Source organism: Altererythrobacter sp. Z27 (genome assembly GCF_052683155.1).
Window position 1 is genome coordinate 225,306 of the sequence record NZ_JBQYMC010000001.1, and the last position, 51,980, is coordinate 277,285.

Here is a 51,980-nt window from a genome sequence, read left to right on the forward strand (position 1 = left end):
CGTCGGAGATATCCATCATCGCGGTCACTTGCGGGGCGAGGGCGCGGCCTTCGCCAAGCAAGGGGCGCGGGCGGGTATAGGCTTCGCCATATGCGCCAGTGCCTTGCCCTTGCTCGAAGCCGAGCATGGCGCGGCCAAGCGTTCCCGTGACATAGACTGAATCGCCGGGCCGAGCTCCGCGCCGGTCGGGCACGGGAACATGGGTTGCGCGCCCGATTGCGGTCAACCCGAAAGCACGTGCGCCTTCGCTGCGGCCCGTGCCCCGGATCGTGTCACCGCCGAGCAACGGCACGGCATAGGTGCGCAGGACTTCTCCCAGCCCTTCGAGGAAGCGCTCGTCGCCTTCGCCCAGCATGTGGCCCAGCAGCACGCCGATGGGTTCTGCGCCTTTCGCGGCGAGGTCGGACAGGTTCACTGCGACCAGCTTCCACGCCACGTCGGCCATGTCTGCGCCAACCGGGAAATGCGTCCCCTCCGCCATCATGTCATGCGTGAGGACCAGCGTTTCGCCGCCTATGGAAAGCACTGCGCAATCGTCTTCCAGCCCGCGTGCTGCGGGGTGGAGCAAGAGCTTCCTGAGCGCCTCGATAAATTTGGCTTCACTCGTCATGCTGAACTCGTCTCAGCATCCATTGTGCCATCCAAACCGATCTTCGCAATTGGAGAGATGGACCCTGAAACAAGTTCAGGGTGACGGATGTGAGAGAAAATCAGTTCCTGACTTCCTTCGCCACCGCATCGAGAATGCCGTTGACGAATTTGGCTTCACGGTCATCGAAGAAGGCCTTCGCCACATCGACATATTCGTCGATCGCAGTCGCGGTGGGCACATCGGCGCGGGCGACGAGTTCATAGGCCCCGCTGCGCAGGATCTGCAGCATGGTCTTGTCGAGCCGCGCCAGCGTCCAGCCTTCGGCCAGCTTGCCCGCGAGTAGCCCGTCAATTTCCTCGCGGCGCGCGTCGACGCCCGCCACAAGGTCGTCGAAGAAATCGACTTCGGCTTCGGCATATTGCTCGTCGTCGATTTCCATGCCCAGCCGGTGCTGGTGGAACTCGTTGAGCAGCCGCGCCAGCGGAGTGCCTTCCATCTGCTGCTGGTAGAGTGCCTGCACGGCGGAAAGCCGCGCGGTGGAGCGTGCTTGCGAACGGGGGATATTCATTTGAGCCTCAATTCAACGGATTTCGCATGCGCGGGCAGGCCTTCAGCATGGGCGAGCGCGACCGCGGCCGGGCCGACCCGTCCGAGCGAAGCCTCGTCGAGCGCGATGAAGCTGGTGCGCTTCATGAAGTCGAGCACCGAAAGCCCGCTGGCGAAACGCGCGCGGCGGCCTGTCGGCAAGACATGGTTGGGGCCAGCGACATAGTCGCCGATGGCCTCGGGGGTCATCCGGCCCAGGAACACGCTGCCGGCATGGCGGATCGCGCCGAGCAGAGGCTCGGGTTCGGTCACTGCCAGTTCGACATGCTCCGCCGCCAGCCGGTTCGCGAGCGGCGCAGCTTCGGCCAGCGTTTCGACCACGATGATCGCGCCATTGTCCTGCCAGCTGGCAGTGGCGGTTTCGGTTGTCGCGAGCTGGGCCAGCTGCGCTTCCACCTCGGCGGCCACCTCGTCGGCAAAACCGGCATTGTCGGTGATCAGGATCGATTGCGACGTGGGGTCGTGCTCGGCCTGGCTCAACAGGTCGGCGGCGATCCAGTCGGCGCGGTTGTCGCCATCGGCGATCACCAGTACTTCGCTGGGCCCGGCGACCATGTCGATGCCGACCACGCCATAGAGCTGGCGCTTGGCTTCTGCGACCCAGGCATTGCCGGGGCCGGTGATCACGTCGACCGGTCGGATGCGGTCAGTGCCATAGGCGAGCGCGGCAACTGCCTGCGCGCCGCCGACTCGCCAGATCTCGTCGACGCCCGCAATATGCGCCGCGGCAAGCACGAGCGGGTTGGTCTTGCCGCGCGGGGTGGGGGTCACGACCACCAGCCGCTCGACGCCCGCCACCTTGGCCGGGATCGCATTCATCAGCAGCGAGGAGGGATAGGCCGCCCTGCCGCCCGGCACATAGAGCCCGGCAGCATCGACCGGTCGCCAGATCGCGCCCTGCCGCACGCCCGCAGCATCGGTGAAGTCGCGGTTCGCGGGCAATTGGTCGCGGTGATAGGCGCGGATGCGTTCCGCTGCGAGTTCGAGCGCGTCGCGAAGGTTGCTGTCGAGCGCTTCATAGGCGGCACGGCAGGCTTCCGCCGAAATACTCCAGTCGGCTTCCTCGGCCAGCGCAAAGCTGTCGAAGCGCTGCGAATATTCTGCCAGCGCCGCATCGCCGCGCGTCTTCACATCGGCGAGGATCGCTGCGACCTGCCCAGAAACGTCGCTGTCGCTTTCGCGGCGCGCATCGACCAGCGCGTCGAACCGTGCGGCGAAATCTGCGTCGGAGGTGGCGAGCTGCAACATCAGGCGCTTGCCCCTTCCTCGGTCACGCGGCGGAAAGCTGCGACCAGTTCGGCGACGCGCGGATCGGTCTTGAGCGCAGCGCGGTTGACGATCAGCCGCGCCGAAATGTCGAGGATGCGGTCGGTTTCGACCAGCCCGTTGTCCTTAAGCGTGCGCCCGGTCGATACGAGGTCGACGATCTGCCGCGCCAGGCCCAGCGACGGGGCAAGCTCCATCGCGCCGTTGAGCTTGACGCATTCGGCCTGCACACCCTTCGCTTCGAAATGGCGGCGGGTCAGGTTCGGATATTTGGTCGCCACGCGCAGGTGGCTGGCGCTGCGGGCAGGGCCCTCGCTGCCGACCGGCACCGCCACCGACAGGCGGCAGTGGCCGATGTCGAGATCGACCGGTGCGTAAAGGTCGGCGTAGTCGAATTCCTCGATCACGTCCGACCCGACGATGCCGACCTGCGCAGCGCCATGCGCCACGAAGGTGGCGACGTCGAAGGCGCGCACGCGGATCAGCCGCATGTCGGGGCGGCTGGTGGCAAAGCTCAGCGCGCGGTTCCCCTTGTCGTGGAACGCGTCTTCCGGCACCACTCCGGCAAGCGCCATCACCGGCAGCGCTTCGTCGAGAATGCGCCCCTTCGGAATGGCGAAGGTCAGCTGAGAGGCCACGGTGTCTGTCATTGCGCCGCGGCACTTAAGGATTAGCCGCGGAAAGGGCAATGCAAATGGACGATGCGGGCAAGAAGCCAAAGTATGAGCTCGTCGACATGGGCGTGACTGGGGAAGACGCGGTGCGCACCGCCTTCGCCAACCAAATCGCCTATTGCGAAGCCAATGGCGCGCCGGTCACAGCGCGGGTTTGCGCGGCGATCATGGCTGCGGTCGAGAGCGACCAGCAGGGCGCACTGCTCGAACGCGTACGGTGCTGGCAGGGCGCGCCGCTGGCCGATGCGCTGCCGCTGCGGTTGGCAGGCGGGATCCACGCGCTGCAGCTGGCGGGTGAAGCGCCCGAGCTTGGCCCGATCTATAGCGGAGCGCCTGCCAACGATGCAGCGATCGTCGCCGAGGTGATCCGCACCCATGAGGCGCGGCTGATGCCGTGGCTCGACGGGCCGCCGCAGACCAACGAAGCGGGGCGATCGAGCAATTTCATAGCAGCGATGCTGTGGCTGGCGGATCGGGGCCTGCCTGCGTGTTTCGAATGCCTGGAGATCGGTTCGAGCGCCGGAATCAATTTGATGATCGACCGCTATCGCTACGATCTGGGCGGGGTCCTCGTCGGGCCGAACGAGGCCGCGATGCGCTTCGCTCCCGAATGGAAGGGGCCGCCGCCGCCAGACCATGCGTTTGCCTTCGCTTCGCTCAAAGGCTGCGACGTCGCGCCGGTGGATCTGACCGATCCGGCGCAGGCGCTGCGGCTCAAGGCCTATATCTGGCCCGAGCACACAATCCGCTTCGAGAGAATGGAAGCGGCGATTGCGGCGGCGAAGCAGCGCGCGCCCGATCTCGTGAACATGAATGCGGCAGATTTCGTCGAGGCCGAGCTGGCCAAGCCGCAGGCCCCCGGCACCACGCGGGTACTGATGCATTCGATCGTGTGGCAATATGTGCCCGGGGACCAGCAGGCGCGGGTAATTGCCGCGATGGAGGCCGCTGGCGCGCGCGCCACGCCCGATGCGCCGCTGGCATGGGTGGCGCTGGAGGCGAACCGCACGCTCCACCGCCACGAATTGCGGGTGCGCTATTGGCCCGGCGGCGAGGAGGAAGTGCTGCTCGCCCGCGCGCATGCGCATGGCGCGGATATCGAATGGAAGGCGGGTTAGCTGGTCGCGGCGAGGAATTCTTCCATCGCGGCGTTGACCCTGTCGGGCGCTTCCCACGGCACGAAATGCCCGCAGCCAGGCACTTTGACCAAGGTCAGCGGATCGATCATTTCTTCGATGCCTTCGATGTTTTCAGGCGGCAGGGCAAAATCGTCCAGCGCCCAGATCACCAGCGTAGGAATGGTGAGTTTCGGCAGCGCAGGCGGAGCCCAGCCTTCGGGCAGTTCGAAGGGCTCGTCCATCGCCGGAACGACCATGGGGCTGGCCCGGTAGTAATTGAGCATGCCGATGGCGGCCTCTGCATTCTTCCAGTCGTCGAGCAGCGCGGCGCGCTCTTCCGGTTCCATCGAGGAAGGCCGGTCGAGTTCCATGGTCTTGAGCAGCAGGCCTGTCAGCCCCTGTTCGCGCAGCATCGCGTCATTGGCCGGGTCGCGGAATTCGCGGATATACTGGCTCGCCAAGCGCTGGGTGCGGTTGGTGTAGAGCAGGTGCTGGAACACCGCCGGATGCGGCGCATTGGCGATCACGGCGCGGGTCACGCGGCTATGCTGCCCGCCAATCGCTACGCCCCAGGCGATCGCTCCACCCCAATCGTGCCCCACGATGGTGAACTTCCCGACGCCCAGCGCGTCGGCCAGCAGGAAGATGTCGCCGATCAGCTTGTCGGGCGAATAGGATTCCACCCCTTGCGGCTTGGACGACCCGCGATAGCCGCGCTGGTCGGGCGCGATGCAGCGATAGATGCCCGAGAAATGGGCGATCTGGTGGCGCCATGTGCGGTGGCTTTCCGGGAAGCCGTGAAGGAAGATCAGCGCGGGTGCATTGCGGGGCCCATCATCGACCACGTCAAGCTCGATCCCATTGGCGAGCGTGACCCGCTTTTGCTGCAATTTCACCCCTCGGCTTCCATCTTCTCGATATAGCCCGCGGCGACCATGGCGGCGATCTGGTCGAACAGCTGGTCGGGAGTGCGGCGCATCTCGCCCATCGCCTGTTCCATGCCTTCGGCGACGATGATTTCGCGCTGTCCCGAAGCGACCGCGTCGATCATCGTATTGGCAGCATCCGCCGGCCGAATGCCTTCCTCAATCGCCTTGTCGCTGCGCCCGCGCCTGGTGCCATCGGCAGTCAGCGCGTTGCGGCTGACATCGGTTGCGATCGAGCCGGGGAAAATCACATGCACGCTCACCCCCTTCTGGCTCAGTTCCGCGCGCAAGGCGTCGGCATAGCCAGCAAGGCCGAACTTGGCCGCGCAATAGGCGGTGCGCATCGGAACGCCGACCTTGCCTGCGATCGAGGAAATGAACAGCAGCGCGCCCGATCCGCGCCCGGCCATGTGGGCGATCAGCCCCTGCGTGAAGGCGATCTGCGCGGTCAGGTCGATGTCGATGATCTCGCGATAGACGCTCATGGCGGTCTTGAGCGCGGGGCTGCGCTGCGAGACGCCGGCATTGGCGACGGCGATATCGACATGGCCTTTCCATGCCAGCGCCTTTTCGGTCGCCTCGGCCAGCGCCGCTTCGTCGCGAACATCGAAGGGGAGGACGAGCGTTTCGCCGCAATCCTTCGCCACTTCGGCAAGGCGCTCTTCGTCGCGGCCCGACAGCACCAGATGCGCGCCGCGCTTCGCCCATTCGCGCGCCAGCGCCGCGCCGATTCCCGAGGATGCGCCGGTGATCCACACTACCTTGCCGTTGAAATCCATGCTGGTCGCTCTCCCTGCTCGCGAAAGTTCAGTCGCTGCGCGTCAATGGTTGCTCAGGTATCCGGATCCACTCATCCTCGTCACCCGGCACTTTTGGGAATCGCCCGGCATCCCAGTCCTCGCGGGCCTGCCTTATGCGAGCGCGGCTGGAGCTTACGAAGTTCCACCATGCATGGCGCGGAGTGGTGAAAGCCTCTCCGCCAAGCAGCATGATGCGCCCGCCGCGTTCGCTCGAAAGCGTCATGTTGCGGCCGGGGGCGAGCACACTCAGCTCGTAGAGCCCGAGCGCCTGCCCGTCGACCGAGGCTTCGCCGCCCACCAGCATCACTGCGCGTTCGTCGGCGCTGATCTCGATCGGCAACGAGCCTGACGGCGCGAGCACGATCTCGGCATAGATCGTGTCGGCATAGGTGGTGGTCGCGGCGCGCTTGCCCCACAGCTCGCCCATGATGACCACAGCCCTTGCGCATTGGTCTTCGACGATGGGCAGGTCCTTCACCGCTTCGAACGCGGGATCGATCTCCTCGCGCCCGTCGGGCAGGGCCAGCCAGGTCTGCATGCCGTAGAGCTTCGGCCCCGTCGCGCGTTCCTCTGCAGGGCTGCGTTCCGAATGGACGATGCCGCGGCCCGCGGTCATCAAATTCACCTGGCCGGGGCGAATGGTGGAGAAGCTGCCTACACTGTCGCGATGGTCGATCGCGCCTTCAAACAGCCAGGTGACCGTCGCAAGGTTGATATGCGGGTGCGGTCGCACGTCCATGCCCTTGCCGATATCGAGCTGGCCGGGGCCGAATTCGTCGACGAAGATGAAGGGGCCAACCATCGTCCGCTCACGCTTCGGCAAAACGCGCCGGACCTCGAATTGCCCAAGGTCATGCGTGGTTGGCGTGATGATTTGCTCGATCATGTCACTCTCCGGGTGCGGAAGCCCTTATCGCCATGGCATGTACGCGCTGGCCGGGAATGTCGCCCAATGCGGCATTGACCATCCGCTGGCGCTGCAGCCGCGACACGCCCGCGAAGGCCGCGCTTTCGATCACCACGGTGAAGTGGGATTCGCCGCTGCCGTCATCGCCCGAATGGCCATGATGCTTTGCGCTGTCGTTGATTACGTCAAGCTGCGTGGGCGCAAAGGCCGCGCGCAGCAAGGTTTCGATTTCCTGTGCTACCGGTATGCTCATCGGGTGAATTTGGGGGTTCCTTTTCGATCTGTCCATGCCCATCCTAATGCGAGTGACGCAATCAAGGTTTCATGGGCGGTATGACGACAGCGGGCGGGTGTGCGAACATCCGGCCTGCAGGGAAGCGGGCGAGTTCCGCGCGCCCGGCTATCGCCCGAGCGGTTTCGACGGGCCGGGCGAATATCGCTGGTTCTGCCTTGAGCATGTGCGCGAATTCAATTCGGATTACGACTGGTTCGATGGGATGAGCGCGGAAGAAATCCTCGATGCGCAATCGCCTGCCAGCGGTTGGCGCACCGAAAGCCCCAGCTTCCGCCTGGCTGCAGGGGTCGACGGCATGCCGCGCTGGGCCGATTATGACGATCCGCTCGATGCGATCAGCGCGCGGGCCAACGGGATCAAGAGCCGCACCCAGCGCGAGGCCCAAATGGCCATGGACGGACGCTTCAGCCGCGAGGAAGCGCGCGCGCTCGACACCATGGGGCTGGGGCTCGACACCGACCGCAAGCGGCTGCGCCAGCGCTATTCGGAACTGGTCAGGCGCTATCACCCGGATCGGAACGGCGGTGATCGCAAGTTCGAAAGCCGCCTCAACAGCGTGGTCGAAGCCTATCAGCTACTGCGCAAGTCGAACGCGATCGGGTGAGTTCTCGGCCCTACCAGCTTCCTTCTGCCATTCTCCGTTGACGGTCTGCCTCACGCTTGCTCGAACTCTGACCCGGCGCATCTGCGGGGTAGGGCGGCAAAGGCCCATCAGGGCGATAGGTAGTGATAATCGTACCCTTGTCGGTTACGCGGTGGTCGGTGACCGCGAGCATGGCTGCTGGCGTACCGTCGCCGAACAGGCGCTTGCCCGATCCCAGGACCAAAGGAAAAGTCATCACGGTCAGCTCATCGATTAGGCCTTGAGCGAGAAGTGCAGGATAGAGCGTACTCGATCCCTGGATCAGCAGGTCGGGACCATCAGTCTCTTTCAGCTTCGCGACATCATCGACCCCGCCCAGCCGGTGGCTGTTCTCCCATTCGAGCGGCTGGTCACCTCTCGTCAGGACGAACTTGTCGATCCTCGTGAACAGTTCGCCCATGCCGCCATCCGCGTCGCCGACATAGGGCCAGTATGCGGCGAAGATGTCATAGGTCCGCCGGCCGAGCAGCAGGCTGAAATCGCCGGAAAACAGGGGGCCTAGCGTCGCACCTATTCCCTCGTCGCCAACCTTGAACACCCAGCCGCCCTGGTCAAAGCCGCCAGTGGTGTCTTCGGCTGGTCCCCCCGGCGCCTGTATTACCCCGTCGAGGGAAACGAATACGGCGCCTTTGATCGTACGCGGCATGGTTCAGGCTCCTTCGGCGGCTTCTTCGATCAGCGCCTGATCGATTGCCAGTCCTTCGAGATATTTGGGGCGCTGTACGAGCCGATCGACATAGGCGCGGAAGCTGGGCCGTTCGGGGATCGAGCCAAAGCGCAGGCCCCAGATGAACTGGCTGCCCAGATAGACGTCGGCCATGGTGAAGCGGCGCCCCGCGGCATAATCGTTTGCGGAGAGCCAGCCGTCCACTGCATCGAGCGTCAGCTCGAATGATCCGAACCCGGCCATGCCGCTTCGCCCTTCGGGCACTTCCCAGCCCATTGCCCGCGCCACCACCGCCTGCTCGAGCGGCCCCGCCGCAAAGAACAACCAGCGGAAATAGGCCGCCTTCTCATGCGCGGCAGGCAGCAGCCCGGCATCGGGATGGGTCTCGGCGAGATAGTGGCAGATCGCCGCGCATTCGGTCACGACATGGTCATGCCCGCCATGGTGGTGCACCAGTGCAGGCACCTTGTTCATCGGGTTGATGTCGCTGAAAGTGGCCGGGCGCGTTTCCCAGGTGAAAACCTGCTGTTCGTAATCCGCCCCGGCCTCGTGCAGCGCCCAGCGTGCGATCTGTCCGCGGCTCATCGCGACAGTGTAGAATGTGAATTCGGCCATGATTGCCCCTTCAGTCGCGCCCCAAGGTGTAGATCGGCGTAAAGCCGCCGAAGATCAGCCGCTTGCCGGCAAACGGTATCTCCTCCGGAGGTTCCATTTCCTCGTCTTCCTGCATCCGCTTGGCCGCTTCCTCGCAAATTGCCTTGTCGGGCCACACCACCCAGGAAAACACGATTTTTTCGCCCTCTTCGGCCTGCACCGCCTTGCGAAAGTCAGTATGCACGCCGGTGGGTATGTCGTCCTCGATCGCCTCGACGATTTCGATCGCACCATATCGCTGGAACATCTCGCCGGCTTGTTGCGCCATCTTCTTGTAGGCATCTTCCTTGCCGGGCAGCACCGGCAACACAAAACCTTGAATGTACATGGCCGATCTCCTCTGATGGATGAAGTAACTCAGTTCTGCCGGAATGCCCAGCGCAAGGTCTTGCCCATGCCCCAGGTCGCCGCGCGAGCGGGCAGGGCGGCCATGCCGGGGCGGGTCAGGCCCAACATGGTGCGCGCAAAGGGTGGCAGCATTTCGACCGCGTCGGCGCCCAGCAAGGCCTGCAGGCCCGGCGGAGTGCCCGGCGCGCGCTGGGTCAGCACCAGTTGCGCCACTTCGCGCGCTTCGGCGGAAGTGCGCAAATCGGCGCGCATCTCGCGGAACAGCTCCTCGGCCTCGTTGCGGCTCTCAGGCACCGGATCGGCGCCGAGCGCGCGCGCAATGAGCGCGAACTGGCGGTAGTATTCGTCCTGCTGATGGCCGGGCATTTCCGGGTGCACATGGCGCTTGTATCCGGCAAGGAAGCTGCTCGCTTCGGTGACATGGACCCATGCCAGCGTGCGCGGATTGGTGGCGGAATAGTGCGTGCCATCGGGCAAGTTGCCGGTGACTTTCGCATGGATGCGGTTGACCCGCTCGATCGCCCTTTGCGCATCGTCGCGGTGGCCGAAGCTCGTCACCGCAATGAAGCGCGCGGTGCGGCGCAAGCGCCCGTGCATGTCCTCGCGGAAATTCGAATGGTCGAGCACGCCTTGCAGCGCCTCTGGGTGGAGCATTTGCAGCAGCAAAGCGCGAATGCCGCCCACCATCATGCCCACGATATCGGCATGGACCATGCGGATCGGCGAATCGCGTTCGAACAGCGCCTCGTCCGATATCGGCACCGGTTGCTGCCCGCCGGCAGTGTCGTTGAACACGCCGCGCACCCGCTCGACCAGCCTGAGGCGAAGTTTCTCGATCGGATCGGGCGAAGCCATGATGCGACAATATAGCGTACACAGCCCTAATGAAAATGTTGGCGGCTGGGTGCTTGCAGCCTTGCGTGTGCCGGTCTAGGCGTGCGGTCACCATGGCAAGCTTGATGGAAACCGAATACGACGGCACGGGCAAGACTCTCTTCCCCGAGCCCGACACCACGATCGACGTGCGCGACACGTTCGGTATCGATATCGACTGGCAGGTTCCGGCCTTCAGCCTGGCCGACGAGCGCGTCCCCGATCTCGACAAGAACTACGTGTTCGATCCGGACACCACGCTCGCGATCCTGGCGGGCTTTGCCTACAACCGCCGCGTGATGGTGCAGGGCTATCACGGCACCGGCAAGTCGACCCATATCGAGCAAGTCGCCGCTCGCCTCAAATGGCCGAGCGTGCGCGTCAACCTCGATGCGCATATCAGCCGCATCGACCTCGTCGGCCGCGACGCGATCGTGCTGCGCGACGGCTTGCAGGTCACCGAATTCAAGGAAGGCATCCTGCCATGGGCGCTGCAGCACGCCGTGGCACTGACCTTTGACGAATATGACGCCGGCCGCCCGGACGTGATGTTCGTGATCCAGCGCGTGCTCGAAACCGAAGGTCGGCTTACCTTGCTCGACCAGAACAAGGTGATCACGCCCAACAAGTTCTTCCGCCTGTTCGCCACCACCAACACGGTGGGCCTTGGCGACACCAGCGGCCTCTATCACGGCACGCAGGCGATCAACCAGGCGCAGATGGACCGCTGGAACATCGTGGTTGCGCTCAATTACCTGCCCGCCGAAACCGAGCAGGCGATCGTCAAGACCAAGAGCCCCGACACCGATGACAAGACCATCGCCAACATGGTGAAGGTGGCCGATCTCACGCGCCAGGGCTTCATGAACGGCGATATCTCGACCGTGATGAGCCCGCGTACGGTGATGACCTGGGCCCAGAACGCCGAGATCTTCAAATCGATCGGTTTCGCTTTCCGCCTGAGCTTCCTCAACAAGTGCGACGAGGCGGAGCGCACGCTGGTGAGCGAATATTACCAGCGCGTGTTCAACGAAGACCTGCCCGAAAGCGCGGCGAAGAAGGTCTGATCGGCGGGGTGCGGGCGAAGATTCCGCTCGCCTTCGCTGTATTAAAACTATAACACAGTCTGATGTTCGCCTGGCTTCGATCCCCTCGTCGAACCAAGACCCTTCGCTCACGCTACGAGGATGACCGCCCCGAAGCGGGCTTCTACGCGCTCCAAGACCCTTACGGCAGCGCGCTCGACGATTTCGACGAGAGGTTCGACTGGGATCCGGATGACGAGCCGCGCCGCAAGCCCAAGCCCAAAACGAAGCGGCGTTGGCGACCGTGGCGGCGCAAGCGGGATGATGCGCTTCGCAATTTCGGGGAAGATCGGCCGCAGGTCGGCTGGTGGCAGCCCGCCCATTGGCGCGGGCGCCGCAAACGCTGGTGGGCAGTGCGGATCGTCGCGGGACTGCTCGCGCTGTTCATTGCGCTTGTCGCATGGCTGGCGGTGACAGCGCCGCTGAGCAAGTCGCTCGAACCGGTTGCGCCGCCGCAGATCACACTGCTGGCATCGGACGGCACGCCGATCGCGCGCAGCGGGGCCTCGGTCGATGCGCCGGTCGAGGTGAGGAAGCTGCCCGATCATGTCGTCGGGGCGTTTCTCGCGATCGAGGACCGGCGGTTCTACAGCCATTGGGGCGTCGATCCGCGCGGCATCGCCCGTGCCGCATGGACCGGAGTGGGCGGGGGCAGCACCATCACCCAGCAGCTCGCCAAGTTCACTTTCCTGACTCCGGAACAGACCCTGACCCGCAAGGCGCGCGAAGCCTTGATCGCCTTCTGGCTCGAGTCCTGGCTGACCAAGGATGAGATACTCTCGCGCTATCTTTCCAACGCCTATTTCGGCGACAACCAGTACGGGCTGCGCGCTGCCAGCCTGCATTACTTCTATCGCCAGCCGGAAAACCTGCGCCCCGAACAGGCGGCGATGCTGGCGGGCCTGCTCAAGGCGCCGTCGCGGCTCGCGCCCACGCGCAATTACGACCTTGCCGCAGCGCGAATGAAGCTGGTGCTGGGTGCGATGGCCGAGGAAGGTTACATCACGCCCCAGCGTGCCGCCTCGCTGCGCCCGCCGCGGCTCGACGTGCGCAATCGCAATACCTTGCCGACTGGCACCTATTTCGCCGACTGGGCGCTGCCGTTGGCCCGGCAGGACAGCGAAAGCGGCTATGCCAAGCAGACGCTGACCACCACGCTCGACGCGCGGCTTCAGGGGATCGCCAGCCGCGTAGTGTCGCGCGCGCCGCTGGGCGATGCGCAGGTCGCGCTGGTGGCGATGCGCCCCAGCGGCGAAGTGGTGGCGATGGTGGGCGGCAAGGACTATCGCAACTCGCCCTTCAACCGCGCCACGCAGGCTCGCCGCCAGCCGGGCTCCACCTTCAAGCTGTTCGTCTATCTCGCTGCCCTGCAATCGGGCATGAAGCCGAGCGACCGGATCGACAATACCGCCATCGAAAGCGGATCGTACCGGCCGAAGAATGCCCGCGAGCGATACTCGCCTTCGCTCACGCTCGAGGAAGCTTTCGCGACCTCGAGCAATGTTGCCGCTGTGCGGCTGTTCAACAAGGTCGGGAGCCGAAGGGTCATCGCGACCGCGCGCGACCTGGGGGTGACATCGGACCTGCCCGCGGGCGACCCCAGCCTTGCTTTGGGCACTTCGACCATGACCCTGCTCGAACTGACCAGCGCATACGCCGCGATTGCTGCCGATGCCTATCCGGTCGAGCCGCATGCTTTCCCGCGCGAGGAGCAGGGCTGGTTCGATTGGCTGTTCGACGGCCAGTCGCATTTCTCCGACCGGACGCATGAAGGGATGGAACGCCTACTCCGCTCCGCTATCAATCGCGGCACCGGCAAGGCGGCGATGCTGTCCGGCCCCAATTTCGGCAAGACCGGGACGACGCAGGACCACCGCGATGCGCTGTTCGTCGGCTATGCGGGCGATCTGGTGGTGGGCGTGTGGATCGGCAAGGACGACAATTCGCCGCTCAACGGCATCTCCGGTGGCGGCCTGCCGGCGCGCATCTGGCGCGATTTCATGCGTTCAGCGCTCGCCGGAACCGCTGCCGCCGAACCGGTCGAGCGGCCCGATCCGGAAGGCCCGATCCGTCCGCTCGACATCGAGAATATCGACGAAATCCCGCTCGACGCGAACGGATCGACGCTGTCGATCGAGCAAGGCGGCGTTACGGTTTCGACCGAGATCGACGGCGTACCGGTCGAATTCCGGCTGGGCGAAGACGGGCTTCGCGTCGACCAGCCCCAGCGCTAGGTTTTCCGGTCCGCCATCAAGATATTCATGATCGCGGTTGCGATCGGCCGGTTGCGATCGTCCTGCCATGCTTCGACCGAAACATTGGCGTTGCGCCGCCCGAGCCTTGTGATGCGGCCCATCGCATAGGTGCGCTTCTGCTTGCCCGCGCTCAGGAACTGGACGGTGATGTTGATCGGCTTGAGCTGCGGATCGCGCCCCTCCTGCTCCAGCCGGGCCCGCAGCGCGGCATAGCCTGCGGTTTCAAGCAACCCGCTCGTCGCTCCGCCGTGGAAAGCGCCGGGGCGCCCTTCGATCACGCTGCTGAAATCGACCGCCAACACGGGTGTGCCGTCCTCTTCGCCATCGACATGGATGCCCAGCGAGCGGGCATAGGCGGTGAGGTGCCGCTCGCTCTCAGGCCGGTCGGTCACTGCGCGGATCCCTTGCGATTGTCATGAATACGCCGGCCATGGTCGCGACCGGGTCGCTCGCATCGCCGTCATGCGCGATGCCGCGAACGAAGGCCGCCGATCGGGTGACGCGATAGCATTCGACACGGCCCTTCACGGCGCTGCGCTCGCGCGCGGGGCGCTGGTAATCGACCCGCAGGTCGAGCGTCGCGACGGGTGTGAATACCTTGCGCGCGGTCCAGATGCTCATCCCCGATGCCATGTCGAGCAGGCTGATGATCGGGCCCGAGGCGAGCACGTGGCGATCCTCTTCGCCCAGCAAGTCCTCGCGCCAAGGCAGCTCCAGTTCGACCCAGTCGTCACCGTGGTCGCAATAGCGCAGGCCCAGCCAGCCCGGATGGCCGTGCCGGAAGAAGAAAGGCGCTGCCTTTTCGGGATCGAACGGAGGGAGGGGCGGAGTCATCGTCCGATCCTGTGCGGCCCCGGTTGCTGGATTACAATGATTTAATTTCGGCGCGCCGCCTGCGAGCGACACACTACAGCCAAGTCGCGGCAATGACGCCTGGTGCGCTCAAGCGGAGCCGAAAATGGATTCTCCGGAAACTGAGCTGGGAGCCATCCCTGGCCCAGAGTTCGCTGCGGGCGAACTCATTGCTGGCGCCCGCCCGCAAGTAAACTATGACGATACGATCGTGGCGATCATGGTCTATCTATATGACAGCTTGCCTAGCTGAACCGACCCAACTGACGTTAGCCGGTCCCCGTATCGTTTGCACAGGGCTAGAAGGCGTTGCCTGCCAGCGCGTCGATCGCGCCCTGCAGGATCACGGCGGCGGCATGGCTGTCAATCCGCTCGGCCCGCTTGGCGCGGCTCATGTCCTGCCCGATCATCGCGGCTTCGGCGCTTTGGGTGGACCAGCGCTCGTCCCATAGCAGCACCGGCAGGGCGAAGGCTTCCGAAAGGTTGCGGGCATAGGCGCGGCTTGCCTGCGCGCGCGGGCCTTCGCTGCCGTCCATGTTGCGCGGCAGGCCGATCACGATCCCGCCGATGCCACGCTCCTTGATGAGCGCGGCCAGCGCTTCGCGGTCGCGCCCGAACTTGCCGCGCGGCAGGGTCTTGCCTGCGGTGGCGAAACGCCACCCTGCATCGCAGGTGGCGATCCCGATGGTCTTGGTGCCGAGGTCGAGCCCCAGCAGCGCGCCGCCGCCGGACAGCGCCTCGCGCATGTCGAGCGCGCTGTCGGTGATCAGCGAGCCGCCGCCCACGCGTTCACTCGATGCGAGACATCGGCCTGCAAATTCGCCCAGAACAGCGGGATGTCATAGACGTGGTAATTGTTGCCCGGCAGGACATAGCGGCCCATCTCGGGCGGATCGCCGATCAGCAGCAGCCCGCGCGTGTCGCAGCGGGCAGGTACAGCGCCCACTACCAGTTCGCCCCTGCTCAGTTCGCCATCGGGCTTGAGCGTGCCAAGGTTGAGGCTTGCCGGAGCGGCGGCTTCCGCACCACCGGTGAGCGGGTTGGTGCAGAGAATCGGGCTGTCGCCGCGCTTCACCCCGTCGAAGCCGGTCGATTTCGCATAGGATTCGAGCACCGGGGCCGGATCGGCGGGCTCGGCAAAGCTCGACCAGCTCATCACGCAGCCCGGCTGGTCGCTGGCAGCGCAGGCGGGCAGGCCCATCGCGGGCAAGTCATGCGTCACGGAAACCGGCCAGCCCACGGCGTAGGCTGCTGCAACCCGCGCCGCGAGCGGCTTGCCCGCAACCTGTTCGCGCAGCAGCCGCATCAGGTGAAGCGCGCCCTGGCTGTGCCCGGCCAGCACGATCGGCGTCTCGGCATCGGTGGCGGCGAGGAAGGCCGCGAAAGCCTGTTCGACATCGCGATAGGCGGCGTCGAGCGCTTGCTGCCCTTCCGGCCCGTCGGTGAGGAAGGCGCCCATCGTCGCTTGGCGATAGCGCGGCGCCCAGATCGCGCTTGCATGGTTGAACGGGCTGGCCATCCCGCGCAGGTAGACGCGCACGAGATCCTCGGCGTCCTTATTGCCCAAGGGCGCGTTCCAGTGCGAACGGTCGAGATAGCTCGTCGGATGGATGAAGAAGACCGCGAAACGGGGCGGGGCGGTATCGGCGGGGGTAGGCAGGCCTGTGCGTTCGCCCGCATAGGCCGGCTGCCAGCGCGCCGGATCCTTGTTCGTCGCCATGCCCGGATGCGAATACCACATCGCCGGATCGGCATAGGCGTTTTCAGCGAGCGGAGCCTGCTCGGCAAACTCGGCCGAAGGGACCAGCGCCAGCGCGGTCAGTTCTTGCGCCCAGATGCGCAGCACCACCAGCACTGCGATCACCAGCACGATGACCGCTGCGACGACGTAGAGGAACTTCTTCGCCATCGCTGGCTTACTCGCTTGCCGTGCCTTGCTCTGCCTTGGCAGGGCGCAGCGTGGTCCAGGCACGGTCGCCGCGCAGGCTTTCGTACCAGCTGATCGGGTTCCAGGTGGTCGAGCCGTCGAGCGAGAAAGTGATGAATTCCGCACGGCCGCCAATATTCTCGAGCGGCACCGGCCCCATCAGCCCGCGCGGGCTGTAGAGTTCGCGACTATCGGCCGAATGGTCGCGATTGTCGCCCATCACGAAGACATGGTCCTGCGGCACGGTGATTTCGTCGAAATTGTCGAGCGGCTGGTCTTCGAGATGGTCGATCACGAGATAGGTCGCGCCATTGGGCAGCGTTTCGCGATAGGCGGGGACTTCGAAATACTGCTTACCATTGGCGTCGCGCACCAAATAATTGGTGAAGGCGCTGAGGCAGGGCGCGCCCTCACACAGCAGTTCGGGTTCGAACGGGATATGCAGCGGGGGAACGACTTCGCGTTTCACCGGCACGCCGTTGAGGATGATGCGCCCGTCGCGCACCGCAATCCGGTCTCCCGGCAAGGCGACGACGCGCTTGATATAGTCCTCGTCGCGCACCGGGTGCACGGGGATCACGATATCGCCATACTCAGGGGTGCTGCCAAAGATGCGCCAGCTGCCGCGCGGCAGCAGGTGGAAGCTGGCCGAGGCCCAGCTCCAGCCATAGGGATATTTGCTCACCACCAAACGGTCGCCGACATATAGCGTCGGCATCATCGAGGTGGAGGGAATGTAGAACGGCTTGGCCACAAGGCTGTGGAACGCCAGCACGGCCAGCAGCATCAGTGCAAGGCCGCGGATCTCGGCGATCCAGTTGACCTTTTCCTTATGGTCCTTGTCGGCCTTTACGGCCTTGTCCTTGTCGATCGTGTTCACTGTGGCTGGTTTCGCTGTTTCTGGGCTGGTCTGCGAGGTCATAGGGGGCGTGCTTCGATGATGACGTAGGCCTGCGCCCATGGATGATCGTCAGTGAGGGTAAGATGAATGAGCGCCTCATGGCCATGCGGCGTCAATTCCGCAAGCCGAATTGCCGCGCCTCCGCTCAGCGCCAGAGTGGGCGCGCCCGAGGGGGCATTGACCACGCCGATGTCCTTCATGAACACGCCGCGGCGAAAGCCGGTGCCCACCGCCTTGCTGAAGGCCTCCTTGGCGGCGAAACGCTTGGCATAGGTGCCGGCGATGGTGAAGGGGCGGCGGCGCGCCTTGGCAATCTCGATCTCGGTGAACACGCGCTGTTCGAACCTGTCGCCGAAACGCTCGAGCGAATTGGCGATCCGTTCGATATTGCAGAGGTCCGATCCGAGGCCGATTATCATGCAATCCCCGCCAGCATCGCCACGAACAGCGCCAGGACCGTCCAGTTCAGCAGTACCTGTGCCTTGACCAGATAATGCGCTGTGTCGCCCTTCGCCATCTTGAGTGTGGCGGAATAGCAGAACATCTGGAGCAGGAGCCAGCCAGCGGCGAACATCACCAGCACCTGCTTGCTGAAGGCATACCCGAGCAAGGCGATGCTGAGCAGGAAAGGTATGACTGCCGCCAGCGCCCAGAGATTCTGTGCGCGGCTGGGCGCGGCGGTGCCGTTCATCGCGCTGCGTCCATCAGTTCGCGCATCCGGCGCACGGCATTCTCGAGGCCGACGAACACCGCTTCGCCGATGAGGTAATGTCCGATGTTGAGTTCGGCGAGCTGCGGGATCGCCGCGATCGGCTGGACATTCTCATATGTGAGGCCGTGTCCGGCATGCGGCTCGATCCCGTTCTTGGCGGCGAGCGCGGCCATGTCGGCTATGCGCTTCAATTCGCGCGCGGTCTTTTCACTATCGCCGTCGAGATGGGCATGGGCATATTCGCCGGTGTGGAATTCGACCGCCGGCGCGCCGAGGCGCAGCGCGGCGTCGAGCTGGCGCTCGCTCGCTTCGATGAACAGGCTGACACGAATGCCCGCATCCTTGAGCCGGTCGACGATCGGCACCAGCTGGTTGTGCAGCCCGGCCGCGTCGAGCCCGCCTTCGGTCGTGCGTTCCTCGCGCTTTTCGGGAACGATGCAGGCGGCATGCGGCTTGTGGCGCAAGGCAATGCCCAGCATTTCATCGGTCGCGGCCATTTCGAGGTTGAGCGGCAGGTCGGTCGCGGCCTGGATTCGCGCCAGATCCTCGTCGCGGATATGGCGGCGATCTTCGCGCAGATGCGCCGTGATCCCGTCTCCGCCCACTGCTGCCACGATTTCCGCCGCGCGCACCGGATCGGGGTGGTCCCCGCCACGCGCGTTGCGGATCGTGGCGACGTGATCGATGTTCACGCCGAGCCGCAGCTTCGCTGGCTTGAGGACGCTGGTCACGTCAGCTCCGGCTGCCCGGCTTGGTGACGGGGGCCGCAGCCAGCTCGGCGGGCACTTCACCTTCGGCATAGGTCGGGAAATTGAGCGCCACGAGCGGGAAGAAAGGTACGCCCAGGTCTGCCTCGCCGCCCGAACGGTCGACCAGCGAGACTTCGGCGATCACTTCGCCGCCTTCGGCACCGACCGCATCGATCGCTTCGCGGCTGGAAAGGCCCGTGGTGACCACGTCTTCCACCATCAGCACCTTGGCGCCGGGTGCCAGCGCGAATCCGCGACGGAGGTGGAACACGCCGTCGGGCCGCTCGAGGAACATCGCGTCCTTGCCCAGTGCACGGCCCATTTCGTGGCCGATAATAAGGCCGCCCATCGCCGGTGACACGACGACATCGATCTTGCTGCGAATCTCGCGCGGCAGTTTCTGCGCCAGCGCCAAGGCCAGCCGACCGGCGCGCTCCGGGTTCATCAGCACGCGGGCGCATTGCAGGTAATGCGCGCTGTGCCGGCCCGAAGAGAGCTTGAAATGCCCCTCAAGCAGCGCGCCGCAGGCGCGAAATTCGGACAGCACTTCGTCTTCGGTCATGCGTGAGTTATCCACTATCTTTCGCTGATTGCACCGGGATCATCCGGCCTTGCATAATTTTCTCCCTAGAAGCGCTTGAGGCAGTGGGCAAGCGCGCCTATAGGGCCGTGCAATCCCGGCACAGAATGCCGGGGCGATTGGGTTGGCTGTCGCGGTTTATCGCTCTAAACCGTGGGGGTTACAGGACACGTACGAAGCGGAAAGCGTCAGACAGATGATTTTGCGTCAAACGGGCCGCCGCGCCTATCTCTTGATTTCCATGCTTGCGATTGCAGTGCTGCTGGCGCTCGCGCCGCGCGTCGCGCTGGCGCAGGACGATGCGGCTGCGGCCGAAGCAACCGCCACCGAGGCTGCACCCGGCTACACGCCGATGGCGCCGACTCCGGGCAAGGGCATGCCGGTCGACGGCCACCTGACCTTCCAGGACCAGTATTCGCCAAATGGCGACTATGCCCTGTGGATGCATGATGCGATCCTGCTGCCGATCATCACCATCATCAGCCTGCTGGTGCTCGCGCTGCTGCTGTGGGTGGTCGTGCGCTACAACCGCAAGTCCAATCCCACGCCTTCGAAGACGACGCACAACACGCTGATCGAAGTGATCTGGACCGTTGTGCCGGTGATCATCCTGCTGGTGATTGCAGTGCCTTCGATCAAGCTGCTGGCGCGCCAGTACGAATCGCCGCCGGAAGATGCGGTTACGGTGAAGGTCACCGGCTACCAGTGGTACTGGGGCTATACCTATCCCGACAATGGCGACTTCGAAGTGATCTCGAACATGTTGACGCCGGAAGAGGCTGTCGCGCGCGGCGAGCCCTACCAGCTGGGCGTGGACAACCGCATGGTCGTGCCGGCGAATACCCCGCTGCGCATCCAGACCACCGCGGCCGACGTGATCCACTCGTTCGCCGTGCCGAGCCTCTGGTACAAGCTTGATGCTGTGCCGGGCCGCCTGAACGAGAAGATGCTGATCATCAAGGAGCCGGGCGTCTATTACGGCCAGTGCTCCGAACTGTGCGGCGCCCGCCACGGCTTCATGCCGATCGCGGTCGAAGCGCTGCCGCGCGACCAGTGGGAAGCCTGGGTGCGCGAGCAGGGCGGCACTGTCGCCGGTGACGAAGCGGCTGCGGAAGCTCCGGCTGAAGAAGCCGCCGCTGAAGCACCCGCTGCCTGATTGAACTGATTAAGCCAGAGAGTATCTGAACGATGGCCACTACCGCAGAAGGTTTCGACAGCCCGGCCCATGGGCACCATGGTGATCATGCACACGATCACAAGCCGGGCTTCTTCGCCCGCTGGTTCATGTCGACCAACCACAAGGATATCGGCACGCTCTACCTGATCTTCGCGATCGTCGCGGGGATCATTGGTGGCGGCATTTCGGGCATCATGCGCCTCGAACTGGCCGAGCACGGGATCCAGTACCTTGGCTGGTGGGTCAACCTCCTCGGCGGCGACGGCTCGTCGATGGACGCGAACTACCACATGTGGAACGTGTTCATCACTGCGCACGGCCTGATCATGGTGTTCTTCATGGTCATGCCCGCGATGATCGGCGGCTTCGGCAACTGGTTCGTCCCGCTCATGATCGGCGCGCCGGACATGGCCTTCCCGCGCATGAACAACATTTCGTTCTGGCTTACTGTCGTGGGCTTCCTCAGCCTGTTGTTCTCGATGTTCGTGCCCGGCGGCACGGGCCTTGGCGCAGGCGTGGGCTGGACGGTCTACGCGCCGCTCTCGACCACAGGCTCGCAAGGACCTGCGGTCGACTTCGCGATCTTCTCGTTGCACCTTGCGGGCGCAGGCTCGATCCTGGGTGCGACCAATTTCATCACCACCATCTTCAACATGCGCGCGCCGGGCATGACCCTGCACAAGATGCCGCTGTTCGTGTGGTCGGTGCTGGTCACTGCCTTCCTGCTGCTGCTGGCGCTGCCGGTGCTCGCCGCTGCGATCACCATGCTGCTGACCGACCGCAACTTCGGCACGACCTTCTTCGATCCTGCCGGTGGCGGTGACCCGATCCTGTACCAGCACCTGTTCTGGTTCTTCGGCCACCCCGAAGTCTACATTATGATCCTGCCGGGCTTCGGCATGGTCAGCCAGATCGTGGCGACCTTCAGCCGCAAGCCCGTGTTCGGCTATCTCGGCATGGCCTACGCCATGGTCGCGATCGGCGTCGTCGGCTTCATCGTGTGGGCCCACCACATGTATACCGTCGGCCTCGACGTGAACACGAAGATGTACTTCACCGCAGCCACCATGGTGATCGCGGTCCCGACCGGCGTGAAGATCTTCAGCTGGGTGGCGACGATGTGGGGCGGCAGCCTCGAATTCAAGTCGCCCATGGTCTGGGCGCTGGGCTTCATCTTCCTGTTCACCGTTGGCGGCGTGACCGGCGTCGTGCTCGCCAATGGCGGCATCGACGACAACCTCCACGACACCTATTACGTGGTGGCGCACTTCCACTACGTGCTGTCGATGGGTGCGGTGTTCTCGCTCTTCGCCGGGTTCTACTACTGGTTCCCGAAGATGAGCGGCCGGATGCATTCGGAACTGCTGGCACACCTGCACTTCTGGGGCTTCTTCATCGGCGTGAACGTGATCTTCTTCCCGCAGCACTTCCTCGGGATGCAGGGCATGCCACGCCGCTATCCGGACTTCACCGAAGCCTACGCCTATTGGAACCACATCAGCTCGATCGGCTATTACATCATGGCCGCTTCGATGGTGCTCTTCTTCATCAACCTTGCCTACGCCTTCCTGGCTGGCAAGAAGGCTGCGGACAATCCGTGGGGCGAGGGCGCTACGACGCTCGAGTGGACGCTTTCGAGCCCGCCGCCGTTCCACCAGTTCGAAACGCTGCCGGTGATCGAAGACCATCACGATTACCACGATCACCGTCCGGCCCAGGCCTGACGGAGCGGTTTCCCCTTCGGGGGCACGCACAGGAAACGGGGGGCGTGCCGCAAGGTGCGCCCTCCCATTTAAGAGCCCAGCGCTCGGATTGAACGAGACACGCAAGCGATGACTGCCACCACCGCAACCCGCATGCCGGCCGATTGGCGCGATTTCTTCGCGCTGACCAAGCCGGGCGTGATGCGACTGGTGATCTTCACCGGCCTGTGCGGATTGCTCGCGGCGCCGGGCCATATCCACCCGGTTATCGGTTTCACGGCGATCCTGTGCATCGCGCTGGGCGCGGGCGGATCGGCCGTGCTCAACCAGTGGTGGGAAGCCGAAATCGACGCCGGGATGAAGCGCACCGCCAACCGGCCGCTGCCGGCAGGGCGGATGCACCCGGTCGACGCGCGCGATTTCGGCATTGCGCTGTCGGTCGCTTCGGTTGCGCTGATGGGCGTGGCGGTGGGCTGGCTCGCCGCGAGCATCCTTGCGCTCGCCATCGTCTATTACGCGGTGATCTACACCATGTGGCTCAAACCGCGCACGCCGCAGAACATCGTGATCGGCGGCGGATCGGGCGCGTTCCCGCCGATGATTGGCTGGGTCGCGGTGACGGGCGACATCACCGCCATGCCGCTGCTGCTGTTCGCGATCATCTTCTTCTGGACGCCGCCGCATTTCTGGGCGCTCGCGCTGTTCGTGAAGTCCGATTACGCCAAGGTCGGCATCCCGATGATGCCGGTGGTGGCGGGCGAGCGCGCAACGCGCCGCCAGATCCTCGCCTATTCGATCGTCCTCGTGCCCATCGCCGCCGCACCCTGGCTGATCGGTGGCACCGGCGCACTATACGGCGTGACCGCTCTGGCGCTTTCGCTGGCCTTCCTCGCGCTTTCCTTGCCGGTCGCCTTCCGCGAAGCGGGCGAGGGTGACACGATGAAGCCCGAAAAGCGCCTGTTCGCATACAGCATCCTCTACCTCTTCGCGTTGTTCGCGGCATTGGTGGTCGATGCGCTGGCTCGCCAGCAAGGATGGTTCGCATGACGCCTGAAGAAGAAGCCGAATATCGTCGCCGCCAGAAGGCCCGCAACCTGGTTCTGGGCGGGCTTCTGCTGTTCTTCGTCGTGCTGTTCTACGCCATCACCATCGTGCGGATGGGAGACTGAAACCGTGACTGTCGCCAGTCTTGAACAACGCAATCTGCGCACCGGCATCTATGCGATGCTGGGGGCGCTGGCGATGCTTGGCCTGGGCTATGCCGCGGTCCCGCTTTACGACCTGTTCTGCCGTGTGACTGGCTTTGGCGGCACCACGCAGGTCGCCAGCGAAGCCGAAGCCCAGCGTGCCGAGCAGCTTGGCATGGCCGCGGGCAAGACCATTTCGATCCGCTTCGATGCCTCGGTCGCGCGCGACGTGCCGTGGACCTTCCGCCCGTCGCAAAGCACCGACACGGTGCAGATCGGCGTGCGCGACATGGCGACCTATGTTGCGAAGAACAATTCGAACGTCCCGATCACCGGCACCGCCACATTCAATGTGGAGCCGGAGCAGGCGGGTCGCTATTTCAACAAGATCCAGTGCTTCTGCTTCACCGAGCAAACGCTGCAGCCGGGCGAGGAAGTGCACATGCCTGTGCTCTATTTCGTCGATCCGGCCGCGCTGGAAGACGAGAATATGAAGGGGGTCGAACAGATCACCCTTAGCTACACTTTCCACCGGGCGATCGAGCCCGCAAGCTGATAAGTCAAACCAACCCTCTGGACCCCGCTGGCGGGGGCCGGTAAGGGCCCAAGAAAGAGCAACAGGACGCGATTGTCATGGCCGGTACGAAGACCCACGATTATCACATTCTCGAACCCGATATCTGGCCGCTGATCGGCGCTTTCGCAGCGTTGACCTTCACCAGCGGCATGGTGCTGTTCATGCACGACCTCAAGGGCTGGCCGATCGTGCTGGGCCTCGGCATTGCCGGGCTCATCGCCACCTTCTTCAGCTGGTTCAGCAATGTGGTGAAGGAAGCGCAGCAGGGCGATCACACCCCGGTGGTGCAGCTTCACCTGCGCTATGGCATGATCCTGTTCATCGCTTCGGAAGTGATGTTCTTCGTCGGCTGGTTCTGGGCGTTCTTCGATTTCGCCCTGTTCCCCAAGCAGATCGAAGTGATCGAAGGGGTAACGACCAATCTGTTCGGGCAGGAAGGCGCCGCGCTGATCGCGCAGTTCCCGCCCAAGGGCCTCGAAGTGCTCAACGCTTTCGAGCTTCCGCTGCTCAACACGCTGATCCTGCTGTGCTCGGGCACCACCGTCACCTGGGCGCACCACGCGCTGATCCATGGCGACCGCGAAGGCCTGAAGAAGGGCCTGTGGGCCACCATCATCCTGGGCCTGCTGTTCACCAGCATCCAGGCCTATGAATATGGCATCGCGCCTTTTGCCTTCGGCGAGAACAATTACAGCTCGGCCTTCTACATGGCGACCGGCTTCCACGGCTTCCACGTGCTGGTCGGCACGATCTTCCTGATCGTCTGCCTCCGCCGCGCCTATATTGGCCACTTCACGCCCCGCCAGCACTTCGGCTTCGAAGCTGCGGCATGGTACTGGCACTTCGTTGATGTGGTGTGGCTGTTCCTGTTCGTCGTCGTCTACATCTGGGGTGGCTGGGGCGCACCGGTCCACTGATGTCGGCGGACCACGGTCCAGACACAACGAAGGGGCAGCCCGGCATCCGCCAGGCTGCCCTTTTCGGTTTGTGCCCGCGTTGCGGCAGCCGAACGCTGTTCAGCGGCACGGTGAAGTTCGCCGATCGCTGCCGGGTGTGCGGGCTTGACCTGTCGCGCTTCAACGTGGGTGATGGGCCGGCAGGCTTTCTGACGCTGGTGATCGGCGCAATCATGGTGGCGCTGGCGATCTGGCTTGACGTGGCGGCAAGCCCGCCGCTGTGGGTGCATGCGCTGATCTGGATCCCGCTGACAATTGCGGCAGTGCTCGGTGGCTTGCGTGTTTCGAAGGCCGCGCTGCTGGCGGCGGAATACAGGAACAAGGCTGGCGAAGCGGTCACGGGCTCAAGTGGCGAAAGCGCAGGGCACGGCACGGAAGGCCGGGAATTGTGATGCTGCGCCGCTTGCCGATCCTCCCGACGATCATCGTCCTGGCTGCCGTTGCAACCATGGTTGCGCTGGGCGTCTGGCAATTGGGCCGCGCGGACGAGAAGGCTGCGCTGATCGCGCATTACGAAGCGGTGTCGGCCGATGGCTCGCGCGTCGACTGGCCGCGCGACGAAGCCGAAGCCAGCGAGAACCTCTATCGCCTTGCCTTTGTTGACTGCGTCGAAGTGCTCTCGCGGCGAACCACGGCGGCGACTTCGTCCGAAGGGCAGAAGGGGCTGGCACAGGTTGCGACCTGTCGCTTGGCCAATGGCGCCGAGGTCGAGATCGCGCTCGGCTTCACGCGCGAACCGGTCGAGGGTGACTGGCAGGGCGGCGAAGTCGAAGGGATCATCGCCCCCGGGCCAAGGCTGGTGGCGATGCCGCCGCAAGCCGGCTTGCAGCCGCTCGCCGCGCCCGATCCGCGCGATTTGCCCAACAACCACCTTGCCTATGCCGGGCAGTGGTTCTTCTTCGCGCTCACCGCGCTGGTGATCTACTGGATCGCGATCCGCAAGCGGATCAAACAGCAGGCTTGAGCCGGGCCAAGTTCAGCTTGCTTGCCCTGCGCGCGGGCACGGTCTAACCGCGCCATTGATGGACTATATTTCGACCCGGGGAAGCGCGCCTGCGCTCGATTTCGAAGGAGCCACGCTGGCGGGGCTTGCCAGCGACGGGGGGCTGTACCTGCCGCGCGAGTGGCCGCGCTTCTCGGAAGGCGAGATCGCGGCGATGGCGGGCTTGCCCTATGCCGAACTCGCGACGCGGGTGATGCTGCCCTTCGTGGAAGGCAGCCTTTCCGAAGAGGAACTGCGCGCTCTCTGCCGACAGGCCTATGGCCGCTTCTCGCACGATGCGGTGACTCCGCTGGTCCAACTCGACGAGCAGCAATGGCTGCTCGAACTGTTTCATGGCCCCACGCTGGCCTTCAAGGACGTGGCGCTGCAATTGCTCGGCCTGCTGTTCGAGACCTTCCTCAGCCGTCGCAAATCGAACCTTACCATCATCGGTGCGACCAGCGGCGACACCGGCTCGGCCGCGATCGATGCCGTCGCAGGGCGCGAAGGGGTCGATATCTTCATGCTCCACCCCAAGGGGCGGGTGAGCGAGGTCCAGCGCCGCCAGATGACGACGGTGCGCGCTCCCAACGTTCACAACATCGCGATCGAAGGCAGCTTCGACGATGCGCAGGCGATGGTGAAGCGCATGTTTGGCGATCAGGGCATGACCAGCCGCTTCAACATCGGCGCGGTCAACTCGATCAACTGGGCGCGTCTGATGGCGCAAGTGGTCTATTACTTTGCGGCCGCGCTGCAGCTCGGTGCACCGCACCGGCAGGTGGCCTTCAGCGTGCCTACGGGCAATTTCGGAGACGTCTTTGCAGGCTATGTCTCCGCGCAGATGGGGCTGCCTGTGGCGCAGCTGATCGTGGCGACCAATGTCAACGACATCCTTCACCGCGCGCTGTCGCAAGGCGACTATTCGACCGGCATTGTGACGCCCACCGCCACGCCTTCGATGGACATCCAAATCTCCTCGAATTTCGAGCGCCTGCTGTTCGATGCCGGTGGGCGCGACGGCAAGGCACTGGCAGAGCAGATGCGCGGGTTCGAGGCAAGCAAGGCGATGCAGCTCACCAATGCGCAGCGCGAAGGCGCGGCAGCACTGTTCACCAGCGCGCGCGCCGACGGAGAAGAAGTGCTGCAGGCGCTACGCTGGGCCTATGACCACGCCGGGGAGACGATCGACCCGCACACGGCGGTGGGGCTCCATGCCGCGCGGGCCAGCGAGATCGATCGTGCGATCCCTGTGGTGACGCTGGCGACCGCGCATCCTGCGAAGTTCCCCGAAGCGGTCGAGCGCGCCACCGGTATCCGCCCGGCGCTGCCTTCTCGCGTGGGCGACCTGTTCGCACGCGAGGAAGCCTATACCGAACTGCCCGGTGATTATGAGGCCGTGCGCGATTTCGTCAGCCAGCATGCAAGCCCGGCGGCCTGATGGCTGAGCTCAAGCGCGATCCGATCTTGATGGTGGGCGAGGGCTGGGAAGGCGGCTATCGCCTGCTCGACAGCGGGCACGGGCGTAAGCTCGAAAGCTTCGGCCCCTATAGCTTCATCCGGCCCGAACCGCAGGCGATGTGGACCCCGCGGCAGGCCGATTGGCCTGCGATGGGTGAATTCATTCCCGGTTCGGACGAAGATGGCGGCGGGCGCTGGCAGCTTGACCCGTCGCTGCCGGGCGAGGGCTGGCCGGTCAATTGGAACGAAGTCAGTTTCACCGCCCAGCCTACGCCTTTCCGCCACCTGCAGTTCTTTCCGGACATGGCGCCAGTGTGGGAATGGATGCGTGCGCAATTGGCCGGGCGCGAGGATGCCGAAACGCTCAATTTGTTCGGTTACACCGGCGTGGGTTCGCTCGCGCTCAGCCGCCATGGCCGCGTGACCCATGTCGATGCCTCGAAAAAGTCGGTGGCGCAGGCACGCGAGAATGCCGCGATCTCGGGAATGGAGGATCGCCCGATCCGCTGGCTGGTCGACGATGCGGCCAAGTTCGCCGCGCGCGAAGTGCGGCGCGAGAAGCGCTATGACGGTATCATCTTCGATCCTCCCAAGTTCGGGCGCGGCCCGAACGGCGAAACCTGGCGGCTCGAGGAGAATTTGCCGGGCCTGCTGGCCGATTGCCGCAAGCTGCTGGATCAGGACAGCCGCTTCCTGTTCCTCACGGTCTATGCGGTGCGGATGAGCAGCCTCGCATTGGCGGGCCTGATGGAGGAATTGTTCCGCGACCTTCCCGGCGTTGTCGACCATGGCGATCTGGCGGTGGAGGAAACCGGCGAGGGAAGCCGCCTGCTCCCGACCGCGATTTTCGCGCGCTGGAGCAATTCAGGCTAAGGCGCGGGCGACATGACCGATTCGCTCATTCTCGAAGTCGCCGATTTCGAACACGATGTCCTTACCGGCATCTATTCGGAAGAGACGGGCAAGCCCCAGCCGCTCAGGATCACGATCCAGGCGCGGCTCAAGGTGGCTGACCGCTACGCGCCCGACACTCCGCTCGATGCCAGCAAGAACTACATGGATTTGAAGTTCGCGGCTTCGGATGCCTTGCCCGAAGGGGTGCATTTCAAGCTGATCGAAGCCGTCGCCGACCATATTTGCGCGACCTTGTTTGCGCAGGATGCGCGGGTCGAGGCGGTGACGGTGAAGATCGTGAAGCTCGCAATCGCCGAAGCGAATGAGAAGATCGGCATCACGCTTCACCGCGAGCGCAGATAGCATGGCGCAGGCGGAACTGCGGATCGATGCCTTGCCCGAGGCGCCGATCGATGCCTCCGCCGCATTTCACTGCACACATCTGGAGCGCGCGCGAGAGAGGCTCTCTACCGGGGCAGCTGCGCTGGCGATCGTGCTCCCACACGCACCGACCGACCATGACGACTGGCGCCGTGCGCTGGCTCGCGACCTTGCGCGGGCCCATGCGCCGCAGCGGGTCAATGTTGTCGGTGGCGGATCGCCCCCCGAGGCGCTTGCGGCCATGCTTGAATATCTGATGGATGCGCCCGGGATAACCGGGCAATATCTTCCGCTGCATGAGCAGGATTAGGGACGTCTTGCTTCCACGGGCCGATGCGCGCCCGATGTTCGACGGTTTCGGCCGCCGGGTCAGCTACCTCCGGCTTTCGGTCACCGATCGCTGCGATCTGCGCTGTTCCTATTGCATGCCCGAGCGGATGCGGTTCCTGCCGCGCAGCGAGGTGTTGTCGCTGGAAGAGCTCCATCGGCTCGCGCTGGGCTTCATCGCGCGTGGGGTTTCCAAGATTCGCGTGACCGGCGGCGAGCCGTTGGTGCGCAGGGACATCATCGACCTGTTCCGGGCGCTGGGCCGCGAACTGGGAAAGGGCCTGGAGGAACTGACCCTCACCACCAATGCGACGCAGATTGCCGACCACGCCGACGATCTGGCCGCGGCGGGCGTGCGACGGGTCAATATCTCGCTCGACACGCGCGACCGACGCCGTTTTGCAGAGCTGTCGCGGCGCGACGTGTTGCCACAGGTGCTGGAGGGCATTGCCGCTGCAAAGTCGGCGGGACTGAAGGTCAAGATCAACACCGTCGCGCTCAAGGGCGTGAATCAGGACGAGATAGCGGATCTGGTCGCCTGGGCGCATGGCGAAGGCTTCGACCTGACCTTGATCGAAGTGATGCCGCTGGGCGATGTCGGGCATGACCGGGTCGATCACTTCCTGCCGCTCACCCATGTGCACGATGAACTGGCGCGGCGATGGACGCTCACTCCGCTGAGCGACAGCACGGGCGGGCCGGCGCGCTATTGCCGGGTTGAGGAGACGGGCGGGCGGCTCGGCATGATCACGCCGCTCTCGAACAATTTCTGCGCGGGCTGCAACCGATTGCGCGTGACGGCGACGGGGCAACTTTATCCCTGCCTCGGCGGGGCCGAGCGGGTCGACTTGCGGGCGGCGCTGCGTTCTGAGGAGCCGGATGCGAGCCTGCAACATGCCCTCGACGAAGCGATGCGAATCAAGCCCGAGCGGCACCATTTCGATATTTCCCAGCGCGGTGCCGAACCTGCACAGCCGCGCCATATGTCGGTGACGGGGGGCTGACATGGCGGTGACCATCCTCTTCCTTGGCCCCCTGCGCGATATGGCTGGCGAGGCTGCCCGCGAGGTTCCCGGGCCGCTCGACTGGCAAGGATTGCTGGCCGTTGTCGGCGAAGAGATCGCCGGGCAATTGCAGGAGGCGCGCGTCAATGTCGCTTGCCGCGGAAAGGTCTTGGCCGACAAGACCGCGCTCGACGCACAGGATGGCGACGAAATTGCGCTGCTCCCGCCAGTGAGCGGCGGCTAGGGACGGGCCGATGCGCGACATCCGCCTGCTGGGCCAGCCGTTCAATCCGGGCATGCTGATCGGGCCATTCGTGCAGGCGAACCCCGGGCTGGGCGGCGTCTGCACCTTTGTTGGTGAAGTCCGCAGCGACGAAGGCGTCGAGGCGCTTGAGCTCACCCATTACGAGCCCCTGACGCTGCCGGGGATGCACGAACTGGCCGACCGGGCATTTGGACGGTTCGACCTGCTGGGGCTGCTGATGGTGCACCGGATCGGCCAGCTCCGTCCGGGCGAACCGATCGTTTGCGTTTCGGCGGCGGCGAAACATCGCAGGGATGCGATCGATGCGGTTGATTTCTGCATGGACCACCTCAAGAGCGCCGCGTGGTTCTGGAAGCGTGAGAAGCGGGGCGACGGCTGGCACTGGATCGAGCCGCGCGCCGCGGACCATTCGGATCTCGCTCGCTGGAACGACTAATCGAAGAGATTTGACTTAGGTCAAGGCAAGCGAATCGCCCCTTCGGCATGAACCGTCTCAACGGAAGGAGACATCGTCATGTCGAAATTGATTGCCCCCGAACTGATCGCCGAAAAGGCGACCATCGTTGATGCCCCCCATGTGCCGACCACGGTCGATCGCACATTCGAACTGCCCACCGCGCTCTATGGCACCACGGTGGCCTGCTACCTCGGCTTTATCGCATTGATGGCCGCGGCGTTCGGCGCGCCTGCGCTGATCATCCCGATGGTGATCTTCGCTTTCATCATTGTCGCCGGATTTGGCGTGCCTGCAATCTGGGCAACCATGCAGGGCACCGGCGCGAAGCCCGCGATGGGCACCGGCCAGTTCGCCAATCGCGGGATCATGACGCATACCGGCCGCCTCAAACCGCGCGATGCGGCCACTCAGGTACTGGTTCTGCCCGTTCTGGTTTTCCTATGGGGACTTGCGGTGGTGACGATAGCCGCAACTATCTAGTTCCCTACCTTCCCGGACCGGAATCGGCAGAGCGCGGGGTTGGCCAACGGTCGACCCCGCGCTTTCCTTTTGCTTAGCGCGAAGGCCCGGCCAGCAGGTCGATCAGTTCTCCGATCACGCGGTCTTCCGACGCGACGATTCCCTCAAGCTGCGCGTTTGCCTGGGCGACTTGCTCGCGCTCAGTGAAAGAAAGCGTCGCATCCGCATAGAGCCGGTCGAGATCGGCCAGCAGCGCCGCTGTGCCCGCGCGGCGCGAATCGAGCTCTGCGATCTCCACTTGTGCGAGCCCCCAGCGCTTGTCCTCAGGGCCAGTTCCGGCTGCATCGGCCACGATCGGGCGCGCCGTTTCCGCGTGGGCCGTGAAGCGGGCATGCCGCGCGCCTGCCGCTTCCAGCGCCGTGCCGATCTCCGCCACCTGCGTCACGCCCAGCGGGGCAGGGCGCAGCACCGCTGCGGCCGAATCGGGTGCGGCATAGCTGCCTTGCACACGCTCGAAATCGCGCAGGGAAAGCGACGGATAGCGATCCGAGCCGCCCGCGCAGGCGCCCAGCAAGCCGACAGAAGCGAGCAACGGCAATACGGCGAGGGAAGGTTTGCGTTTCATCGGTCTCCCGCGCATAGCATGGCGGCGTAGCGATGCCAGCACTTCGCGCTTCGCCCAATCGATGCAAAAAGCCGCGATCCGGCGTTGACTTGGCAGCACCTTTCCCCTAACGGCACCCATCTTTCCGGCTCCGCTAATTCGGTGGAGCGACGGGTGCGCCCTTTCGCTGAGTGTTGGGGCACAGCTTTAGAATGAGAGTATAACCACCATGTTCGCAGTAGTGCGCACGGGCGGCAAGCAATACCGGGTTGCCGCCGGAGACAAAATTGCAGTCGAAAAGCTCGCTGGCGAAGCCGGCGAAACCGTGACGCTGGGCGATGTCCTGCTCGCGGGTGAAGGCGACAATCTGGCCGACGCCTCGAAGGTTTCCGTTTCGGCGGAAATCATCGCTCAGGCGAAGAGCGAGAAGGTCGTCGTCTTCAAGAAGCGTCGCCGCCACAACTATCGCCGCAAGAACGGCCACCGCCAGCAGATGACCCTGCTGCGCATCGTGGCTGTTGGCGAAGGCGCCGCCAAGAAGGCTGCTCCGAAGAAGGAAGCATCGGAACCCGCCAAGGGCGCCGAAGTGACCAAGAGCACGAAGGCGAAGGCTGAAGCTCCGGCCAAGACCGGCGCGACTGCCAAGGCTGCGGACAAGGTTGCGGCCCCGAAGAAGGCTCCGGCCAAGAAGGCCGCCGCCAAGAAGACCGAAGCCAAGAAGTAAGGATTACGGACGATGGCACATAAGAAAGCAGGCGGTTCATCGCGTAACGGTCGCGACTCAGCCGGCCGTCGCCTTGGTGTGAAGAAGTTCGGCGGCCAGGAAGTGGTCGGCGGCAACATCATCGTGCGTCAGCGCGGCACCCGCGTCTATCCGGGCACCAATGTCGGCATGGGCAAGGATCACACCCTGTTCGCGCTCGAAAACGGCGTCGTGCGATTCCACAAGGGCAAGCTTGGCCGCAAATACGTGTCGGTAGACATGATTGCGCAAGCAGCCGAATAACCGGACGGTTCGATAACGGGATCGTCCAAGCGGGACGGTCCCAGCCGGGTCAAGCCGGCAGCCAAAGAGGGAGATGGGACCAACCCGTCTCCCTCTTGTCGTTTCTCCCTCACAGCCTGGCGAAAACAGCTTTCGCCGCAATGCTAGTGTCACGCAGCATGCCTAGTGGGCGCTGCGGGGCGATGAGGAGAAGGAACATGTTCCATTGCACCGAGCGGCTGCTGCTGCGGCCGGCCTGGCCGGAGGACTGGCAGGCGGTCCATGCCGGGATCGCCGATGAAGGCGTGGTGCGCAATCTCGCTCGCGCGCCATGGCCGTACCAACCCGATGACGCGCGCCGGTTTGTCGATCTTCCGGTCGATCCGCGCTTCCCGCGGTTCCTTATCACGCGCGCGCGTGACGCGGCGCTGGTCGGTTGCATTGGCATCGATCCGCACGAGGCCGATGTCGAGCTGGGATACTGGATCGCTCGCCAGCATTGGGGGCAAGGCTATGCCAGCGAGGCTGGGCGCGGCGTGCTCGAGATCGCGGCGACGCTGGGCCATTCGCAAGTGGTGGCGAGCCATTTCCTCGACAACCCCGCTTCGGGCCGCGTGCTGGCCAAGCTCGGCTTCACTCCGACTGGCCGCGTGACCCGGCGGCACAGCTGTGGCCGTGGCGAGGATGCGCCAGCCGCGGAATATGCGCTCGATCTGGCAATGCGATCGGACAGCTGGCAACACGCCGCCTGATCCGCGAGTTAGCCTTAGCCAAAGAGAAACCCCGGCACCTTGCGGAGCCGGGGTTTCGTCATTTTGGGTGAGGCAGGGCGCTTATTCGGCCGGCTGCATCAGCGCGTCGGAGAATTCGCCTTCGTAAAGGTTGATCAGCGCGCGATCGTCATGGTCCCACGGATGGAAACCGGGCTTGAAATAGGCCAGCCATGCCGGGAAAATCCGCCGCACGACGCCGGGCGACCATGCGAGGTATTTGAACTGGCCCCAGCGCGCCTTCCAGCCGGTGATGCCATCCTGCGCGAGCAGGTTGATCGAATCCTTCCAGCGGTTGGTGAAGAAGCGGCCGGTGACCGAGATCATGATCAGGCTGCGCACTTTCCAGCGCATCCACGGCGTCCAGTCCTTGGTCGCGTGGATCCACGTGTCATAGGCGACGCCCTTGTGCTCGATTTCCTCGATCGCGTGCCACTGCCACATCTGGCGGACTTCCGGGTCGGCCTTTGCGAAATGCTTGGGGTTCGCGAGGAACTCATGCGCCATCATGGCGGTGTAGTGTTCCAGCGCCATCGTCACCGCGAGGTTGAGGATTGCCGGGCGATCCTTGGTCAGCGCGAGCATTTCCGCAACGCGGGTGTCGATCTTCTTGATGTCATAGCCGTGATCTTCCGCCAGCTTGTTGAAAGCGATGTGTTCACGGGTGTGATTGATTTCCTGACGGACAAAGGCGCGGATTTCCGCCTCGAGCTTGGGCGATGCGCCTTCGCGATGCGCCTTCACCGCTTCGATGAAGAAGGCTTCGCCGCGAGGGAAGGTGGCCGACAGGGCATTGTGCCAGGCGGTGCCGAAGGGTTCGCCCGCCCACCAGCGCCGCGGGGTGCGGTCGCGGTTGAAGCGCTCGTCGCGGACAGTGATCGTCAGGTCGGACGGGGTCGGATCGGACCGGCGATTTGTATCGAGATCGATTTTCGAAGGGGCGTTCACGCTGAATGCTCCGGAATTCGGGGTTACTGACAGGCCTGTAAGTATCCCTTACTTACATTAGTGTCAATAGTAAGTGTGGAGCAGCCAGCGAAAGCCATCACTCGGCGGGCATCACCGCGTCGGCATAGGGGCTTTCGCTCTTCTGGATCAGCGCGCGATCGTCATGCTTCCACGGGTGGAAACCCGGAGTGAGGATGGTCGCCCATTCGAAGAACATCCGCCGCATCATGCCCGGCTTCCACCACAGGAAAGCATAGAGCTTCCACTTGGCCTGTCGGCGCGAAAAACCGTCCTGTTCAAGCAGGCCGATCGCATCGCGGATGCGATTGCCGAAATATTTCCTGGTGATCAGCGCGGCGACGAGCGCGCGCGTCTTGTAGCGTTTCCAGGCCGACCAGTCGCGCGTGGCGTGCAGCCAGATATCGTAGACCAGCCCCTTGTGCTCGATCTCCTCGGTCGCATGCCAGCGCCAAACATCCGCCGCAACCGGGTCTGCACCTTCGAGATAGCGCGGATCGGTGAGCAATTGGCGGCTGATGATCGCGGCGAAATGCTCCAGCGCGATAGTGATCGCGAGGTTGAATTCCTTGGGCCGTCCCGCCGCCAGATCCAGCATGGCCTGGATGCCCTGATCGATGCTTTCGACATTGTATCCGTGGTCGGACACCAGCCTGTTGAACGCGACGTGTTCGCGCGTGTGGTTGATTTCCTGCGCCGTGAAAGCCTTGATCTCTTTCGCCAGCTTGGGCGGCAAGCCTTCGCGGAAATCGCGCAATGTATCGATGAAGAAGGCTTCGCCGCGCGGCAGGCTGGCCGAGACCGAATTGTACCAAGCGGTGGCCACCGGATCGTTCGAATGCCACCAGCGCGGGACCATCGCCTTGCGGTCGAATCGGCGATCGCGCACGATCAGCTCGTGTTCCGCCGGGGTTGCGCTGGCACGAGCGGTGATACCGCCATCGTCGCTCTTGCCGCTCGCTGTGGAGCGTTCTAGGTCAAGTGAGGTCTGCTCGGTCATCGATCAGGAATCTATTAGGCTTAACAAATAATGACAAGTCGCAAGCGTCTAACCCCCGAAGAATCCAGAAATTCCGCACTGGAGGCGGCGCGCGCATTACTTATTGAAACGGGCCCGCAGTCGGTCACCCTCAAGGCCGTTGCCGCCCGGATTGGGCGCACCCATGCCAATTTGCTTCACCATTTCGGTTCTGCGTTGGGGCTGCAAAAGGAACTTGCGCGCCACCTTGCGGAGACCGTTTGCGAGACGATCAAGGATGCCGTGCGCGCCAGCCGGGCGGGGCTGGGGACCCCGCGCGAAGTGGTCGACCTTGCCTTCGACGCATTCGACAAGGAAGGCGCGGGTGCGTTGGCGAGCTGGATGATCCTGACCGGCAATGAAGATGCGCTGAGCCCGATCGTCGAAACGATCCACCAGCTGGTTGACGATATTGCGCCGGAAGAGGCCGAGGATCACGGCAAGGTCATGCGGCTCCATGAAGAAACGCTGGCACTGGTGCTGATGGCGATGGGCGACGCGCTGATCGGGTCCGCGCTGGCGCGCTCGCTTGGCTTGCCCGAGACTGCCGCGCGCGACCGCGCACAACGGATGCTCGAAGGGTCGCTCGAACTGATCAATCAGCAGGGCTGAGCGCGGGCCTCATCCATTGGGGCGCCAGCGCGGGTTCGATATTCTCGACCCGGACATGATCGACTGCCAGGCCCAGGTCCGGATAGGCGGACTTGCGCCGCTTTTCGTCTGAATGGGCCAATGGCAACACCAGTAGCCGCCGGTTGACCTTCTGGCGCCAGTTCATACGGGCGGTGTTCTCCTGCCCGACATAGCAGCCCTTGGTGAAGCTCACGCCATTGAGCTCGACCGCATTGGTTTCGAGCCACAGGATGTCGCCCAGTTCGGCCCGGCCTTCCGGCACCCCCAGTGCAAGGCGATGCGCCAGCCATGCTTCGTCGTTTGCCTCATCGCCCGCATGTGCCGGGGAAATCCAGCGCCAGCCGAGTTGCGGCAGGCGAGGGTCCAGCGCTGCTCCGTCTTGCTCCTGCGAGCTCCAATGGACTGCCAGTGCGTCATCGACGGCAATCGCGATCTTGCGGCGCAGGCGATAGAGCGAAAGGCGCTTGACCAGTTCGCTGGCGGTCTCGGCCTCGCAATCGAGCAGCAGGTCGATGCCATCGCGCCAGACGAGGAAATCGAACATCGCCTTGCCCTGCGCGGAAAGCAGCGCGGCATAGGCTGGCAGCTTGCCCGTCACATCATTGGTGACGAGCCCTTGCAGGAATGCGGCGACATCCTCGCCTTCATCCAGCGGCGAAAGGCGAACGATCGCGCGGGTAAACAGGCGGGTGGCAGCCATCAGTTTCCAATCCTCCCGGCAATGGCTTCGGCGAGCCGCGGGCCGAGTTCCGGCCCCTGCAGGGGATAGAGATAGGGTTCGATCAGCTCGGCTTCCATCAGCAAAAGGCCGTCCTCACTGCGCACCATGTCGATCCGCGCATAGAGCGGCGTTCCGTGCGGCAGCGTGTTGACGATCGCCTTTGCCGCAGCGAGGTCGCCTGCATCGGGAGTGATTGCCTCTTCAGTTCCGCCGTAGAGCGACTGCACGCGGTAATCGCCAGCAGCCGGTCGCTTGATCAGCGCATGCGAGAACTCGCCGTCGATGAACAGGAAGGAATATTCGCCCTCGCTGGCGATCTGGGGGAGGTAGGGCTGGATCATCGCCGGGTGCTGCATCGTCCAACCGGCGGGAACTTTGCCCTTGCGATGGATCGACTGGCCTTCCGCGCCCGCGCCCACCTGCCGCTTGGCGACGACCCTATCGCAGCCGAATTGATCGAAAGCGTTTTCGATATCGGCCGCAGTGGGCTGCTCGACCCAGAGCGTGGGGATGGTCGCCGCGCCGCGTTCGGCCAGGTCGCGCAGGTAGGTCTTGCGCGAATTCCAGCGCACCAGTGCTGGCGGGTTGCACACCGCGATCCCGGCGCCTTCGAGCGCATCAAGCTTGTCGAGGAATTCCTGCTCGAAATCCCAATAGTCCCACGGCGTGCCCACCAACACCAGCTGGCAGCCAGCGAAGGCTTCGAGCGGGGCGCGCCAGTCGATCTCGGCCAGCGTGCCGCCGCGTGCCGCGAGTGCAGGGCGGATCGCATCGACCTGCAGATCGTGTTCGAAGGCGTCGTCGCGCCGCACGGGCGAGCCGGGCATGGTGCCGGGGCAAGTCAGGAAACCGATTTTCATCGCGCCGCATCTAGGGCTTGCGATCGGCACTGGAAAGAGGCCGATTGCAGGACTAGAGCCACCCGTGATGACCGATACGCTCACGATCCGCCGCCCTGACGACTGGCACCTGCATTTCCGCGATGGCGCAATGATGCGTGACGTGGTGCCTTACACCGCGCGCCAGTTTGCCCGCGCGATCGTGATGCCCAATCTTATCCCGCCTGTGACCGATGCGACGAGCGCCTCCGCCTATCGCGAGCGGATACTGGGTGCGGTGCCGGAGGGCGTGCGGTTCACGCCGCTGATGACCTGCTACCTCACCGACAATACCGATGCGGACGATCTGGCGCGCGGCGCCGCGCAAGGCGTGTTCACCGCCGCCAAGCTCTATCCCGCCGGGGCCACGACGAATTCGGCCAATGGCGTCACAGATATGGCGCGGCTCGATCCGGTGCTGGCGCGAATGGAAGCCGAAGGCATCGTACTGTGCGTCCACGGCGAGGTCACCGACCATGACATCGATGTGTTCGACCGCGAGGCCGAATTTATCGAACGCCACCTCAAGCGCATCACGCGAGACTTTCCCGGGCTGAAGGTCGTGTTCGAACACATCACCACCAGCGATGCGGTCGATTTCGTGCTCGCGGCGGGGAACAATGTCGGCGCGACTATCACGCCGCAGCACCTGCACATCAATCGCAATGCGATGCTGGTGGGCGGTATCCAGCCGCATAATTACTGCCTGCCGGTGGCCAAGCGCGAAACGCACCGGCTAGCGCTGCGCAAGGCGGCGACCAGCGGCAATGCCAAATTCTTCCTTGGCACCGACAGCGCCCCGCATGAACGCCACACCAAGGAATCGGCCTGCGGTTGTGCGGGCATTTTCAATGCGCCCTTTGCGATCGAGAGCTATCTCGCCGTGTTCGACGAGGAGGGTGCGCTGGACAAGTTCGAAGGGTTCGCCTCGCTGCACGGTCCGGCATTCTATGGCCTTCCTGTGAATCAGGAGAGCATCACGCTTGAGCGGGCGGAAGTGCAGGTGCCCGATGCGGTTCCGGCGGGCGGCAGCGAAGTGGTGCCGTTCCACGCCGGGCGAGTGCTCGGCTGGCGGATCGCGGGTTAGGCCGCAGCAGGCTTGCCGCGCCGCCGCCGCACCAGATCCCATACGAAAAGCCCGATAGCCGCCCAGATCAGCGCGAAGCTGGCGATCTGCGCGGGCAGCAGCGGGCGCTCGAATACGGTCAGCCCCAGGATGAAGACGATCGAAGGGGCGATGTACTGGAAGAAGCCGATCGTGGAATAGTCCATCCGGCGCGCGGCGAGAGCAAACAGCAGCAGCGGCACTGCGGTAACGACGCCGCCCAGCACGATCGCCAGGCTCAGGCCCAGGTCATGCCCGAATGACGAGCCAGCCGGGCTGGCCGCATACCACCAGGCAATTCCGCCCGCGAGCGGCAGCAGGATCGCGCTTTCGATCGTCAGGCCCGGCAGCGAGCCCACCGGCACCTGCTTGCGCAGCAGGCCATAGGTGCCGAAACTGAGCGCCAGCGTCACACTGATCCACAAGGTGGTGAGTGCGCCTGCCAGCAGCACGGCAACGCCCGCTCCGGCCAATGCCACCGCGGCCCATTGCAGCCGCGACAACCGCTCCTTGAGCAGCAAAGTGCCGAGCAGCACATTGACGAGCGGGTTGATGTAATAGCCGAGGCTGGCGGCATAGACTTCGCCCGACTGGATCGCCCAGACATAGACGAACCAATTCACCGCGATCAGCATCGCGCTTGCGGCGAGCACCAGCATGGCGCGGCGATTGGCGAGCGCTGCCTTCACATCGGGGATCTGGACGCGAAACAGCACGATCACGATACAGATCGGCAGCGTCCAGATGATGCGCCAACCGACGAATTCGAACGGCGGCACGCTCTTCACGAGCAAGAGATAGAGCGGCAGGAAGCCCCAGATCACATAGGCGCCCAGCGCGGCGTAAAGGCCCGATGGCTGGCCCGGCTGATCGGAGGTCTGCATGCTCCAGCGCCCCTAGTGCGCAGGGTGGCTTGCGGCAAGAAAGCATTCCTTGCGGCTGGAATCCCGGAACTATGGATGAATGGAGGGCCGCAAAGCGCGTAGCGTTTTGTTCATGTTGAAATCCATAAATATGAACAAACAGCGATTCGCGGGCTACCTACCAACCCGCTTACTCGCTTGGGCCGTTCTTATCGGCGGCCCCGGCACGGCTTCCACCAGGCCGTGGAAAGCGCTCTTGCATCACATGGTGCAGGGGCGCTTTCAGCTATCGGACAGGCCAACCCCGATGGACGCGCGCGGCTGCTTCATCTCCGTGCTCGCGACCGGATAGGCGCAATAATCGGCCGCATAATAGGCCGAGGGGCGATGATTGCCCGAAAGCCCGATCCCGCCGAAGGGGGCGGCCGACGAAGCGCCATTGGTCGGGCGGTTCCAGTTGATCACCCCGGCGCGCACATTGGCCCAGAAGCGGTCGTAATCCTGCGGGTTGCCTCCGATCAGCGATGCCGAAAGGCCGAAGCGCGTGTTGTTCGCTTCGGCAATCGCAGAATCGAAATCCTTCACCCGGATCACTTGCAGCAGCGGGCCGAACAGTTCGACGTCCGGCCGTTCGGGCATGTCTGTCGTGTCGATGATCCCGGGCGTCAGGAAGGGAAGGTCTTCCTTGATCCTTCGCATATGCAGGAGCGGCTTTGCGCCATGGCTGATCAGGTGCACGAAGCTCCCCATTAGCGCCTCAGCCGTGGGGTTGTCGATCACCGGCCCCATATAGGGCGCGGGTTCGGCGAAGGGCTCGCCGATGATCAACCGCCGGGTGAGCTTGAGCAACTCCTGCATCAGCGGTTCGTACAGATGTTCGAGCACCACCAGGCGGCGCGCGGCGGTGCAGCGTTGCCCCGCAGAGGTGAAGGCTGACTGCACGATCAGCACCGCTGCATCCGAAAGCAGCGGCGTGTCGATCACCACGATCGGGTTGTTGCCGCCCATCTCGAGGGCCACGATCTTGGCCGGATTGGTCGCGAGCATGCGGTTGATCGCAATCCCGCCCTGGACAGAGCCGGTGAACAGCACCCCGTCGATGCCCTTGTGGCCGACCAGCGCCTTGCCTTCGTCAATGCCGCCGATCGCCAGCTGGACCACGCCTTCGGGGATCCCGGCCCGGTGGAAACATTTGACCAGCAGCTCGCCGACCGCGGGCGTTTTCTCGCTGGGTTTGAACACGACCGTGTTGCCCGCGATCAGCGCAGGAACGATATGGCCATTCGGCAGGTGAGCGGGGAAATTGTAGGGGCCCAGCACCACCAGCACGCCATGCGGCTTGTGCCGCACCGCAGCGGCGCCTTGCAGCGCGCTGTCGAGCTTCTTCTTGCCTGTGCGTTCGGCATAGGCGTTGACCGATATGTCGACCTTGTTGATCACCGAATCGACTTCGGTGCGCGCTTCCCAAAGCGGTTTGCCCGTTTCTCGCGCGATCAGGCTCGCCAGTTCGTCGCTGGCCGCACGCACTTCATTGGCGAAACGGCGCAACAATTCGACCCGGTTGGCGATCGGTTTGGATGCCCATTCGGGCCAGGCATGGCGCGCGGCCTGCACGCAGGCGTCGATGTCGCTCGCTTCACCGCGCCACAATTCGGCGCCGGTTGCGGGCTCGTAGGAAATGAAGGTCTGTTCGCTCACGGCAGTACTACCGGCCCCCTGTGCCCACGCGGTTAGTCGGGTAAGCCGCAAATGGGAAGGGGCAGCGCAGCATGCTGCACAGTGCAGTAGTCGCCCAATTCATCTGTGCGCGCCACAGGAGGCATGGCCTGCCGGTTCGGGCGCCGGGCCATGCGCTTCGCCCATCCGGCGGATCGCGGCGACCTTTTCGTGCAGCGGCTGCCAATCGTCACGCTCGTCGATCGCCGACCAAATGGTTTCGACCTCGTCGATCAGCATGCTTTGCGGCGCGCTGTCGCTCCAATAGTCATGCTCGCTCTCGATCGACCGATAAGCGCCGAGAATTTCGCCGAGTTCACCTTCGCCGCCGCGACCGCCGCGGTGCGCGTGGAAAAAGGCATCCGGCTGTGCCTTCGTTTCGCGCAGCGCCTTTTCGCATGCGGCCACCAGCATAGCGTCGCTTTCGCCGCCGCGTTGCACAAGGCCCATGCGCCAGCACCACCGCCGCGCCACCGCTTCCATATAGAGCGGGCCGAAACGATTGAGCGCCGCGATCAGCGGTGCGCTCTCCGCCAAGGGGCGCAGCGCCACCGCCAGCTGGCTGCAGTTCCAGTGCAATGCTTCCGGCTGGCGACCGAATGCGTAAAGCCCGCCCTGGTCGAAATAGGCTGCGGTGAAGCCCGGTTCCCATGCAGGCAGCCAGCGCCACGGGCCATAGTCGAAGCTTTCGCCCGAGATGTTCATATTGTCGGTGTTGAGCACGCCGTGGACGAAACCCGCGACCATCCAGCTTGCGGCAAGATCGGCCAACCGCTCGACCACTTGGTGCAGCAGGATCACCGCCGGTTCGTCACGTCCAGGCGCGTCTTCCGGCGGAAGCGGGCCGGGGAATTGCGCGAGGCAATATTCGACGAGCTGTTCCAGCCGGTCATGCTCCTCCAATGCCATCAGGCGCTGGAAAGTGCCGATCCGGATGTGGCCATGGCTGAGCCGCACCATCACCGCCGATCGCGTGGGCGAAGGCTCGTCATTGCGCCAAAGCTCCTCGCCTGTCTCGACCACGGAGAAGGTCTTGGATGTGTCAACGCCCAGCGCTTCGAGCATTTCGGTGGCGAGAATTTCGCGCACCGCGCCTTTCAACGTCAGCCTTCCGTCGCCGCTGCGGCTGTAGGGCGTCTGGCCGGATCCCTTTGTCCCCAGGTCGAGCAGGCGGCCAGCCCCGTCGCGCAATTGCGCGAACAGGAAGCCGCGCCCGTCGCCGATCTCGGGATTGTACACGCGGAACTGGTGGCCATGGTATTTGAGCGCGAGCGGCTGGGGGAGGTTTCCAGGCAGCGGCTGGAACCGGCCGAAATGCTCGATCCATTCTGAATCGTCCAAGCCATTGAGGCCGACCGCAGCGGCCCAGCGGTCATTGCGGAAGCGGGTCTGGCAGCGCGGAAAATCGGCGGGATCGACGGGCGAGCCGAGCCAGCCCGAGATTGCCCCGATAGCCGGATCGGGGCGATAGGGCGCGGCAGGTGGATCGCTCGGCATGCAGCCTTAGTGGGGGCTTGGTGTAACGACCGCAAGGGCACTGTGCCGCATCGCGACTTGATTTCCGGTGCGATTTGCCCAAGGCCTGCAACATCATGAGCGCGACTTACACTGACCAGTACTGGATGAGCCCCGACGGGCTCAAACTGCATTACCGCGACTATGCGGGGCCGGATGACCGGCCTCCGGTGCTGTGCCTGCACGGGCTGACTCGCAATGCGCGCGACTTCGCAGGGCTGGCCGAGCACCTTGCCGGCGATTGGCGCGTGATCGTGCCTGAAATGCGCGGCCGCGGGATGAGCGAATACGCCAAGGACTCCAATACCTATTCGCCCATCACCTATGTCGCCGATGTCGAAGCGCTGCTGGCGGAACTTGGCATAACCCGCTTCGTGTCGATCGGCACGTCGATGGGCGGGTTGATGACGATGCTGCTTGCAATGATCAATTCGGCCCGGCTCGCTGCGGTCGTTCTCAACGATATCGGCCCAGAGGTCGATCCGGCCGGGATCGAGCGGATCGGCGATTACGTCGGGCAAGGGCGCAGCTTCCCCACATGGATGCACGCGGCGCGCGCCTTGCAGGAAGAACATGGCAAATGGTTCCCCGATTTCGCGATCGAAACCTGGCTGGAAATGGCGAAGCGCACGATGGTGCTCGGCCAGAACGGGCGGATCGTGTTCGACTATGACATGGCGATTGCCGAACCGTTCAACCAGCCCGGCGGCGCGGCTCCGGCGGACCTCTGGCCAACCTTCGATGCGCTCGCAAATGTGCCGCTGCTGGTGCTGCGCGGGGAACTGTCCGACGTTCTCTCCGACGCGACGGTCAAAGCGATGCGCGCGCGCCATCCGGGAATGAATGCAGTCACTGTGCCGCGGGTCGGCCACGCCCCGATGCTCGACGAGCCCGAATCGCTTGCTGCGATTGATGCGCTTCTGGCCGGGATCGAATGAGCGAAGCGAGCCAGCAAGCGCCGCGTATCCTCCATTGCCTTCCAGCCGGAGCCGGGGATGTAACCCTGCACCGGATACGCGAGGTGATTGCAGGGCTGGGGGCTGGGTTGCGCCACGAATTCGTCTTGGCGGACGGAGGCGATTCGGAAAAGCTGCTCGACGCGCTTTCCCCGCAAGGACTTCGCCCCGCGCGTGGATTTCCCAAGGTGCAAGGCGGCTTCGGGCCGCGTCGCTTCGCCCGCCTTGCGAGGGCGATGCAGCCTTATGGCCTGGTGTTCTCCTATGGCTGGCCTGCGATCGACCTTGCCATGGCGCACACGCTGTTTCGCGACAGCATGGCTCTGCCGCCGCTATTCCATCACGAGGATGGCGAAGGCTGGGATGCGCGGCGTGAATCCCGTGTACGGCGGAAATGGTATCGCAGGCTCGCGTTCGGCAAGATCGACGGGATCGTCGTGGCGACGACGGCGCTGGCATCCGTCGCCAGCGAAGAATGGCAGCAGCCGCGCGCGCGCATCCATTGCATTCCGACTGGAATCGATACGGCTGCAGTCAATTGCCCGGCGCGTCCGGACGCCCTGCGCGTCCGCAAGCGCGACGGCGAGCACTGGATCGGCATGATTGCGCCCCTCGATCGCAGCATCGACTGGATCGGAGTGATCGAAGGCTTCAATGCGCTGCCCGAGCAATGGCATCTGGTGATTGTCGGTGAAGGCTCTGCGCGCGATGCGATCCTTTCGGCAGCAGCCAAATTCGAGATAAGCCACCGCGTGCACCTTCCCGGCACCGTGCGCGACCGGGCCGAAGCATTGGCGCTGTTCGACATGTACCTTCTGCCACCCGGAGGTACGGGCCAGACGCTCGGCGTGCTCGAAGCCATGGCGGCTGGCTTGCCCCTGGCCGGGCACCTGCCTGCCGCGCTGGCAGATCTGCCTTGCGACGCCAATCGCGAATTGCTCGCGGGTGCCAATGGCTTGATGCAGCTTGCAGAAGATGGCGAACTTCGGCGCAAGCTGGGCGACGCCAACCGGGAACGCGCCCGCACGAACTTCGAGCGGTCGCAAATGATCGAGTGCTATCGCGCGCTGGTTGCGGCTGTACTTGGCCGCGAATTCTGATCGATGCCCGGGTGCTTCGCTTCACCTCGGGTTCAACCTTTCGGGGACACTGTCGCTGCGGCATTGCGGTTGGCGCATCACGCCCCTAAAAGCGCGCCGACACGCGCATTCAGATGAGGAAAGAGCCAGCCAGTGGCGCTAATACCGGGTAGCGGAAAGAACTCCGAAGAAAAGAAAGCGGCGCAGGACGATGTCTTGCTGCGCGAAATCGACGACGCCGTGCGCGAAGACCAGTATCGCGAATTCGCGCAGAAGTTCGGCAAGCCGCTGTTGGGCGCAGTGATTGGCGGCCTGCTGCTGTTCGGCGGCTACCTGTTTTGGGACTCGCGCCAGGAAACCGCGATGGAAGCCGATTCAGAGCGGCTGGTTGCCGCGCTCGACCAGGCCGAGGCAGGCAATCTCGATAGCGCCAATTCCACCATCGAAGCGCTCGCCGGGGAAACCGAAGGCGGGGCCAAGGCTGCCGCACTGCTGATGCAGGCGGGCATTGCGATGGACCAGGGGCGCACCGCCGACGCCGTGAAAATCTACGCCCAGGTCGCCGCCGACGAGGATACGCCGCCGGCCCTGCGCGATCTCGCCTCGATCCGCGAAATGTCGGCAAGTTTCGACACCCGCGACCCCGCTGAGGTGATCGCCCGGCTCGAACCGCTCGCGGTGCCCGGCAATCCGTGGTTCGGCAGCGCCGGCGAGCTGGTTGCGATGGCCTATAGCGAAAAGGGCGACACCAAGCGCGCCGGAACACTTTTCGGCGAAATCGCCCGCTCCGAAGACGTGCCCGATACGCTGCGCTCGCGCGCCCGGCAGATGGCGGGGCTTCTGGGCGTTGACGCAATCGAGGATGCAGACGCCTTCATCAATGACCAGCGGACTCCCGCTGGCGACGGGGCACAGGCTGCGCAATAGCCGCCACAAAATCGACCGGGATCCGATAAATGATGAAACGTAAACTCTCTCGCTCGCTTATCGCAGTGACGCTGCTCGGCACGGTTGTGACGGGCTGTGCAGGCGGGGACAAGAAGACCACTCCGACATTGGGCGAACGAATTCCGGTGCTGTCGCGCATCGAAAGCGGCGCCAAGGTCGATCCTTCGCTGGCTGGCGTCAGTGTCGTGCTGCCGCCCGCACAGGCCAATGCGGCATGGGCGCAGGCCGGCGGCTCCGCCAGCAAGTCATACGGCCACCTTGCGCTGGCAGAGAACCCCACGCGGGTCTGGACGACGAACATCGCCGGGGCGAGCGACCGGCGGCGGCTCGCCGCAGCCCCCGTGATCGGCGGCGGCAAGCTGGTTGCCGTGGACACTGACGGGGTTATCAATGCCTTCGACGCCAAGACCGGCGCGCCCTTGTGGCGCTATCGCATGGAACTGGCCAGCAACCTTGCGGCGGCTGCTTTCGGCGGCGGTGCCAGCATCGATGGCGGCCGGGTCTATGCCACCAATGGCGTGGGCCAAGTCGTTGCGCTCAATGCGGACACCGGTGCGGAAATCTGGAAGGTGCATCCGGCAGGGCCGCTGCGCGGCTCGCCGACCATCGCCTTCGGCCAGATCTACGTGATGACGCAGGACAACCAGATCTTCTCGCTCGACGCGACCGATGGCAGCCTGGTCTGGCAGGAAGGCGGATCGGCAACGCAGGCGGGCGTGTTCGGCGTGGCAGCACCTGCCGCCGGGCAGGGCACTGTAATCGCGGGCTATTCCTCGGGCGAATTGAGCGCCTATCGCTATGAGAACGGGCGTACGCTGTGGGCAGATGCGCTCGCGCGTACCTCGATCTCGACCGAAGTCGGCTCGCTGAGCGATATCGACGCCGATCCGATCATCGATGCCGGTCGCGTCTATGCATTGGGGCAGGGCGGCCGCATGGCGGCGTATGAACTGCTGACCGGCCAGCGCATCTGGGAACTCAATCTGGCGGGCATTTCCACCCCGGCAATCGCGGGCGAGTGGATCTTCACGCTCACCGACGATGCCCGGCTGCTGGCGATCGCCCGTTCGACTGGCCGTGTGCGCTGGCTGACCCAGCTGCCGCGCTGGCGCGACGAGGAAGACCGCGAAGGGGCGATTTTCTGGACCGGGCCGGTGCTGGCGAGCAACCAGCTGTGGGTCGCGAGCTCGACCGGGCTGCTCTACAAGGTGAGCACTGGCGAAGGTTCGGCGCAATTGTTCGCCGATCTGGACCAGCCGATCAGCCTGGCGCCGGTCGTGGCCGACAACATGCTCTACATTCTCGACGACAGCGGGCGGATCACCGCCTACCGCTGATGCCGGTTTGGAAGGTCAGCCGAGCGGCTGGCCTTCATCGGTTTCGTAGATGCGCAAATTGCTGCTCACCGGCGGGTTTGCTGCCAGCACCTTGCGGAAAGCCGCCATGTGGGGCGAGCTGCCATGGGCAGCCAGCGCGTCGCGGTCGCGCCAGCGCTCGTAAATGATCAGCACATCGGGATCGCTGAGGTCCTGCGCAAAGGTGTAGTCAAGGCAACCGTCTTCCGCGCGGCTGGCGGCCACCATGGTCCTGATCGCTTCAAGCGTGTCCCCGGCATTGGCGATCGTGCCTTGTGCCAGCCGGATGGTGCCGTTGATCTGGATCATGCGCTTTCTCCCATTCAGAAGCTTTGTTCGTAGACGCGAGTGATGTCGCCGCCCCATTCGCCATTGTAGAGGTCCAGCAGGCGCTGCGCAGGCACCTTGCCGCTTTCGGCGATCTCGTCGAGCGGTTCGAGGAATCCGGTCTCATTGTCGCCCGATGAGTTGAGGCGCGCCCGTGAAGCCAGCCCTTGCCGCGAGATCGCGAGCACATCGCGGGCGAGATCGAGCAGCTTGCCGCCACCGGGAATTTCCGCATCGAGCGCGAGCCGCGGAACGCTGCTGCGCAAGGCTTCGCGCTGGTCCATCGACCAGTCCTTGACCAGGTCCCACGCTGCATCCAGCGCCGCCTGGTCATAGAGCAGGCCGACCCAGAAGGCGGGGAGGGCACAGATGCGGTTCCATGGCCCGCCATCGGCACCGCGCATTTCGAGGAAGCTCTTGAGGCGGACTTCCGGAAACGCCGTGGAAAGATGGTCCCACCAGTCGCTCTGCGTGGGCTTTTCGCCAGGCAGCACCGAGAGTTCGCCCTTCAGGAAATCGCGGAAGCTGAGGCCCGCCGCGTCGATATACTTCCCGTCGCGGTAAACGAAGTACATCGGCACATCGAGCATGTAGTCGACGTAGCGTTCGTATCCGAAACCGTCCTCGAATACGAAGGGCAGCATGCCGGTGCGATGCGGGTCGGTGTCCGACCAGATGTGGCTGCGATAGGAGAGGAAGCCGTTGGGTTTGCCTTCGGTGAACGGCGAATTGGCGAAGAGCGCGGTTGCGAGCGGCTGCAGCGCCAATCCCACGCGGAACTTCTTCACCATGTCGGCTTCGCTCGAATAGTCGAGGTTGACCTGGATGGTGCAGGTGCGCAGCATCATGTCGAGGCCGAGAGTGCCGACCCGCGGCATATGCCGCATCATGATTTCGTAGCGCCCCTTGGGCATGATCGGCAGCTCGGCGCGGGTCTTATCAGGCCACATGCCGAGGCCGAGGAAGCCGACCCCGCAGGCTTCGCCAATTTCCTTCACCTGCTTCAGATGGCGGCCGGTTTCGGCGCAGGTCTGGTGCAGGTTTTCGAGCGGCGCGCCCGACAGTTCGAGCTGGCCGGCAGGCTCGAGGCTGACCGTGCCGTCATCGCCTCTCATCGCGATGACCTTGCCGTTTTCCTCGATCGGCTCCCAGCCGAAACGCTGCAAATTCAGCAGCATGTCGCGGATACCGCAGGGCTCGTCGTAAGAGGGGGCATGGAAGTCGCCCCGCTTGTAGACGAGCTTCTCATGCTCGGTGCCGATGCGCCAAGCTGCCTCTGGCTTCTCACCCTTTTGCATCGGCGCGACCAGCTGGTCGCGCGACTCGATTATGGGGTCTTCCGCCCCTGAAGCTTCACGCGTGCTCATGCCAGTTGCTCTACGCAACCCAATCAGGTCGCGCCAGCGAATTGTTAGCTGGCGCCCCAGTCCCCCATGGCGCCCATCCACAGCGCCGTTCCCGCAATCGCAGCGGTTTCGCCGCGCAGGATTCGCGGGCCGAGCGTGATCGGTTTGGCTTCGATCTTTGCACGAATCGCGTCGCGTTCGGCATCGTCGAAGCCGCCTTCGGGGCCAACCAGCAGCGCCGCTGGCGGCAGGTGCGCGGCGAAGCGCGCGGCGGCCGGTTCCCCGCCCATCTCGTCGGCGAAGAACAGCACCCGATCCTCCGGCCACTCTCTCAGCAGTGCATCGAGTTTCACCGGCTCGGCAATTTCGGGCAGGGCGGTCCGCGCGCATTGCTCGGCGGCTTCGGTCATGATGCTTCGGGCGCGATCGAGATTCAGCTTGTCGGCGACGCAGCGGCGCGTGAGCACCGGCTGGATCCGCGCCACGCCCAGCTCGGTTGCCTTTTCCAGAACCAGGTCGAAGCGGTCCTTCTTGAGCAATGCCGCGCAAAGCCAGAAATCGGGCACTTCCTCGCGCGGTCTCAGCCGCTCGATCGCCTCCAGCATGACGCTGCGCTTGGAGGTTTCGCTTACGCGAGCGGCCCATTCGCCGGTCACATTGTCGCACAGGATCACGGCATCACCCGGGGCAACCCGCATCACCCGGCCAAGGTAGTTCGCCTGGTTTCCCTCGATTGGGACCGAAATGCCCTGTGCGAGTTCCTGCGAAACGAACAGGCGTGGGGCACTGCGCGGGGGCCAGGATGGTGTTGCTGCCATGCCATAGGCGTTAGACGAGCGCGCGGCGGGTCGCTAGAGTGATCGGCATGAGCGCACTTGCTTCACAACGACTTATCGCCGCCGTGTTCCTGCTGCTGGGCGGGTGGGCGCTGTTCGCCCCGCAGAGCGTGATCGACCTGGCGATCACTCCCGAATATCGGGACAGCACATTCCTGACGAGTTTTACCATGGGGTGCTTCGGGGCGCAGGCATGCCTGTTCGGGTTGATGACGCTGTTTGTGCGCTATACGAGCCGGGCGTTCCTGGTTTTCGCGCTCGCCCTGCTGCCCTTCTTCGCGTTCGACTGGTATTTCCATGTAAAGGTACCGGTGCTCAATTCGCTCGGGATGCTCGATCTCGTCGGAAACATCGTGATGTTCGGCCTTGCCATCCACGGCTGGCGTGCGATGCGGGCCGAGGAGCTGCGCGTGTGAACGAGCAGGTTGTCCCCGACAGCGAGCATCGGGGCCTCGTCGCACGCCTGCCGCAGCTGCCGCGCGACCTTGCGCAGCTTGCGCGGTTCGACCGGCCGATCGGCTGGTGGCTGCTGTTCTGGCCGTGCCTGTGGGGCGTGTGGCTGGCGGGCGCGGGAGCACAGTGGGCACTGGCAGCATGGCTGCTGCTCGGCAGCGTGGCGATGCGCGGTGCGGGCTGCGTCTATAACGATATCGTCGATGCCGATCTCGACCGGCAAGTGGCACGCACCGCGCTGCGACCGGTGGCAAGCGGCAGGGTGAGCCGCAAGGCCGCGTGGGGCTGGTTGCTCCTCTTGTGCATGGTCGGGCTGGTGGTGCTGCTGCAATTGCGGCTTGAGGCGCAGCTGTTCGCGCTCGCCAGCCTCGCGCTGGTCGCCGCCTATCCCTTCATGAAGCGGATCACCTGGTGGCCGCAGGCCTGGCTCGGACTGGTGTTCAGCTGGGGCTTGCCGGTCGGATGGATCGCGCTTCGCAGCGACAATTGGGATGCGCTCATGGCGGCCTATGCGGGCACCGTGCTGTGGGTGATCGGTTACGACACGATCTACGCCTTGCAGGATCGCGAGGATGATGCGCTAGTCGGCATCCGATCTTCCGCCTTGCGGCTGGGCAAGGCGGTGAAGCCCGGCGTGGCGATGTTCTATCTTGGCGCCATGGCACTGTGGGGGCTGGGTTTCTGGCTTTACCGGCCCGACTGGATCGCTTTGCTCACCTTGCTTCCGGTCGGCCTGCACCTGCTGTGGCAGGTGGCGACGCTTGAGGCAGGCGATGGCGGCAATGCGCTCGACCGGTTCCGTTCGAACAGGCTGGCCGGGGCGTTGATGGCGGCGGCATGCTACGTGGTTGGCAATGCCTGAGGACTGGGCCTGATGTGCAATCTCTACCGCATGACCAAGGTGCCAAGCGAAGTGGCGCACTGGTTCGATGCGGTGGACGCGCTTGGCGGCGCGAACTTTGGCGCCGAGGTCTATCCCGGCTATCCCGGGTTGGTCGTTGCGAATGGCGCGCTGAGGCGGATGAACTGGGGCTTCCCCTTGCAGATGAAGGGCAAGAGCGGCCAAATGCTCAAGCCCAAGCCGGTCAACAATACCCGCACCGACAAGCTCGACAGCTTCTTCTGGCGACACAGTTTCGAGGAGCGCCGGTGCCTCATCCCGATCACAGCATGGGCCGAGGCCGAAGGGCCGAAGGGCCGGATGACGCGCACATGGCTCTGCTTGCCCGACAGCGAGCTGTTCGCCTGCGCGGGCATCTGGCGGCGCAGCGACGAATGGGGCGATTGCTATTCAATGGTGATGACCGACGCAGCGGGTGCGGCGCGTGAAACCCACACCCGCATGCCGGTGATCGTGGCGCGCGAAGACTACGCCATTTGGGCCGGTGGCGGGATCGACGCCGCACGCGCGCTTTGCCGGCCGTGGGGAGGCGAGATCTCGCTCGACCGCACCGATGAGCCCTGGGCAGGCGGAGCATCGCAATCGCGCCTGCTGTGACGCGCGAACATCGGTTCGCGGAGAAGCGGCTCGTTCACTGGCCTTCTCCTTCATAGCTTACGATCTCGAATTCGATCCCGTCCCAATCGAAGAAATAGAACCGCCTTCCCGGTTCGTAATCGGCATGGTTGAAGGGTTCGAGCCCGGC

At 64.3% G+C, this 51,980-nt stretch carries 65 protein-coding genes (2 of these 65 cut by a window edge); 32 read left to right on the forward strand and 33 right to left on the reverse strand.

Annotated elements, in window-relative coordinates:
• From thiL to hisG, 4 genes are all read right to left on the reverse strand, one after another.
• On the reverse strand, positions 1-610 hold the 5' portion of the coding sequence (gene thiL / locus ACUJ47_RS01075; protein WP_445536628.1) for a thiamine-phosphate kinase. It extends 269 nt beyond the left edge of the window; 610 of the gene's 879 nt are visible here — the first part of the coding sequence; the start codon lies at positions 608-610; its stop codon lies beyond the left edge, outside the window.
• A gap of 100 nt (positions 611-710) precedes the next feature.
• On the reverse strand, positions 711-1,160 hold the full coding sequence (nusB, locus tag ACUJ47_RS01080) for a transcription antitermination factor NusB (RefSeq protein WP_445536629.1): 450 nt from the start codon (positions 1,158-1,160) through the stop codon (positions 711-713).
• Positions 1,157-2,446, reverse strand: a complete 1,290-nt coding sequence (hisD, locus tag ACUJ47_RS01085; RefSeq protein ID WP_445536630.1) for a histidinol dehydrogenase — start codon at positions 2,444-2,446, stop codon at positions 1,157-1,159. Before hisD ends, nusB begins: the two co-directional genes overlap by 4 nt.
• The gene (hisG, locus tag ACUJ47_RS01090; RefSeq protein WP_445536631.1) at positions 2,446-3,114 is read right to left on the reverse strand and encodes an ATP phosphoribosyltransferase; all 669 of its coding nucleotides are present in this window, start codon (positions 3,112-3,114) and stop codon (positions 2,446-2,448) included. Before hisG ends, hisD begins: the two co-directional genes overlap by 1 nt.
• Before the next feature lie 44 nt (positions 3,115-3,158).
• Here hisG and ACUJ47_RS01095 point away from each other — a divergent pair, with 44 nt between their 5' ends.
• Positions 3,159-4,256 (forward strand): DUF2332 domain-containing protein, encoded by a 1,098-nt coding sequence (locus tag ACUJ47_RS01095; protein WP_445536632.1) that lies wholly within the window; start codon positions 3,159-3,161, stop codon positions 4,254-4,256.
• On the opposite strand, the gene ACUJ47_RS01100 is transcribed toward ACUJ47_RS01095, so the two are convergent.
• Genes ACUJ47_RS01100 through ACUJ47_RS01115 form a run of 4 tightly spaced genes read right to left on the reverse strand, consistent with a single transcriptional unit; the run spans position 4,253 to position 7,142 of the window.
• Positions 4,253-5,146, reverse strand: a complete 894-nt coding sequence (locus ACUJ47_RS01100) for an alpha/beta fold hydrolase (RefSeq protein ID WP_445538833.1) — start codon at positions 5,144-5,146, stop codon at positions 4,253-4,255. The genes ACUJ47_RS01095 and ACUJ47_RS01100 overlap by 4 nt on opposite strands.
• Positions 5,147-5,148: 2 nt before the next feature.
• Complete coding sequence (locus ACUJ47_RS01105) at positions 5,149-5,961, reverse strand: SDR family NAD(P)-dependent oxidoreductase (RefSeq protein ID WP_445536633.1); 813 nt, start codon at positions 5,959-5,961, stop codon at positions 5,149-5,151.
• Positions 5,962-5,989: 28 nt separating this feature from the next.
• A complete protein-coding gene (locus ACUJ47_RS01110; protein ID WP_445536634.1) occupies positions 5,990-6,868 on the reverse strand; it encodes a pirin family protein in 879 nt (292 codons plus the stop codon).
• A 1-nt stretch (position 6,869) separates the two neighbouring features.
• The gene (locus tag ACUJ47_RS01115; RefSeq protein WP_445536635.1) at positions 6,870-7,142 is read right to left on the reverse strand and encodes a BolA family protein; all 273 of its coding nucleotides are present in this window, start codon (positions 7,140-7,142) and stop codon (positions 6,870-6,872) included.
• A gap of 52 nt (positions 7,143-7,194) precedes the next feature.
• Here ACUJ47_RS01115 and ACUJ47_RS01120 point away from each other — a divergent pair, with 52 nt between their 5' ends.
• Complete coding sequence (locus ACUJ47_RS01120) at positions 7,195-7,788, forward strand: J domain-containing protein (RefSeq protein WP_445536636.1); 594 nt, start codon at positions 7,195-7,197, stop codon at positions 7,786-7,788.
• A 10-nt stretch (positions 7,789-7,798) separates the two neighbouring features.
• Here ACUJ47_RS01120 and ACUJ47_RS01125 read toward each other — a convergent pair whose 3' ends face one another.
• From ACUJ47_RS01125 to ACUJ47_RS01140, 4 genes are read right to left on the reverse strand one after another with little or no spacing between them, the layout of a single operon-like run.
• Entirely contained in the window at positions 7,799-8,473 is a 675-nt protein-coding gene (locus tag ACUJ47_RS01125; RefSeq protein ID WP_445536637.1) for a dihydrofolate reductase family protein, read from the reverse strand.
• 3 nt (positions 8,474-8,476) lie between these two features.
• Entirely contained in the window at positions 8,477-9,109 is a 633-nt protein-coding gene (locus tag ACUJ47_RS01130; RefSeq protein WP_445536638.1) for a glutathione S-transferase family protein, read from the reverse strand.
• 10 nt (positions 9,110-9,119) lie between these two features.
• Positions 9,120-9,476 (reverse strand): DUF1428 domain-containing protein, encoded by a 357-nt coding sequence (locus tag ACUJ47_RS01135; protein ID WP_445536639.1) that lies wholly within the window; start codon positions 9,474-9,476, stop codon positions 9,120-9,122.
• 29 nt (positions 9,477-9,505) lie between these two features.
• The gene (locus tag ACUJ47_RS01140) at positions 9,506-10,351 is read right to left on the reverse strand and encodes an oxygenase MpaB family protein (RefSeq protein WP_445536640.1); all 846 of its coding nucleotides are present in this window, start codon (positions 10,349-10,351) and stop codon (positions 9,506-9,508) included.
• Between the two features lie 92 nt (positions 10,352-10,443).
• Between ACUJ47_RS01140 and cobS the strand changes: the two genes are divergently transcribed.
• The gene (gene cobS / locus ACUJ47_RS01145) at positions 10,444-11,436 is read left to right on the forward strand and encodes a cobaltochelatase subunit CobS (protein WP_445536641.1); all 993 of its coding nucleotides are present in this window, start codon (positions 10,444-10,446) and stop codon (positions 11,434-11,436) included.
• A 62-nt stretch (positions 11,437-11,498) separates the two neighbouring features.
• Positions 11,499-13,688: a transglycosylase domain-containing protein gene (locus ACUJ47_RS01150; protein ID WP_445536642.1), complete on the forward strand. Its 2,190-nt coding sequence runs from the start codon at positions 11,499-11,501 to the stop codon at positions 13,686-13,688.
• Here the strand turns inward: ACUJ47_RS01150 and ACUJ47_RS01155 are convergent.
• The 9 genes from ACUJ47_RS01155 to pyrE all read right to left on the reverse strand — a co-directional run bounded on the left by ACUJ47_RS01155 (position 13,685) and on the right by pyrE (position 19,412).
• Positions 13,685-14,101, reverse strand: coding sequence for a PaaI family thioesterase (locus tag ACUJ47_RS01155; protein WP_445536643.1), 417 nt, complete (start codon positions 14,099-14,101; stop codon positions 13,685-13,687). The two genes, ACUJ47_RS01150 and ACUJ47_RS01155, sit on opposite strands and share 4 nt — an antisense overlap.
• Positions 14,085-14,543, reverse strand: coding sequence for a PaaI family thioesterase (locus ACUJ47_RS01160; RefSeq protein WP_354144731.1), 459 nt, complete (start codon positions 14,541-14,543; stop codon positions 14,085-14,087). Before ACUJ47_RS01160 ends, ACUJ47_RS01155 begins: the two co-directional genes overlap by 17 nt.
• Before the next feature lie 317 nt (positions 14,544-14,860).
• Positions 14,861-15,307 (reverse strand): Holliday junction resolvase RuvX, encoded by a 447-nt coding sequence (gene ruvX, locus ACUJ47_RS01165; RefSeq protein ID WP_445538834.1) that lies wholly within the window; start codon positions 15,305-15,307, stop codon positions 14,861-14,863.
• A 20-nt stretch (positions 15,308-15,327) separates the two neighbouring features.
• Positions 15,328-16,470, reverse strand: a complete 1,143-nt coding sequence (locus ACUJ47_RS01170) for a DUF3089 domain-containing protein (protein WP_445536644.1) — start codon at positions 16,468-16,470, stop codon at positions 15,328-15,330.
• 7 nt (positions 16,471-16,477) lie between these two features.
• Complete coding sequence (lepB, locus tag ACUJ47_RS01175; protein WP_445536645.1) at positions 16,478-17,410, reverse strand: signal peptidase I; 933 nt, start codon at positions 17,408-17,410, stop codon at positions 16,478-16,480.
• Positions 17,407-17,808: a holo-ACP synthase gene (acpS, locus tag ACUJ47_RS01180; RefSeq protein ID WP_445536646.1), complete on the reverse strand. Its 402-nt coding sequence runs from the start codon at positions 17,806-17,808 to the stop codon at positions 17,407-17,409. The genes lepB and acpS overlap by 4 nt, the downstream gene beginning before the upstream one ends.
• Positions 17,805-18,080 carry a pyridoxal phosphate biosynthetic protein gene (locus ACUJ47_RS01185; protein ID WP_445536647.1) on the reverse strand — a complete coding sequence of 92 codons (276 nt, stop codon included), beginning with the start codon at positions 18,078-18,080 and terminating at the stop codon, positions 17,805-17,807. Before ACUJ47_RS01185 ends, acpS begins: the two co-directional genes overlap by 4 nt.
• A complete protein-coding gene (locus ACUJ47_RS01190; protein WP_445536648.1) occupies positions 18,077-18,832 on the reverse strand; it encodes a pyridoxine 5'-phosphate synthase in 756 nt (251 codons plus the stop codon). Before ACUJ47_RS01190 ends, ACUJ47_RS01185 begins: the two co-directional genes overlap by 4 nt.
• A 1-nt stretch (position 18,833) precedes the next feature.
• Positions 18,834-19,412 carry an orotate phosphoribosyltransferase gene (gene pyrE / locus ACUJ47_RS01195; RefSeq protein WP_445536649.1) on the reverse strand — a complete coding sequence of 193 codons (579 nt, stop codon included), beginning with the start codon at positions 19,410-19,412 and terminating at the stop codon, positions 18,834-18,836.
• Between the two features lie 214 nt (positions 19,413-19,626).
• Here pyrE and coxB point away from each other — a divergent pair, with 214 nt between their 5' ends.
• From coxB to ACUJ47_RS01275, 16 genes are all read left to right on the forward strand, one after another.
• A complete protein-coding gene (gene coxB, locus ACUJ47_RS01200) occupies positions 19,627-20,586 on the forward strand; it encodes a cytochrome c oxidase subunit II (protein WP_445536650.1) in 960 nt (319 codons plus the stop codon).
• 32 nt (positions 20,587-20,618) lie between these two features.
• Positions 20,619-22,331 (forward strand): cytochrome c oxidase subunit I, encoded by a 1,713-nt coding sequence (gene ctaD / locus ACUJ47_RS01205; RefSeq protein ID WP_445536651.1) that lies wholly within the window; start codon positions 20,619-20,621, stop codon positions 22,329-22,331.
• Positions 22,332-22,439: 108 nt separating this feature from the next.
• Entirely contained in the window at positions 22,440-23,357 is a 918-nt protein-coding gene (locus tag ACUJ47_RS01210) for a heme o synthase (RefSeq protein WP_445536652.1), read from the forward strand.
• A complete protein-coding gene (locus tag ACUJ47_RS01215) occupies positions 23,354-23,479 on the forward strand; it encodes a hypothetical protein (protein WP_445536653.1) in 126 nt (41 codons plus the stop codon). Before ACUJ47_RS01210 ends, ACUJ47_RS01215 begins: the two co-directional genes overlap by 4 nt.
• A 4-nt stretch (positions 23,480-23,483) precedes the next feature.
• The gene (locus ACUJ47_RS01220; protein WP_445536654.1) at positions 23,484-24,053 is read left to right on the forward strand and encodes a cytochrome c oxidase assembly protein; all 570 of its coding nucleotides are present in this window, start codon (positions 23,484-23,486) and stop codon (positions 24,051-24,053) included.
• A gap of 77 nt (positions 24,054-24,130) precedes the next feature.
• Positions 24,131-24,991 (forward strand): cytochrome c oxidase subunit 3, encoded by an 861-nt coding sequence (locus ACUJ47_RS01225; RefSeq protein ID WP_445536655.1) that lies wholly within the window; start codon positions 24,131-24,133, stop codon positions 24,989-24,991.
• Complete coding sequence (locus ACUJ47_RS01230; protein ID WP_445536656.1) at positions 24,991-25,422, forward strand: DUF983 domain-containing protein; 432 nt, start codon at positions 24,991-24,993, stop codon at positions 25,420-25,422. The genes ACUJ47_RS01225 and ACUJ47_RS01230 overlap by 1 nt, the downstream gene beginning before the upstream one ends.
• Entirely contained in the window at positions 25,422-25,994 is a 573-nt protein-coding gene (locus tag ACUJ47_RS01235; RefSeq protein WP_445536657.1) for an SURF1 family protein, read from the forward strand. The genes ACUJ47_RS01230 and ACUJ47_RS01235 overlap by 1 nt, the downstream gene beginning before the upstream one ends.
• A gap of 58 nt (positions 25,995-26,052) precedes the next feature.
• Complete coding sequence (thrC, locus tag ACUJ47_RS01240) at positions 26,053-27,453, forward strand: threonine synthase (protein WP_445536658.1); 1,401 nt, start codon at positions 26,053-26,055, stop codon at positions 27,451-27,453.
• Positions 27,453-28,346, forward strand: a complete 894-nt coding sequence (locus ACUJ47_RS01245) for a class I SAM-dependent methyltransferase (RefSeq protein WP_445536659.1) — start codon at positions 27,453-27,455, stop codon at positions 28,344-28,346. The genes thrC and ACUJ47_RS01245 overlap by 1 nt, the downstream gene beginning before the upstream one ends.
• A 12-nt stretch (positions 28,347-28,358) precedes the next feature.
• Entirely contained in the window at positions 28,359-28,730 is a 372-nt protein-coding gene (locus ACUJ47_RS01250) for a dihydroneopterin aldolase (RefSeq protein ID WP_445536660.1), read from the forward strand.
• A gap of 1 nt (position 28,731) precedes the next feature.
• Positions 28,732-29,058 carry a Rossmann fold domain-containing protein gene (locus ACUJ47_RS01255; RefSeq protein ID WP_445536661.1) on the forward strand — a complete coding sequence of 109 codons (327 nt, stop codon included), beginning with the start codon at positions 28,732-28,734 and terminating at the stop codon, positions 29,056-29,058.
• Positions 29,045-30,079: a GTP 3',8-cyclase MoaA gene (moaA, locus tag ACUJ47_RS01260; RefSeq protein WP_445536662.1), complete on the forward strand. Its 1,035-nt coding sequence runs from the start codon at positions 29,045-29,047 to the stop codon at positions 30,077-30,079. The genes ACUJ47_RS01255 and moaA overlap by 14 nt, the downstream gene beginning before the upstream one ends.
• Position 30,080: 1 nt before the next feature.
• Positions 30,081-30,323 (forward strand): MoaD/ThiS family protein, encoded by a 243-nt coding sequence (locus tag ACUJ47_RS01265; protein WP_445536663.1) that lies wholly within the window; start codon positions 30,081-30,083, stop codon positions 30,321-30,323.
• Positions 30,324-30,333: 10 nt separating this feature from the next.
• Entirely contained in the window at positions 30,334-30,780 is a 447-nt protein-coding gene (locus ACUJ47_RS01270; RefSeq protein ID WP_445536664.1) for a molybdenum cofactor biosynthesis protein MoaE, read from the forward strand.
• Between the two features lie 78 nt (positions 30,781-30,858).
• Positions 30,859-31,281, forward strand: a complete 423-nt coding sequence (locus ACUJ47_RS01275) for a hypothetical protein (protein ID WP_445536665.1) — start codon at positions 30,859-30,861, stop codon at positions 31,279-31,281.
• A 73-nt stretch (positions 31,282-31,354) separates the two neighbouring features.
• Here ACUJ47_RS01275 and ACUJ47_RS01280 read toward each other — a convergent pair whose 3' ends face one another.
• Entirely contained in the window at positions 31,355-31,885 is a 531-nt protein-coding gene (locus ACUJ47_RS01280; RefSeq protein WP_445536666.1) for a hypothetical protein, read from the reverse strand.
• A gap of 208 nt (positions 31,886-32,093) precedes the next feature.
• Between ACUJ47_RS01280 and rplU the strand changes: the two genes are divergently transcribed.
• From rplU to ACUJ47_RS01295, 3 genes are all read left to right on the forward strand, one after another.
• The gene (gene rplU, locus ACUJ47_RS01285) at positions 32,094-32,588 is read left to right on the forward strand and encodes a 50S ribosomal protein L21 (protein WP_445536667.1); all 495 of its coding nucleotides are present in this window, start codon (positions 32,094-32,096) and stop codon (positions 32,586-32,588) included.
• Positions 32,589-32,600: 12 nt separating this feature from the next.
• Positions 32,601-32,870, forward strand: coding sequence for a 50S ribosomal protein L27 (gene rpmA / locus ACUJ47_RS01290; protein ID WP_354144701.1), 270 nt, complete (start codon positions 32,601-32,603; stop codon positions 32,868-32,870).
• 197 nt (positions 32,871-33,067) lie between these two features.
• Positions 33,068-33,601 (forward strand): GNAT family N-acetyltransferase, encoded by a 534-nt coding sequence (locus tag ACUJ47_RS01295; protein WP_445536668.1) that lies wholly within the window; start codon positions 33,068-33,070, stop codon positions 33,599-33,601.
• Positions 33,602-33,682: 81 nt separating this feature from the next.
• Here ACUJ47_RS01295 and ACUJ47_RS01300 read toward each other — a convergent pair whose 3' ends face one another.
• On the reverse strand, positions 33,683-34,567 hold the full coding sequence (locus ACUJ47_RS01300; RefSeq protein WP_445536669.1) for a metal-dependent hydrolase: 885 nt from the start codon (positions 34,565-34,567) through the stop codon (positions 33,683-33,685).
• A gap of 97 nt (positions 34,568-34,664) precedes the next feature.
• The gene (locus tag ACUJ47_RS01305; protein WP_445536670.1) at positions 34,665-35,585 is read right to left on the reverse strand and encodes a metal-dependent hydrolase; all 921 of its coding nucleotides are present in this window, start codon (positions 35,583-35,585) and stop codon (positions 34,665-34,667) included.
• A gap of 30 nt (positions 35,586-35,615) precedes the next feature.
• Here ACUJ47_RS01305 and ACUJ47_RS01310 point away from each other — a divergent pair, with 30 nt between their 5' ends.
• A complete protein-coding gene (locus ACUJ47_RS01310; RefSeq protein ID WP_445536671.1) occupies positions 35,616-36,215 on the forward strand; it encodes a TetR/AcrR family transcriptional regulator in 600 nt (199 codons plus the stop codon).
• Here the strand turns inward: ACUJ47_RS01310 and ygfZ are convergent.
• A complete protein-coding gene (gene ygfZ / locus ACUJ47_RS01315; protein ID WP_445536672.1) occupies positions 36,199-36,936 on the reverse strand; it encodes a CAF17-like 4Fe-4S cluster assembly/insertion protein YgfZ in 738 nt (245 codons plus the stop codon). The two genes, ACUJ47_RS01310 and ygfZ, sit on opposite strands and share 17 nt — an antisense overlap.
• Entirely contained in the window at positions 36,936-37,817 is an 882-nt protein-coding gene (locus ACUJ47_RS01320) for an ATP-grasp domain-containing protein (RefSeq protein WP_445536673.1), read from the reverse strand. The genes ygfZ and ACUJ47_RS01320 overlap by 1 nt, the downstream gene beginning before the upstream one ends.
• A gap of 67 nt (positions 37,818-37,884) precedes the next feature.
• On the opposite strand from ACUJ47_RS01320, the gene pyrC reads away from it, so the two are divergent.
• On the forward strand, positions 37,885-38,922 hold the full coding sequence (gene pyrC / locus ACUJ47_RS01325) for a dihydroorotase (protein ID WP_445536674.1): 1,038 nt from the start codon (positions 37,885-37,887) through the stop codon (positions 38,920-38,922).
• Here the strand turns inward: pyrC and rarD are convergent.
• The 3 genes from rarD to ACUJ47_RS01340 all read right to left on the reverse strand — a co-directional run bounded on the left by rarD (position 38,919) and on the right by ACUJ47_RS01340 (position 43,016).
• A complete protein-coding gene (rarD, locus tag ACUJ47_RS01330) occupies positions 38,919-39,824 on the reverse strand; it encodes an EamA family transporter RarD (protein ID WP_445536675.1) in 906 nt (301 codons plus the stop codon). The genes pyrC and rarD overlap by 4 nt on opposite strands.
• Positions 39,825-40,085: 261 nt before the next feature.
• On the reverse strand, positions 40,086-41,552 hold the full coding sequence (gene astD, locus ACUJ47_RS01335) for a succinylglutamate-semialdehyde dehydrogenase (RefSeq protein WP_445536676.1): 1,467 nt from the start codon (positions 41,550-41,552) through the stop codon (positions 40,086-40,088).
• Positions 41,553-41,600: 48 nt separating this feature from the next.
• A complete protein-coding gene (locus tag ACUJ47_RS01340) occupies positions 41,601-43,016 on the reverse strand; it encodes a protein adenylyltransferase SelO (protein WP_445536677.1) in 1,416 nt (471 codons plus the stop codon).
• A gap of 95 nt (positions 43,017-43,111) precedes the next feature.
• Between ACUJ47_RS01340 and ACUJ47_RS01345 the strand changes: the two genes are divergently transcribed.
• The 4 genes from ACUJ47_RS01345 to ACUJ47_RS01360 all read left to right on the forward strand — a co-directional run bounded on the left by ACUJ47_RS01345 (position 43,112) and on the right by ACUJ47_RS01360 (position 47,354).
• Positions 43,112-43,972 carry an alpha/beta fold hydrolase gene (locus ACUJ47_RS01345; RefSeq protein ID WP_445536678.1) on the forward strand — a complete coding sequence of 287 codons (861 nt, stop codon included), beginning with the start codon at positions 43,112-43,114 and terminating at the stop codon, positions 43,970-43,972.
• On the forward strand, positions 43,969-45,090 hold the full coding sequence (locus ACUJ47_RS01350; protein ID WP_445536679.1) for a glycosyltransferase family 4 protein: 1,122 nt from the start codon (positions 43,969-43,971) through the stop codon (positions 45,088-45,090). Before ACUJ47_RS01345 ends, ACUJ47_RS01350 begins: the two co-directional genes overlap by 4 nt.
• Positions 45,091-45,222: 132 nt before the next feature.
• Complete coding sequence (locus ACUJ47_RS01355; protein ID WP_445536680.1) at positions 45,223-45,996, forward strand: tetratricopeptide repeat protein; 774 nt, start codon at positions 45,223-45,225, stop codon at positions 45,994-45,996.
• Positions 45,997-46,025: 29 nt separating this feature from the next.
• The gene (locus ACUJ47_RS01360; RefSeq protein WP_445536681.1) at positions 46,026-47,354 is read left to right on the forward strand and encodes an outer membrane protein assembly factor BamB family protein; all 1,329 of its coding nucleotides are present in this window, start codon (positions 46,026-46,028) and stop codon (positions 47,352-47,354) included.
• A gap of 15 nt (positions 47,355-47,369) precedes the next feature.
• Here the strand turns inward: ACUJ47_RS01360 and ACUJ47_RS01365 are convergent, their stop codons facing one another.
• From ACUJ47_RS01365 to ACUJ47_RS01375, 3 genes are read right to left on the reverse strand one after another with little or no spacing between them, the layout of a single operon-like run.
• Positions 47,370-47,681: a putative quinol monooxygenase gene (locus ACUJ47_RS01365; protein ID WP_445536682.1), complete on the reverse strand. Its 312-nt coding sequence runs from the start codon at positions 47,679-47,681 to the stop codon at positions 47,370-47,372.
• Positions 47,682-47,695: 14 nt separating this feature from the next.
• Entirely contained in the window at positions 47,696-49,066 is a 1,371-nt protein-coding gene (locus tag ACUJ47_RS01370) for a glutamate--cysteine ligase (protein WP_445536683.1), read from the reverse strand.
• A 44-nt stretch (positions 49,067-49,110) separates the two neighbouring features.
• Entirely contained in the window at positions 49,111-49,863 is a 753-nt protein-coding gene (locus ACUJ47_RS01375) for a 16S rRNA (uracil(1498)-N(3))-methyltransferase (RefSeq protein ID WP_445536684.1), read from the reverse strand.
• A gap of 47 nt (positions 49,864-49,910) precedes the next feature.
• Here ACUJ47_RS01375 and ACUJ47_RS01380 point away from each other — a divergent pair, with 47 nt between their 5' ends.
• From ACUJ47_RS01380 to ACUJ47_RS01390, 3 genes are read left to right on the forward strand one after another with little or no spacing between them, the layout of a single operon-like run.
• Positions 49,911-50,297: a hypothetical protein gene (locus tag ACUJ47_RS01380; RefSeq protein WP_445536685.1), complete on the forward strand. Its 387-nt coding sequence runs from the start codon at positions 49,911-49,913 to the stop codon at positions 50,295-50,297.
• A complete protein-coding gene (gene ubiA / locus ACUJ47_RS01385; RefSeq protein ID WP_445536686.1) occupies positions 50,294-51,196 on the forward strand; it encodes a 4-hydroxybenzoate octaprenyltransferase in 903 nt (300 codons plus the stop codon). Before ACUJ47_RS01380 ends, ubiA begins: the two co-directional genes overlap by 4 nt.
• Before the next feature lie 12 nt (positions 51,197-51,208).
• Positions 51,209-51,832: an SOS response-associated peptidase gene (locus ACUJ47_RS01390; protein WP_445536687.1), complete on the forward strand. Its 624-nt coding sequence runs from the start codon at positions 51,209-51,211 to the stop codon at positions 51,830-51,832.
• 34 nt (positions 51,833-51,866) lie between these two features.
• Here the strand turns inward: ACUJ47_RS01390 and ACUJ47_RS01395 are convergent, their stop codons facing one another.
• On the reverse strand, positions 51,867-51,980 hold the 3' end of the coding sequence (locus tag ACUJ47_RS01395; protein WP_445536688.1) for a VOC family protein. Its footprint extends 270 nt past the window's final position; 114 of the gene's 384 nt are visible here — the last part of the coding sequence; its start codon lies beyond the right edge, outside the window — the gene reads right to left on this strand; the stop codon is at positions 51,867-51,869.

Excerpts from the sequence above, each read along its gene's own strand:
- ACUJ47_RS01265 (WP_445536663.1), top strand. The coding sequence starts at position 30,081 with ATGGCGGTGACCATCCTCTTCCTTGGCCCCCTGCGCGATATGGCTGGC.
- ACUJ47_RS01185 (WP_445536647.1), bottom strand. The coding sequence starts at position 18,080 with ATGAACGGCACCGCCGCGCCCAGCCGCGCACAGAATCTCTGGGCGCTG.
- ruvX (WP_445538834.1), bottom strand. The coding sequence starts at position 15,307 with ATGCGCGAGGCGCTGTCCGGCGGCGGCGCGCTGCTGGGGCTCGACCTC.
- ACUJ47_RS01230 (WP_445536656.1), top strand. The coding sequence starts at position 24,991 with ATGTCGGCGGACCACGGTCCAGACACAACGAAGGGGCAGCCCGGCATC.
- ACUJ47_RS01365 (WP_445536682.1), bottom strand. The coding sequence starts at position 47,681 with ATGATCCAGATCAACGGCACCATCCGGCTGGCACAAGGCACGATCGCC.
- ACUJ47_RS01280 (WP_445536666.1), bottom strand. The coding sequence starts at position 31,885 with ATGAAACGCAAACCTTCCCTCGCCGTATTGCCGTTGCTCGCTTCTGTC.
- coxB (WP_445536650.1), top strand. The coding sequence starts at position 19,627 with ATGATTTTGCGTCAAACGGGCCGCCGCGCCTATCTCTTGATTTCCATG.
- ACUJ47_RS01140 (WP_445536640.1), bottom strand. The coding sequence starts at position 10,351 with ATGGCTTCGCCCGATCCGATCGAGAAACTTCGCCTCAGGCTGGTCGAG.
- ACUJ47_RS01275 (WP_445536665.1), top strand. The coding sequence starts at position 30,859 with ATGTCGAAATTGATTGCCCCCGAACTGATCGCCGAAAAGGCGACCATC.
- rplU (WP_445536667.1), top strand. The coding sequence starts at position 32,094 with ATGTTCGCAGTAGTGCGCACGGGCGGCAAGCAATACCGGGTTGCCGCC.
- pyrC (WP_445536674.1), top strand. The coding sequence starts at position 37,885 with ATGACCGATACGCTCACGATCCGCCGCCCTGACGACTGGCACCTGCAT.
- ACUJ47_RS01340 (WP_445536677.1), bottom strand. The coding sequence starts at position 43,016 with ATGCCGAGCGATCCACCTGCCGCGCCCTATCGCCCCGATCCGGCTATC.
- ACUJ47_RS01130 (WP_445536638.1), bottom strand. The coding sequence starts at position 9,109 with ATGGCCGAATTCACATTCTACACTGTCGCGATGAGCCGCGGACAGATC.
- ACUJ47_RS01125 (WP_445536637.1), bottom strand. The coding sequence starts at position 8,473 with ATGCCGCGTACGATCAAAGGCGCCGTATTCGTTTCCCTCGACGGGGTA.
- ACUJ47_RS01245 (WP_445536659.1), top strand. The coding sequence starts at position 27,453 with ATGGCTGAGCTCAAGCGCGATCCGATCTTGATGGTGGGCGAGGGCTGG.
- ACUJ47_RS01110 (WP_445536634.1), bottom strand. The coding sequence starts at position 6,868 with ATGATCGAGCAAATCATCACGCCAACCACGCATGACCTTGGGCAATTC.
- ACUJ47_RS01105 (WP_445536633.1), bottom strand. The coding sequence starts at position 5,961 with ATGGATTTCAACGGCAAGGTAGTGTGGATCACCGGCGCATCCTCGGGA.
- pyrE (WP_445536649.1), bottom strand. The coding sequence starts at position 19,412 with ATGACCGAAGACGAAGTGCTGTCCGAATTTCGCGCCTGCGGCGCGCTG.
- cobS (WP_445536641.1), top strand. The coding sequence starts at position 10,444 with ATGGCAAGCTTGATGGAAACCGAATACGACGGCACGGGCAAGACTCTC.
- moaA (WP_445536662.1), top strand. The coding sequence starts at position 29,045 with ATGAGCAGGATTAGGGACGTCTTGCTTCCACGGGCCGATGCGCGCCCG.
- hisG (WP_445536631.1), bottom strand. The coding sequence starts at position 3,114 with ATGACAGACACCGTGGCCTCTCAGCTGACCTTCGCCATTCCGAAGGGG.
- ACUJ47_RS01135 (WP_445536639.1), bottom strand. The coding sequence starts at position 9,476 with ATGTACATTCAAGGTTTTGTGTTGCCGGTGCTGCCCGGCAAGGAAGAT.
- thrC (WP_445536658.1), top strand. The coding sequence starts at position 26,053 with ATGGACTATATTTCGACCCGGGGAAGCGCGCCTGCGCTCGATTTCGAA.
- ACUJ47_RS01345 (WP_445536678.1), top strand. The coding sequence starts at position 43,112 with ATGAGCGCGACTTACACTGACCAGTACTGGATGAGCCCCGACGGGCTC.
- ACUJ47_RS01390 (WP_445536687.1), top strand. The coding sequence starts at position 51,209 with ATGTGCAATCTCTACCGCATGACCAAGGTGCCAAGCGAAGTGGCGCAC.
- ACUJ47_RS01360 (WP_445536681.1), top strand. The coding sequence starts at position 46,026 with ATGATGAAACGTAAACTCTCTCGCTCGCTTATCGCAGTGACGCTGCTC.
- ACUJ47_RS01150 (WP_445536642.1), top strand. The coding sequence starts at position 11,499 with ATGTTCGCCTGGCTTCGATCCCCTCGTCGAACCAAGACCCTTCGCTCA.
- ACUJ47_RS01350 (WP_445536679.1), top strand. The coding sequence starts at position 43,969 with ATGAGCGAAGCGAGCCAGCAAGCGCCGCGTATCCTCCATTGCCTTCCA.
- rarD (WP_445536675.1), bottom strand. The coding sequence starts at position 39,824 with ATGCAGACCTCCGATCAGCCGGGCCAGCCATCGGGCCTTTACGCCGCG.
- ACUJ47_RS01215 (WP_445536653.1), top strand. The coding sequence starts at position 23,354 with ATGACGCCTGAAGAAGAAGCCGAATATCGTCGCCGCCAGAAGGCCCGC.
- ACUJ47_RS01250 (WP_445536660.1), top strand. The coding sequence starts at position 28,359 with ATGACCGATTCGCTCATTCTCGAAGTCGCCGATTTCGAACACGATGTC.
- ACUJ47_RS01095 (WP_445536632.1), top strand. The coding sequence starts at position 3,159 with ATGGACGATGCGGGCAAGAAGCCAAAGTATGAGCTCGTCGACATGGGC.
- acpS (WP_445536646.1), bottom strand. The coding sequence starts at position 17,808 with ATGATAATCGGCCTCGGATCGGACCTCTGCAATATCGAACGGATCGCC.
- ACUJ47_RS01295 (WP_445536668.1), top strand. The coding sequence starts at position 33,068 with ATGTTCCATTGCACCGAGCGGCTGCTGCTGCGGCCGGCCTGGCCGGAG.
- ACUJ47_RS01370 (WP_445536683.1), bottom strand. The coding sequence starts at position 49,066 with ATGAGCACGCGTGAAGCTTCAGGGGCGGAAGACCCCATAATCGAGTCG.
- ctaD (WP_445536651.1), top strand. The coding sequence starts at position 20,619 with ATGGCCACTACCGCAGAAGGTTTCGACAGCCCGGCCCATGGGCACCAT.
- ACUJ47_RS01170 (WP_445536644.1), bottom strand. The coding sequence starts at position 16,470 with ATGGCGAAGAAGTTCCTCTACGTCGTCGCAGCGGTCATCGTGCTGGTG.
- ACUJ47_RS01255 (WP_445536661.1), top strand. The coding sequence starts at position 28,732 with ATGGCGCAGGCGGAACTGCGGATCGATGCCTTGCCCGAGGCGCCGATC.
- ACUJ47_RS01305 (WP_445536670.1), bottom strand. The coding sequence starts at position 35,585 with ATGACCGAGCAGACCTCACTTGACCTAGAACGCTCCACAGCGAGCGGC.
- ACUJ47_RS01235 (WP_445536657.1), top strand. The coding sequence starts at position 25,422 with ATGCTGCGCCGCTTGCCGATCCTCCCGACGATCATCGTCCTGGCTGCC.
- nusB (WP_445536629.1), bottom strand. The coding sequence starts at position 1,160 with ATGAATATCCCCCGTTCGCAAGCACGCTCCACCGCGCGGCTTTCCGCC.
- ACUJ47_RS01380 (WP_445536685.1), top strand. The coding sequence starts at position 49,911 with ATGAGCGCACTTGCTTCACAACGACTTATCGCCGCCGTGTTCCTGCTG.
- ACUJ47_RS01210 (WP_445536652.1), top strand. The coding sequence starts at position 22,440 with ATGACTGCCACCACCGCAACCCGCATGCCGGCCGATTGGCGCGATTTC.
- ygfZ (WP_445536672.1), bottom strand. The coding sequence starts at position 36,936 with ATGGCTGCCACCCGCCTGTTTACCCGCGCGATCGTTCGCCTTTCGCCG.
- lepB (WP_445536645.1), bottom strand. The coding sequence starts at position 17,410 with ATGACCTCGCAGACCAGCCCAGAAACAGCGAAACCAGCCACAGTGAAC.
- ACUJ47_RS01270 (WP_445536664.1), top strand. The coding sequence starts at position 30,334 with ATGCGCGACATCCGCCTGCTGGGCCAGCCGTTCAATCCGGGCATGCTG.
- ACUJ47_RS01310 (WP_445536671.1), top strand. The coding sequence starts at position 35,616 with ATGACAAGTCGCAAGCGTCTAACCCCCGAAGAATCCAGAAATTCCGCA.
- ACUJ47_RS01375 (WP_445536684.1), bottom strand. The coding sequence starts at position 49,863 with ATGGCAGCAACACCATCCTGGCCCCCGCGCAGTGCCCCACGCCTGTTC.
- ACUJ47_RS01115 (WP_445536635.1), bottom strand. The coding sequence starts at position 7,142 with ATGAGCATACCGGTAGCACAGGAAATCGAAACCTTGCTGCGCGCGGCC.
- ACUJ47_RS01225 (WP_445536655.1), top strand. The coding sequence starts at position 24,131 with ATGGCCGGTACGAAGACCCACGATTATCACATTCTCGAACCCGATATC.
- rpmA (WP_354144701.1), top strand. The coding sequence starts at position 32,601 with ATGGCACATAAGAAAGCAGGCGGTTCATCGCGTAACGGTCGCGACTCA.
- ACUJ47_RS01160 (WP_354144731.1), bottom strand. The coding sequence starts at position 14,543 with ATGACTCCGCCCCTCCCTCCGTTCGATCCCGAAAAGGCAGCGCCTTTC.
- hisD (WP_445536630.1), bottom strand. The coding sequence starts at position 2,446 with ATGTTGCAGCTCGCCACCTCCGACGCAGATTTCGCCGCACGGTTCGAC.
- ACUJ47_RS01320 (WP_445536673.1), bottom strand. The coding sequence starts at position 37,817 with ATGAAAATCGGTTTCCTGACTTGCCCCGGCACCATGCCCGGCTCGCCC.